At 66.9% G+C, this 55,998-nt stretch carries 51 protein-coding genes, 2 tRNA genes and 1 pseudogene (1 of these 54 only partly in view); 26 read left to right on the top strand and 28 right to left on the bottom strand.

Going from position 1 to position 55,998, the window contains the following annotated elements; translation table 11 throughout:
- Positions 1-514: the 5' portion of a TetR/AcrR family transcriptional regulator gene (locus ATO6_RS21730; RefSeq protein WP_088626182.1), read on the bottom strand. The gene continues 74 nt to the left of window position 1, outside the view; only the first 514 of its 588 coding nucleotides appear in the window; it begins with the start codon at positions 512-514; its stop codon lies beyond the left edge, outside the window.
- A gap of 76 nt (positions 515-590) precedes the next feature.
- Between ATO6_RS21730 and ATO6_RS21725 the strand changes: the two genes are divergently transcribed.
- From ATO6_RS21725 to ATO6_RS21710, 4 genes are all read left to right on the top strand, one after another.
- Positions 591-836 carry a hypothetical protein gene (locus tag ATO6_RS21725; protein WP_088626157.1) on the top strand — a complete coding sequence of 82 codons (246 nt, stop codon included), beginning with the start codon at positions 591-593 and terminating at the stop codon, positions 834-836.
- Between the two features lie 81 nt (positions 837-917).
- Positions 918-2,204, top strand: coding sequence for a homoserine dehydrogenase (locus tag ATO6_RS21720; RefSeq protein ID WP_088626156.1), 1,287 nt, complete (start codon positions 918-920; stop codon positions 2,202-2,204).
- A 115-nt stretch (positions 2,205-2,319) separates the two neighbouring features.
- A complete protein-coding gene (gene recJ / locus ATO6_RS21715) occupies positions 2,320-4,065 on the top strand; it encodes a single-stranded-DNA-specific exonuclease RecJ (RefSeq protein ID WP_088626155.1) in 1,746 nt (581 codons plus the stop codon).
- Between the two features lie 130 nt (positions 4,066-4,195).
- A tRNA-Glu gene (locus ATO6_RS21710) sits at positions 4,196-4,270 on the top strand.
- 61 nt (positions 4,271-4,331) lie between these two features.
- Here the strand turns inward: ATO6_RS21710 and ATO6_RS21705 are convergent.
- On the bottom strand, positions 4,332-4,904 hold the full coding sequence (locus ATO6_RS21705) for a carboxymuconolactone decarboxylase family protein (protein WP_088626154.1): 573 nt from the start codon (positions 4,902-4,904) through the stop codon (positions 4,332-4,334).
- A 242-nt stretch (positions 4,905-5,146) separates the two neighbouring features.
- Here ATO6_RS21705 and ATO6_RS21700 point away from each other — a divergent pair, with 242 nt between their 5' ends.
- Positions 5,147-6,943: an NAD(P)/FAD-dependent oxidoreductase gene (locus tag ATO6_RS21700; RefSeq protein ID WP_088626153.1), complete on the top strand. Its 1,797-nt coding sequence runs from the start codon at positions 5,147-5,149 to the stop codon at positions 6,941-6,943.
- An 18-nt stretch (positions 6,944-6,961) separates the two neighbouring features.
- Here the strand turns inward: ATO6_RS21700 and ATO6_RS21695 are convergent, their stop codons facing one another.
- Complete coding sequence (locus ATO6_RS21695; protein WP_088626152.1) at positions 6,962-7,549, bottom strand: YdeI family protein; 588 nt, start codon at positions 7,547-7,549, stop codon at positions 6,962-6,964.
- Positions 7,550-7,716: 167 nt separating this feature from the next.
- On the opposite strand from ATO6_RS21695, the gene ATO6_RS21690 reads away from it, so the two are divergent.
- Positions 7,717-8,250, top strand: coding sequence for a permease (locus ATO6_RS21690; protein ID WP_088626151.1), 534 nt, complete (start codon positions 7,717-7,719; stop codon positions 8,248-8,250).
- The gene (locus ATO6_RS21685) at positions 8,247-8,753 is read left to right on the top strand and encodes a hypothetical protein (RefSeq protein ID WP_088626150.1); all 507 of its coding nucleotides are present in this window, start codon (positions 8,247-8,249) and stop codon (positions 8,751-8,753) included. The genes ATO6_RS21690 and ATO6_RS21685 overlap by 4 nt, the downstream gene beginning before the upstream one ends.
- Before the next feature lie 4 nt (positions 8,754-8,757).
- On the opposite strand, the gene ATO6_RS21680 is transcribed toward ATO6_RS21685, so the two are convergent.
- The 5 genes from ATO6_RS21680 to ATO6_RS21660 form a co-directional block, all read right to left on the bottom strand.
- A complete protein-coding gene (locus tag ATO6_RS21680) occupies positions 8,758-9,732 on the bottom strand; it encodes a GGDEF domain-containing protein (RefSeq protein WP_254919239.1) in 975 nt (324 codons plus the stop codon).
- A gap of 2 nt (positions 9,733-9,734) precedes the next feature.
- Positions 9,735-10,322, bottom strand: coding sequence for a heme NO-binding domain-containing protein (locus tag ATO6_RS21675; protein WP_088626149.1), 588 nt, complete (start codon positions 10,320-10,322; stop codon positions 9,735-9,737).
- A gap of 62 nt (positions 10,323-10,384) precedes the next feature.
- The gene (locus ATO6_RS21670; RefSeq protein ID WP_088626148.1) at positions 10,385-12,151 is read right to left on the bottom strand and encodes a DUF4153 domain-containing protein; all 1,767 of its coding nucleotides are present in this window, start codon (positions 12,149-12,151) and stop codon (positions 10,385-10,387) included.
- 56 nt (positions 12,152-12,207) lie between these two features.
- Positions 12,208-13,764, bottom strand: a complete 1,557-nt coding sequence (locus ATO6_RS21665) for a trimethylamine methyltransferase family protein (RefSeq protein ID WP_088626147.1) — start codon at positions 13,762-13,764, stop codon at positions 12,208-12,210.
- Between the two features lie 97 nt (positions 13,765-13,861).
- Complete coding sequence (locus ATO6_RS21660; protein WP_088626146.1) at positions 13,862-14,554, bottom strand: HAD family hydrolase; 693 nt, start codon at positions 14,552-14,554, stop codon at positions 13,862-13,864.
- Between the two features lie 98 nt (positions 14,555-14,652).
- Here ATO6_RS21660 and ATO6_RS21655 point away from each other — a divergent pair, with 98 nt between their 5' ends.
- The gene (locus tag ATO6_RS21655; RefSeq protein WP_088626145.1) at positions 14,653-15,108 is read left to right on the top strand and encodes a MarR family winged helix-turn-helix transcriptional regulator; all 456 of its coding nucleotides are present in this window, start codon (positions 14,653-14,655) and stop codon (positions 15,106-15,108) included.
- Between the two features lie 7 nt (positions 15,109-15,115).
- Here the strand turns inward: ATO6_RS21655 and ATO6_RS21650 are convergent, their stop codons facing one another.
- A complete protein-coding gene (locus ATO6_RS21650; RefSeq protein ID WP_088626144.1) occupies positions 15,116-15,394 on the bottom strand; it encodes a DUF3572 domain-containing protein in 279 nt (92 codons plus the stop codon).
- A gap of 108 nt (positions 15,395-15,502) precedes the next feature.
- Between ATO6_RS21650 and ATO6_RS21645 the strand changes: the two genes are divergently transcribed.
- Positions 15,503-16,876 (top strand): diguanylate cyclase, encoded by a 1,374-nt coding sequence (locus ATO6_RS21645; RefSeq protein WP_088626143.1) that lies wholly within the window; start codon positions 15,503-15,505, stop codon positions 16,874-16,876.
- A gap of 8 nt (positions 16,877-16,884) precedes the next feature.
- On the opposite strand, the gene ATO6_RS21640 is transcribed toward ATO6_RS21645, so the two are convergent.
- The 4 genes from ATO6_RS21640 to ATO6_RS21625 all read right to left on the bottom strand — a co-directional run bounded on the left by ATO6_RS21640 (position 16,885) and on the right by ATO6_RS21625 (position 19,057).
- The gene (locus ATO6_RS21640) at positions 16,885-17,397 is read right to left on the bottom strand and encodes a periplasmic heavy metal sensor (protein WP_088626142.1); all 513 of its coding nucleotides are present in this window, start codon (positions 17,395-17,397) and stop codon (positions 16,885-16,887) included.
- Positions 17,398-17,406: 9 nt separating this feature from the next.
- Positions 17,407-17,814: a hypothetical protein gene (locus ATO6_RS21635; protein WP_141102054.1), complete on the bottom strand. Its 408-nt coding sequence runs from the start codon at positions 17,812-17,814 to the stop codon at positions 17,407-17,409.
- Positions 17,807-18,391: an RNA polymerase sigma factor gene (locus ATO6_RS21630; RefSeq protein ID WP_088626180.1), complete on the bottom strand. Its 585-nt coding sequence runs from the start codon at positions 18,389-18,391 to the stop codon at positions 17,807-17,809. The genes ATO6_RS21635 and ATO6_RS21630 overlap by 8 nt, the downstream gene beginning before the upstream one ends.
- A 102-nt stretch (positions 18,392-18,493) precedes the next feature.
- Positions 18,494-19,057, bottom strand: coding sequence for an EF-hand domain-containing protein (locus tag ATO6_RS21625; protein ID WP_088626140.1), 564 nt, complete (start codon positions 19,055-19,057; stop codon positions 18,494-18,496).
- A 229-nt stretch (positions 19,058-19,286) separates the two neighbouring features.
- Between ATO6_RS21625 and ATO6_RS21620 the strand changes: the two genes are divergently transcribed.
- Both ATO6_RS21620 and ATO6_RS21615 read left to right on the top strand, forming a co-directional pair.
- The gene (locus ATO6_RS21620) at positions 19,287-19,709 is read left to right on the top strand and encodes a DUF983 domain-containing protein (RefSeq protein WP_088626179.1); all 423 of its coding nucleotides are present in this window, start codon (positions 19,287-19,289) and stop codon (positions 19,707-19,709) included.
- A gap of 72 nt (positions 19,710-19,781) precedes the next feature.
- Complete coding sequence (locus tag ATO6_RS21615) at positions 19,782-20,486, top strand: NUDIX hydrolase (protein WP_088626139.1); 705 nt, start codon at positions 19,782-19,784, stop codon at positions 20,484-20,486.
- A gap of 4 nt (positions 20,487-20,490) precedes the next feature.
- Here ATO6_RS21615 and ATO6_RS21610 read toward each other — a convergent pair whose 3' ends face one another.
- Positions 20,491-21,393: a DMT family transporter gene (locus tag ATO6_RS21610; RefSeq protein WP_088626138.1), complete on the bottom strand. Its 903-nt coding sequence runs from the start codon at positions 21,391-21,393 to the stop codon at positions 20,491-20,493.
- 18 nt (positions 21,394-21,411) lie between these two features.
- On the bottom strand, positions 21,412-22,359 hold the full coding sequence (locus ATO6_RS21605; protein ID WP_088626137.1) for a fatty acid desaturase: 948 nt from the start codon (positions 22,357-22,359) through the stop codon (positions 21,412-21,414).
- Between the two features lie 129 nt (positions 22,360-22,488).
- On the opposite strand from ATO6_RS21605, the gene ATO6_RS21600 reads away from it, so the two are divergent.
- Positions 22,489-23,346 (top strand): helix-turn-helix domain-containing protein, encoded by an 858-nt coding sequence (locus ATO6_RS21600; protein WP_088626136.1) that lies wholly within the window; start codon positions 22,489-22,491, stop codon positions 23,344-23,346.
- Positions 23,347-23,400: 54 nt separating this feature from the next.
- Here the strand turns inward: ATO6_RS21600 and ATO6_RS21595 are convergent, their stop codons facing one another.
- From ATO6_RS21595 to ATO6_RS21585, 3 genes are all read right to left on the bottom strand, one after another.
- A complete protein-coding gene (locus tag ATO6_RS21595; RefSeq protein WP_088626135.1) occupies positions 23,401-24,876 on the bottom strand; it encodes a carnitine 3-dehydrogenase in 1,476 nt (491 codons plus the stop codon).
- Positions 24,873-25,793: a 3-keto-5-aminohexanoate cleavage protein gene (locus ATO6_RS21590; protein ID WP_088626134.1), complete on the bottom strand. Its 921-nt coding sequence runs from the start codon at positions 25,791-25,793 to the stop codon at positions 24,873-24,875. Before ATO6_RS21590 ends, ATO6_RS21595 begins: the two co-directional genes overlap by 4 nt.
- Positions 25,794-25,906: 113 nt before the next feature.
- Positions 25,907-26,950 (bottom strand): aldo/keto reductase, encoded by a 1,044-nt coding sequence (locus ATO6_RS21585; RefSeq protein ID WP_088626133.1) that lies wholly within the window; start codon positions 26,948-26,950, stop codon positions 25,907-25,909.
- A 102-nt stretch (positions 26,951-27,052) separates the two neighbouring features.
- Between ATO6_RS21585 and ATO6_RS21580 the strand changes: the two genes are divergently transcribed.
- The 4 genes from ATO6_RS21580 to metG all read left to right on the top strand — a co-directional run bounded on the left by ATO6_RS21580 (position 27,053) and on the right by metG (position 31,636).
- A complete protein-coding gene (locus ATO6_RS21580) occupies positions 27,053-27,682 on the top strand; it encodes an ImuA family protein (protein ID WP_254919238.1) in 630 nt (209 codons plus the stop codon).
- 99 nt (positions 27,683-27,781) lie between these two features.
- Positions 27,782-29,014: an MFS transporter gene (locus ATO6_RS21575; protein WP_088626132.1), complete on the top strand. Its 1,233-nt coding sequence runs from the start codon at positions 27,782-27,784 to the stop codon at positions 29,012-29,014.
- A gap of 72 nt (positions 29,015-29,086) precedes the next feature.
- Entirely contained in the window at positions 29,087-29,833 is a 747-nt protein-coding gene (locus ATO6_RS21570; protein WP_088626131.1) for an SDR family NAD(P)-dependent oxidoreductase, read from the top strand.
- 87 nt (positions 29,834-29,920) lie between these two features.
- Positions 29,921-31,636, top strand: a complete 1,716-nt coding sequence (gene metG / locus ATO6_RS21565) for a methionine--tRNA ligase (protein WP_088626130.1) — start codon at positions 29,921-29,923, stop codon at positions 31,634-31,636.
- 65 nt (positions 31,637-31,701) lie between these two features.
- Here the strand turns inward: metG and ATO6_RS21560 are convergent, their stop codons facing one another.
- Both ATO6_RS21560 and ATO6_RS21555 read right to left on the bottom strand, forming a co-directional pair.
- Complete coding sequence (locus tag ATO6_RS21560) at positions 31,702-34,275, bottom strand: methyl-accepting chemotaxis protein (protein ID WP_088626129.1); 2,574 nt, start codon at positions 34,273-34,275, stop codon at positions 31,702-31,704.
- A 23-nt stretch (positions 34,276-34,298) separates the two neighbouring features.
- Complete coding sequence (locus tag ATO6_RS21555) at positions 34,299-34,883, bottom strand: PDC sensor domain-containing protein (RefSeq protein WP_254919237.1); 585 nt, start codon at positions 34,881-34,883, stop codon at positions 34,299-34,301.
- 458 nt (positions 34,884-35,341) lie between these two features.
- On the opposite strand from ATO6_RS21555, the gene ATO6_RS21550 reads away from it, so the two are divergent.
- From ATO6_RS21550 to ATO6_RS21530, 5 genes are all read left to right on the top strand, one after another.
- Entirely contained in the window at positions 35,342-37,666 is a 2,325-nt protein-coding gene (locus ATO6_RS21550) for a cache domain-containing protein (RefSeq protein WP_088626128.1), read from the top strand.
- Positions 37,663-38,298, top strand: a complete 636-nt coding sequence (locus tag ATO6_RS21545; RefSeq protein ID WP_088626127.1) for a response regulator transcription factor — start codon at positions 37,663-37,665, stop codon at positions 38,296-38,298. Before ATO6_RS21550 ends, ATO6_RS21545 begins: the two co-directional genes overlap by 4 nt.
- Before the next feature lie 15 nt (positions 38,299-38,313).
- Positions 38,314-39,666: a glycosyl hydrolase family 8 gene (locus ATO6_RS21540; protein ID WP_369597077.1), complete on the top strand. Its 1,353-nt coding sequence runs from the start codon at positions 38,314-38,316 to the stop codon at positions 39,664-39,666.
- An 89-nt stretch (positions 39,667-39,755) separates the two neighbouring features.
- Complete coding sequence (locus ATO6_RS21535) at positions 39,756-40,919, top strand: HlyD family efflux transporter periplasmic adaptor subunit (protein ID WP_088626126.1); 1,164 nt, start codon at positions 39,756-39,758, stop codon at positions 40,917-40,919.
- Between the two features lies 1 nt (position 40,920).
- The gene (locus tag ATO6_RS21530) at positions 40,921-42,900 is read left to right on the top strand and encodes a glycosyltransferase (protein ID WP_088626125.1); all 1,980 of its coding nucleotides are present in this window, start codon (positions 40,921-40,923) and stop codon (positions 42,898-42,900) included.
- Here the strand turns inward: ATO6_RS21530 and ATO6_RS21525 are convergent.
- Both ATO6_RS21525 and ATO6_RS21520 read right to left on the bottom strand, forming a co-directional pair.
- The gene (locus tag ATO6_RS21525; RefSeq protein WP_141102053.1) at positions 42,887-43,990 is read right to left on the bottom strand and encodes a cache domain-containing protein; all 1,104 of its coding nucleotides are present in this window, start codon (positions 43,988-43,990) and stop codon (positions 42,887-42,889) included. The genes ATO6_RS21530 and ATO6_RS21525 overlap by 14 nt on opposite strands.
- A gap of 12 nt (positions 43,991-44,002) precedes the next feature.
- Positions 44,003-44,605: a hypothetical protein gene (locus ATO6_RS21520; RefSeq protein WP_141102052.1), complete on the bottom strand. Its 603-nt coding sequence runs from the start codon at positions 44,603-44,605 to the stop codon at positions 44,003-44,005.
- Positions 44,606-45,166: 561 nt separating this feature from the next.
- Between ATO6_RS21520 and ATO6_RS21515 the strand changes: the two genes are divergently transcribed.
- Entirely contained in the window at positions 45,167-45,421 is a 255-nt protein-coding gene (locus tag ATO6_RS21515; RefSeq protein ID WP_088626122.1) for a hypothetical protein, read from the top strand.
- Positions 45,422-45,458: 37 nt separating this feature from the next.
- Here ATO6_RS21515 and ATO6_RS25520 read toward each other — a convergent pair.
- From ATO6_RS25520 to ATO6_RS21500, 3 genes and pseudogenes are all read right to left on the bottom strand, one after another.
- Positions 45,459-45,584 (bottom strand): annotated as a pseudogene (locus ATO6_RS25520) (IS3 family transposase); the annotation flags it as partial.
- Positions 45,585-45,780: 196 nt separating this feature from the next.
- Positions 45,781-45,864: transfer RNA gene (locus tag ATO6_RS21505), tRNA-Leu, on the bottom strand.
- A gap of 614 nt (positions 45,865-46,478) precedes the next feature.
- Positions 46,479-47,021, bottom strand: coding sequence for a tetratricopeptide repeat protein (locus tag ATO6_RS21500; RefSeq protein ID WP_088626120.1), 543 nt, complete (start codon positions 47,019-47,021; stop codon positions 46,479-46,481).
- 104 nt (positions 47,022-47,125) lie between these two features.
- Between ATO6_RS21500 and ATO6_RS21495 the strand changes: the two genes are divergently transcribed.
- Positions 47,126-47,872 (top strand): rhomboid family intramembrane serine protease, encoded by a 747-nt coding sequence (locus ATO6_RS21495; protein WP_088626119.1) that lies wholly within the window; start codon positions 47,126-47,128, stop codon positions 47,870-47,872.
- A gap of 115 nt (positions 47,873-47,987) precedes the next feature.
- Here ATO6_RS21495 and ATO6_RS21490 read toward each other — a convergent pair whose 3' ends face one another.
- The 3 genes from ATO6_RS21490 to ATO6_RS21480 form a co-directional block, all read right to left on the bottom strand.
- Positions 47,988-49,388: a TRAP transporter large permease gene (locus ATO6_RS21490; protein WP_088626118.1), complete on the bottom strand. Its 1,401-nt coding sequence runs from the start codon at positions 49,386-49,388 to the stop codon at positions 47,988-47,990.
- A complete protein-coding gene (locus tag ATO6_RS21485) occupies positions 49,385-50,029 on the bottom strand; it encodes a TRAP transporter small permease subunit (protein ID WP_088626117.1) in 645 nt (214 codons plus the stop codon). The genes ATO6_RS21490 and ATO6_RS21485 overlap by 4 nt, the downstream gene beginning before the upstream one ends.
- Before the next feature lie 109 nt (positions 50,030-50,138).
- The gene (locus ATO6_RS21480; protein ID WP_088626116.1) at positions 50,139-51,152 is read right to left on the bottom strand and encodes a C4-dicarboxylate TRAP transporter substrate-binding protein; all 1,014 of its coding nucleotides are present in this window, start codon (positions 51,150-51,152) and stop codon (positions 50,139-50,141) included.
- A 198-nt stretch (positions 51,153-51,350) separates the two neighbouring features.
- Here ATO6_RS21480 and typA point away from each other — a divergent pair, with 198 nt between their 5' ends.
- The 3 genes from typA (at position 51,351) to ATO6_RS21465 (ending at position 55,980) form a co-directional block, all read left to right on the top strand.
- Complete coding sequence (gene typA, locus ATO6_RS21475; protein WP_088626115.1) at positions 51,351-53,168, top strand: translational GTPase TypA; 1,818 nt, start codon at positions 51,351-51,353, stop codon at positions 53,166-53,168.
- A gap of 217 nt (positions 53,169-53,385) precedes the next feature.
- A complete protein-coding gene (locus ATO6_RS21470) occupies positions 53,386-54,546 on the top strand; it encodes an amidohydrolase family protein (RefSeq protein ID WP_088626114.1) in 1,161 nt (386 codons plus the stop codon).
- A gap of 117 nt (positions 54,547-54,663) precedes the next feature.
- Entirely contained in the window at positions 54,664-55,980 is a 1,317-nt protein-coding gene (locus ATO6_RS21465) for a glutamine synthetase family protein (RefSeq protein ID WP_088626113.1), read from the top strand.
- Positions 55,981-55,998 lie beyond the last annotated feature (18 nt).

Genomic DNA, 55,998 nt, shown 5'->3' with positions numbered 1-55,998 from the left:
GCCGGAACCACGTGTTCACGCCGGTCAGCATCGCGATCAGCGCCAGCGTCGCGATGCGGGCATCCGGCACGGCAAAGACACCCGCCGCCGCGCCATGTTCCAGCACCGCCTGCAAGCGACTTTCATAGCTCCGCCTAAGCGTCTCGACCTGCTCGAAATTCTCGTCCGTCAGGTTGCGGAGTTCCATGTAGGCGATGAACACCTCGTCCGGCCGCTCGGCGTGATAGCGGATGTGAAACCGCACGAAAGCGTCAAGCGCCGCACCCGGTTCGACGGGCATGGCCACCGCATCCAGCGCCGACAGCAGCTCGGTCATATGGCCCTGCATCAGGTCAAACAGCAGGCTCTGCTTGTCGGGCGTGTAATTGTAGAGCGCTCCGACCTGCAGCCCGACCTCGCCCGCGATCTGGCGCATGGAAACGGCGGCATAGCCGTGCTGCGCGAACAGGCGCAGGGCCGCCGCGCGGATGCGCGGGCCGGTTTCCGATGCGCGGGATCCTGTCGTGCGGGCCATGCGGGCAGAGTATATGAACAGATGTTCATAGCAAGCCGCGCTGGACGGCGCCGGACCGATGCGGCAAAGCTGACACATGCGCCCTGCCCGTTCCCTCGCCCTGATGCTGACAGTCGCCCTGACCGCAGGCTGTGCTCAACTGCCGCCGATCGACCGGACCATCGACGCGCAGGCCAAGGCGGCCCCCTACCCGAACCTGATCGCGACAGCCCGCTTCGACGACGCGATTCCCGAACCGCTGATCGAGGATACCACCGCGGCCGAGCTGCAGGCCCGCGGCGACCGGCTGAGGGCAAAGGGCGCCCGCCTGCGCCGGCAATGACCCGCGCGGCGCGGCTTCGCGTTGCAAGGGTCCCGGCAACGCGCTAATCCGGCGCCAAGAGCAGCCACGACGGAGACGGACATGACCAAACCCCTGCGCCTCGGCATCGCCGGTCTGGGAACCGTGGGCGTCGGCGTTCTGCGCATCGTCCGCAAGCAATCCGCACTGCTGACCGCCCGCACGGGCCGCGCGATCGTGATCTCGGCCGTCTCGGCCCGCAACCGCGACAAGGATCGCGGCGTGCCGATCACCGGCTACGACTGGGAGGACAACCCCGTCGAACTGGCGACCCGCGACGATGTCGACGTCTTCGTCGAACTTATGGGCGGCGCCGACGGCCCGGCCAAGGCCGCGACCGAAGCCGCGCTGAAGGCGGGCAAGGATGTCGTTACCGCCAACAAGGCGATGCTGGCCGTCCACGGTCAGGCGCTGGCCGAACTGGCCGAGGGCGCGGGCCGGGTGATCCGCTACGAGGCCGCCGTCGCGGGCGGCATCCCGGTCATCAAGTCGCTGATGGAAGGGCTGGCCGGCAACGAGATCACCCGTGTCATGGGCGTGATGAACGGCACCTGCAACTACATCCTGACGCGGATGCAGTCGTCGGGGCTGAGCTATGACGAGGTCTTCGAGGAGGCCAACAAGCTCGGCTACCTGGAGGCCGATCCGAACCTCGACGTGGGCGGCATCGACGCGGGTCACAAGCTGTCGATCCTCGCCTCGATCGCATTCGGCACCCGGGTCGCCTTCGACGCGATGGAGCTGGAGGGCATCGGCCGGATCACCATCGAGGACATCCGGCAGGCCGCCGACATGGGCTATCGGATCAAGCTGCTCGGCGTCAGCCGGATGACCGGTCGCGGGCTGGAACAGCGCATGTCGCCCTGCCTCGTGCCCTGCGCCTCGCCGCTCGGCCAGCTCGAGGGCGGGACGAACATGGTGGTGATCGAAGGCGACTCTGTCGGCCAGATCGTGCTGCGCGGCGCGGGTGCGGGCGAAGGTCCGACCGCCTCGGCCGTGATGGCCGATGTCTGCGACATCGCGCGCGGGCTGCGGCTGCCGGTGTTCGGCCAGCCCGCCGCAGGGCTGAAGCAGGCGACGCCCGCCGTATCGGCCACCCCCGCCGCCTTCTACCTGCGCATGGCGCTGCAGGACAAACCCGGTGCGCTCGCCAAGGTGGCGGCGGTGCTGGGGCAAAATGGCATTTCGATCAACCGGATGCGGCAGTACGACCACGACGAGACGACCGCGCCGGTGCTGATCGTCACGCATCGCTGCGTCCGCGCCGATCTGGACCGCGCCATCGGGGCGATGGCCGAAACCGGGGTCGTCGAGGGCGAGCCGGTCGCGCTGCGGATCGAGGAGGTCTGAGGCCGCGCGCCCTGTCCCCGTCCCCCGCGCGAGCGGAGGGTGCGGGAGCCTACGGCGGGAGTTTATCCGGCCAGATGAAGCAGGGGATCGCGCTGAGATAGTGAGGGGGTCGCCTTTGGCATATCTGGGGGTCGAGGCATCGCTGAGCGGTCGACGCTGGGTCGGGCCGTCGGTCGAGGCCGACCGCGCGGCCGAGGCGCTGATGCAGGCCACCGGCTATGACCGGGCGCTGGCGCAGGTCCTCGCGCGGGCCGGTGTCGGGGCGGCAGAGGCCGAGGCCTATCTGGCCCCGCAGATCCGCGCCTTGCTGCCCAATCCACGCAGCCTGAAGGACATGGAGACCGCCGCCGCCCGGTTCCTGCGCGCGGTGAAGGGCGGCGAACGGATCGCGATCTTTGCCGACTACGACGTGGATGGCGGAACGTCGGCTGCGCTGCTGATCGACTGGCTGCGGCAGGTCGGGCGCACGGCCACCCTTTACGTGCCGGACCGGATAGACGAGGGCTATGGGCCCAACGTGCCGGCGATGCGGGAGCTCGGCGCGGCGCATGACCTGATCGTCTGCGTCGACTGCGGCACTCTGAGCCATGAACCCGTGGCGGCGGCGGGCTGCGACGTGGTGATCCTGGACCACCATCTGGGCGGCGAGACCCTGCCCGACTGCGTCGCCTGCGTGAACCCCAACCGGCAGGACGAAAGCGGCGACCTCGCGCATCTCTGCGCCGCCGCCGTGGTGTTCCTGATGCTGGTCGAAGCGAACCGCCAGATGCGCGAGGCCGGCGCGCGTGGCCCGGACCTGATGGCGATGCTCGACCTCGTCGCGCTGGCCACGGTGGCCGATGTCGCGCCGCTGATCGGCGTGAACCGGGCTCTGGTGCGGCAGGGCCTGCGGGTCATGGCGCGGCGCGAACGGCCGGGTCTGGCCGCGCTGGCCGATGTCGGGCGGCTGACCAGCGCGCCGTCCTCCTATCACCTCGGCTACGTGCTCGGCCCCCGGATCAATGCGGGGGGCCGTGTCGGGCGCGCGGATCTCGGGGCGCGGCTACTGTCCTCGACCGACCCGCACGAGGCCAGGGCGATGGCCGACCGGCTGGAACAGTTCAACGCCGAACGCCGAGAGATCGAGGCGCAGGTGCAGGCCGCCGCCATGGCGCAGGCCGAGGCGCGCGGGCTGGATGCGCCGCTGGTCTGGGCGGCGGGCGAAGGCTGGCACCCCGGCGTGGTCGGCATCGTCGCCTCGCGCCTGAAGGAGCTGACCAACCGCCCGGCCGTGGTGATCGGGCTGGACGGCGACGAAGGCAAAGGCTCGGGCCGATCGGTCGCCGGTGTGGACCTCGGCGCATCGGTGCAGCGGCTGGCGGCGGAGGGCCTGCTGGTCAAGGGCGGCGGCCACCGCATGGCGGCGGGGCTGACCGTTGCACGGGACCGGCTGGAGCCCGCGATGGCCCGCCTGGCCGAACTGCTGGCCAAGCAGGGCGCGGGCACCGGCGGGGCTGCCGACCTGCGGCTGGACGGGCTTTTGATGCCCGGCGCCGCCACGGTCGAACTGATCCGCAGGCTGGAGGACGCGGGCCCCTACGGCGCCAGCGCCCCCGCCCCGCGTTTCGCCTTCCCCGACGCGGCGATTCACTACGCCCGTCCGGTGGGTGAACGGCACCTGAAGCTGACCTTCGGCGACGGCATGGGCGCCAAGCTCGACGCGATCCTGTTCGGCGCCTTCGACGGCCCGCTCGGGCCGGCCCTTTCCAGCGGCAAGGGGCAGCGATTCCACCTCGCCGGGCGGCTCGAAATCAACGACTGGGGCGGGCGGCAGAGCGTCCAGATGCGCCTCGAAGATGCGGCGCCGGTGCCCGCCGCGTGATGCCGGTTCGGGCCATTGCGGGCGGACGGCGGCACGTGAAAACCGAAGGCGACGAAATACTGCAACCGAGCAAATTTTCCCCTTGCAGAGCACCGGGGCTTTGCCTAAAAGCCGCCTCACGCCAAGGTTTGGCCCGTTCGTCTATCGGTTAGGACGCCAGGTTTTCAACCTGGAAAGAGGGGTTCGATTCCCCTACGGGCTGCCACTTCCCCCGCATATCACAGCCTCAACCGCCCGCCCAGACAGGCAATCGGCGGCCTCCGCCTTCAGCCCGCCTGTGCGTCGTGGAACGTCAGGATGAAGGCGCAGGAACTGTAGAAACCCATCAGTCCCGACAATTCGCACAGCGCCTCGATACCGAGTGTCGCAAGGGCTTCGTCGTAGACATCCTGCGGCGCAGGGCGCGCGGTCAGCATGGCCGCCGCCGCAGCGTGGAGCGCCTGTTCACGATCCGTGTCGAGGTCGGGCGTGCGGCCTTCGTGGATCGCGGTCATGACCGCTTCGGACAGGCCCGCCCGCGCGCCGATCTTCTCGTGCGCCGCGCGGATGAAGGCGGCGTCCAGATGGCGGGCCGTCATCAGAATGGCGATCTCGCGTTCCCGCGCCGTCAGCAGGCCGTCCCGGATCACCTTGTCGGAGACCGATTTCATCCGGGCCGCGAACTCTCCGTGCCGGAGCCAGGCGCGGAACGGCCCGGGGATGGTGTCGCGGAACGACCGGAAGGCATCGAAGACCTCGCGCGCCGGTGCATCGAGGGCCTCGGCCGGCAGTTCCGGGGCGCGGCCGAGCGATTCGACCGTCAGGGCCGGCCCCTGTGCGCCAGTTGATCCGTTCGGCATGACTGAAACCTCCCTCGCCCGCTATACGGCCCCAGAACGCCATCCGGCGACCGGTCCGGCAAGGCGCGGATGCGTCTTCGCACGGATGCGAAGGCTTCGGGGATTCGCTCCGGTGGTCACATGGCCATTCATGAGCCGGTGGCCCCGTGAAATGGAACCCGCCACAACAGTGATAAATTGTCGTCCGATCTGCTCCGCTGGTCGGATGTCGCCTAGGGTCACGGTCAAGGAGGACGACTCGCATGACGGTTCAGCAAGCCCTGACAGGGACAGCCCCGCTCCCGGATGACATCCGCATCGCCAGCGAAACATGGCTCGCCGATTTCGAGGCGGCGCTGTCCAGCCGCGATGCCGGACGGATCGGGGCCCTGTTTCACGACGACTGCCACTGGCGCGATGTCATGGCCTTCACCTGGGATTTCTCGTCGGAGCGCGGGCGTGCGGACGTGGCCGGAGGGCTGGCTGCCGCCCAGGAAACGACGCGGGCCGAAGGGCTGCACCTGCCCGCGGGCCGCAAGGCCCCGCGTCAGGTCAAGCGCGTCGGGCGCGACTGCATCGAGGCGATCTTCGAATTCAAGACCGCCATCGGGAGCGGCTCGGGCATCTTCCGCCTGATCCCCGAGGCCGAAACCGGGGCGATGAAGGCATGGCACGTGTCGACTATCCTCGAGGAACTCGAGGGCCATCCCGAACGCATCGGCAAGAACCGCCCCACGGGCGCGGCCTATTCCCGCAACTTCGGCGGCGACAACTGGCTGGAGGTCCGGCAGAAGGCGGTTGCCTATGCCGACCGCGAACCGACGGTCCTCGTGATCGGCGCGGCGCAGGCCGGGCTTTCGGTCGCCGCCCGGCTCGGCGCGATCGGGGTGGACACGCTGGTGGCCGAACGCTGGCCCCGGATCGGCGACAGCTGGCGCAGGCGCTACCATTCGCTGGCGCTGCACAACTCCACGCATATCAACCACCTGCCGTTCATGGAGTTTCCGCCGACCTACCCGACCTACATCCCCAAGGACATGCTCGGAAACTGGTTCGAGATGTATGCCGAGGCGATGGAGATCAACTGCTGGACCAACTCCGAACTGGTCTCGGCCCGGTGGGACGAGGACAGCGGACGGTGGGAGGCGGTCCTGAACCGCGGCGAGGACGGCCTCCGCACCGTGCGGCCCCGCCATATCATTCTCGCCAACGGCACCAGCAGCTATCCCAAGGTGCCCGACCTGCCCGGACTGAGCGACTTCGAAGGCGAGGTGATCCATGCCGAAGGTTTCGACACCGGCGCGAAATGGGCGGGCAAGCGGGCGCTGATCATCGGCACCGGCACCAGCGCCAACGACATCGCGCTGGACCTCCACAGCTTTGGCGTGAACACCACGATGGTGCAGCGCGGGTCGACGACCGTGGTCTCGATCAACCCGAGCGCGCGGCTGAACGAGGCGATCTACAACGAAGGCCCGCCGATGGCCGACAACGACCTGATCGCCACCTCGGCCAGCCCGGCCCTGCAGGCCGACGCCTATCGGCTTGTCGTCAAGCGTATGCTGGAACTGGACCACGACATGATCGAGGGCCTCAAGCGGATCGGCTTCAAGTTCGACATCGGCCATGACGAGACCGGCCACCAGATGAAATACTACCGGCGCGGCGGGGGCTACAACCTCGACGCCGGCAGTTCGGAACTGCTCATCAAGGGCGAGATCGGCCTGCTGGATTACGACCGGATCGAAAGCTTTTCGCCCGAGGGCGCGCGGCTGAAGGACGGCTCGACTGTGCCCGCCGACGTCATCGTGCTGGCCACCGGCTATCTCGGCCAGTCGGAACTGGTGCGCCGCACCATGGGGCAGGCGGTTGTCGACAGGCTGGGACCCGTCTGGGGGCTGGGCGAGGATGGCGAGCTGAACAACATCTGCCGCCGGACGCCGCAGAAGAACCTGTGGTTCATCGCGGGCGGCCTGTCGCATGCCCGCATCCGGTCGCGATACCTCGCACTGCAGATTCTCGCGACGGAACTTGGCCTGCTGGGACCGCTGCGGCCCTGACTGGGGGGCTGCGACCGCTCAGCGGTCGTGTGGCCCCTGACCCTCCAGTATCCGGGGCATCGCCTTTTCGATCCGTGACCGCCGGGTCGCGGCCTGCTTGGCCCCGGCGAACTGCAGGATCCATCCGCGGCGGCGGCCCGGTGTCAGGGCGGCAAAGGCCTCGGCCAGCCCCGGATCGGCATCCAGCGCCTCGGTCAGTTCCTCGGGGTGGTCGGGATCGCCGTCCATCGGTGCGACAGTCCGTCCCGCGCGATGCAACTCGATCGCCTCCAGCAGGCAGGCGTGCAGGGCGTCGCGATGCGCGCTGATGTCCTCGGTGCTCGTGGCGCGAAAGATCCGGGCCGACCGGCTGTTCTCGCCCGGCGGTACGAGGATGCCCTCCGGATCGTTAAGCAGCACGCCCCGGAATATGCTCAGCGCGCAGAAGTCCCGGAAGACACCGACCAAGGCGACATTCTCGCCCTCCCAGCCGTAACAGGGCTGCCGCCATTTGAACGTCTCGACCAGAGGCGTCGCCAGCAGGATCTCGCGGAACATCCGCGCCTCGTCCTGCCAATTGGTCAGCCGGTCGTAAAAGACCCCGGCCCTGCGATCGGTGTTGTCCATGACGCCTCTTCCGCTCAGCCGCCACAGGATCACGCCGAAGGAACGCGATGTCCACCGCTGCCCGTTTCAGTGGCTGCAACACTGCATGTTCGTGAAACGGGCCGCGTCGGCGATTGCAATTCCCCCGCCGCAGCCGCAGCTTGGCCGGACACAGAAGGCCCCCTCGTTTGAAAATCGCCAAGACCGACATCGCTTTCATCAGCCTCGCCGTTGTGACCGGGGCGATCGCCTATCACAAATCGGGTCCCGGCGCTGTCACCGACGCCCTGACAGAAGCGGCCCTGCTGATGCTGTCGATCCTGCCGCAGCTGGCCGCCGGTCTGCTGATCGGCGGGCTGGTCACGCGGCTGGTCAGCCAGGAGAAGGTCGCGCAACTGCTGGGCGCGGGATCCGGGATCAAGGGCCTGACGCTGGCACTTGTGGCGGGCCTGCTGACCCCCGGCGGGCCGTTCACCTCGTTCCCGATGGTCTATGCGCTGTGGATCGCGGGGGCCGATGCCGGGGCGCTGATCGCCTTCATCTCGGCATGGTCGCTGCTTGGCTTCAACCGGCTGATCGTCTGGGAACTGCCGCTGCTCGGGGTCGAATTCTCGGCCATCCGCTATGCCGCCTGCCTGCCGCTTCCGATCCTCGCCGGGCTGATCGCGCGCTATCTGGTGCGCCTGCCGCTGTTCCGGCTCAAACCGCCGCCGCGCGAATGATCGGGGCGGTCATCTTCATCTGGGCGGCCGTTTTGGTGCTGTCGGTGCTGGTCTGGCGGCGCGAAGGCACGCCGGGCCTGCAGAAGGCCGGAGTATCGGCGCTCGGCACGGCCAAGACGCTGATGCTGCGCCTGCCCTTCGCCTTGCTGGCGGCGTCCTTTCTGGTGCAGATCGTGCCGGTCGCCGCCCTGTCGCACGTCATCGGGCCGCAGTCCGGTATCACGGGGATCGCGCTGGCCGCGGGGATCGGCGGGCTGCTGCCCGGCGGGCCCATGACCTCGTTTCCGATCGCCATCGTGTTCCAGCAGAGCGGCGCGGGCCTGCCGCAGATGGTCGCGCTGATCTCGGGCTGGGCCGTCTTCGCCCTGCACCGGCTCCTGGCCTACGAGGCACCGATCATGGGCTGGCGGTTCGTCGCCCTGCGTTCCGCCGCCTGCCTGACACTGCCGGTGATCGCGGCGCTGCTGGCGCAGGGCATCGCCTCGGTCCTCGGGTTGTTGTGACGCCTCAGCCATCGGGGTGGAACCGGTGCCTGCCGCGCCCTGCCCGCTTGGCCGCATAAAGCGCCTCGTCCGCATCGGCCAGCATCCGGGCCGCCGAAGGGTTGTCGTAGTCGATCGAGATCGCGGTCCCCGCGCTGGCCGATATCCCGCACCGATGCCCCTGCCAGTCGATGGGCATTTCCAGCCGCGCGATCAGGCGCGCTGCGATTTCGCCCAGCCGATCACGGTCGCACAGCCGGTGGAACAGCAGGACGAATTCGTCCCCCCCGACGCGGGCCAACGTATCCTCTGCCCGGGTTTCGACCGACATGACATGCGCAGCCTGTCGCAGGACATGGTCGCCCGCGGCATGGCCGAGCGTGTCGTTCACCTGCTTGAACCGGTCGAGGTCGACATGCATCAGCGCGAATTCCTGCCCGTCCGAAATCATCCGCTCCAGCGCCAGGTCCAGCGCACGGCGGTTGCGCAGGCCGGTGCCCGGATCGGTCAGTGCCTGTTCCTCGGCCGCCATGCGGGCCCCGTTGAACCGCTGCGACATCTGCTGCAGGGCGGCCATCGCTGCGGATTTCGTTTCGACGAGGAACAACAGCTCGACCGCCAGATCGGTCGGGGCAAAATCGGCGATGGTCAGGGTATAGTCGCGCACCGCCTCGACGATTGAAATCCCGAAGGACAGGTTTACGATCGCCCCGCCATCGGCATCGCGGGCCGCGATGCCGACCAGCATCGTCGCGGGCCGGTCGCGGAACCGCAATCGGAGCCGACGCCCCGCCATATCCGCCAGACCGGCGCCCGCATCCGACAGCGCCGGTTGCAGCAGATCGAAGCGGTCGGCGAAGCGTGTCCCCGCGAAGGGCGCAGCGGGCCTGAGCTTGGCCAGCGACGGACCCGCATGCGCGATCACCCCGGAAGGATCCACGCGTAGGTGCATCGGGCAGAGCAGGTCCAGCATGTCGTCCGTATTGTCGCAACCCGCCATCCTCAGCCCGTCCTGGCCCCCAGGTCGAATGTCCGCGCCTCCGCGAAACGGCTGACATGCACCTGCACGGCGACCTGTTCCGCCCCGCCGGTTTCGCCCCGGTGATCCAGCGTCGCGAGCGCGCCGTAATCGTCCGCCATGGCGCGCAGCACGCCGACCAGTACATGCCCGGCCCCCGGCAGGTGCGACCTGCAGGACAGCAGGTAGCAACCGGCCCCCTCCGACCGCAGGGCCAGCACAGGCAGGCGCATGTCCGGGATCGCCAGCCGTGCCCGGTCGGGCAGATCATCGAGCGCGTGAAGAAAATCCTCGAACCCGGCGCCCAGAAAGCGCAGCAGCCGCCGGAACCCCGCGCTCTTGGGGGTGGAGACAAGGTAGGTTCCCAGGTCCTCGAGCAGCGCCGGGCGGGGGCGTGACAGCCCGGTCGACAGCGCATCGACCAGACCGTCGGTCAGTGCCGGGTCATAGACGATCATCGGTTCGAATTCCGTCCCGGCCAGCCCCATGGCCCGACAGGCCGCCGCCCATGGGCCTGCCCCGTAGGTGTCCACGATGAAGCGCTGAAGCGCCTGAATGATCAGCCCGTGCATCCGTCCCGTCCTTACGCGCGGCACCAGCATCGCGGCGCGGGCTTAAGGAATGGCGAATATTCTCAATTGTCGGGAACGATCAGACGGTCGCCGAGGCGCAGGGCGCGGATCGTCACCGGTTCGAAACTTGTGGCGCCGTCGAGGATCGCGGCGATATCGGCGCCGCGCAGGTCGAGCCAGCCGGGATCCGCCATGTCGCGGGGCATCCGCACATCGACCCTGTCATCGCGGCGGAAGACATAGTGCGCCTGCGCCCGGTCGCCCGACAGGCTGGACAGGATCAGGATCTGCACCTCTCCGCCATCAGGCAGAAAGCGGTCCACCAGCGCGACGCAGGCCGGGCGCCCGTCCGGCAGGCTGCGTTCACATCCCGAGGCCCATTGCGCCAGTTGCCGGGCCGGAACCTCGCGCAGCAGGCCGGGCGGGATCGCCGCCCCTTCGGGCCGGACGGCCAGACGACGGGTCAGGCGTTCGATCATCTCGTCGGCGCCTGAATCGCGCATCGCATAGAGGAAGTCGCTGCGGGTGCGCGCGGCGCGGGCCTCCTCGATCATCCGGGCCAGTGTTTCACTCTCGGGGTGATCCTCGGCCGCGGCCAGCCGGGCCAGACCGGCGGTCCCGGCGCGGCCCCAGTCGTTCATCAGCTCCCACACCGGGGCCTCGGCGGCGGGCGTGCGCCCGTCGAGCACCCGCGCCACCTGATCGCGGGCCGAAATGCGCTCGGGGCCGAACAACGGCGTCATCCACAGCAGCGCCACACCGACCGTAGCCAGCGCCATGGCGATGTTGGTCCGACGCAGGCGGTCGCGCCACGGCCCGCCCCGGAGCGCCGCGAGGCCGTAGCCCAGCCCGTAGAGCAGCGCCACCGCCACGCCATAGGCCGCCGCCACGCGGTCGGGCGTCCAGCCATATTGCATCACCCGCCGCGCCACCGCCGCGACGGCCAGCGCGCCCAGTATCGGCGTGACGATGGCGCTCAGCCGGACGATTGCCAGCATGCCCCGTCCCTTGACCCCGGCCCCGTCGTCGCGGTCCAGCGCAGCGGTCGCCAAAGTCAGCAGCGCCAGCGTCATCGCCATGAGCGTGCCCGCGACCGACAGGTTTCCGAACAGCCCCGACAGCCCCCGCACCGGCAGGGCCGCGATGAACACCAGCGACACGACGAGGATCGGCGGCAGCAGCAGACGCAGCAGGCGCAGCACGAGGAACGGCGTCACGTAGCGGCGCAGTTCATGCACCACCGCCAGCGCGAGGCCGAGGACGAGACCGGTCAGGATGAACGGGACCGGGTCGATGTCGAGCAGCCGGTCGATCAGGCGGATGCCAACGATCCTCAGCAGCTGGTCCGACAGCGTGACCAGCAGCCAGAACACGCCGGTAAAGATCCATGCCGCTGCGTAACGCACTGTCGCGACCCATGAAATATCGAACAGCCAGTCGTATCGCCGCCAGCCGCCGGGCCCCTTCAGCGCGGCCGCGACGAACGGCATTCCGATCACGAGGATCACCGCATAGCCCGCCAGTGCCGGCGTCTCCGCGACGAAGTCTCCGGCGTTGTCGAACCGCAGGCTGGCCCAGAGCAGCATCAGCGTGACCGGCAGAACCAGCGCCACGGCGGCGACCGCCGCCTGTCGCAGCCGCACCGGGCCGCTGAGCGCGAAGAAGACGGCAAAGCTGCCCAGCACGAAGACCGACAGCCCGAGGGCGAGGCGCGAGCCATCCCATGTCTCGCTGACCGTCCAGGCCGACAGCCCCGCCAGCGCGCCGAGCGCGCTGAGGGTGATCCGGCTGGCGACCGGCGATCGGGGTGTGTCGTCCTGCTGCGTCACGTGTGGTCCTCCTGACAGTCCGCCGACTTTGACAGGACCGCCGAGGCAGGACCAGTTCAGAAGTCCGTCGGCGCCCCGCCTTCGGATTTCCGCCGCTCGACGAAGGCCGCCAGTTCGTCGCGGATGGCCTCGTCCATCGGCGGCGCCTCGAATTCGGCGAGGATGCGCTTGTAGAGGTGATGGGCCCGCTCGGCGGTCCAGATCGACCCGGCGGCCTCCCATGCCTCGTAATTCCGCCAGTCGCTGAGGAACGGTTGGTAAAACGCTGTCGTGTAACGATCTTGCGTGTGCTGTGTGCCGAAGAAATGGCCGTTATGCCGGACCTCGCGGATCGCATCCAGCGCGATGTCGTCGGGTCCGGTGGCGTAGATCTCGGGGTCCATGTAGCGCTGGATCTGCTGGATGACCTCGCAGTCCATGACGAATTTCTCGGGCGACGCGATCAGCCCGCCCTCCAGCCAGCCCGCCGCGTGGTAGATGACATTGGTCCCGGACTGCACGGCGGCCCAGAGGCTGTTCGACGTCTCCCACATCGCCTGCCCGTCCGGTACGTTCGCCGCGCAGACCCCGGAGGAGCGCATCGGCAGGCCGTAGAACCGGCAGAGCTGGCCGGTCATCTGGGTCGCGCGCATGTATTCCGGGGTGCCGAAGGCGGGCGCGCCGGATTTCATGTCGACGTTCGAGGTGAAGGTGCCGATGGCACAGGGCACGCCGGGGTTGATCCACTGCGCCAGTGCGACAGCCGACAGCGCCTCGGCCAGCGACTGCGCCACGGCGCCCGCCATGGTCACCGGGGCCATCGCGCCGGCCAGCGTGAAGGGCGTAACGATCAGGCCCTGTCCGCGCCGCGCCAGCCGCATCCAGCCGTCCAGCATCGGGTAGTCATGCTTGAGCGGCGACGTGGAGTTGATATTCGTGTACATCCGGGGGGTTGCATCGAATTCCTCGTGCGACCAGCCGCCCGCGATGCGGACCATCTCCATCACGTCCTCGACCCGCTCGGCCCCCAGCGAATAGGCGTGGGGCACCTTGTCGGTCAGGGTCAGCTTGTCATAGAGCACGTCGAGGTGACGGACCGAGGCATGGACGTCCACCGGCTCCACCGGATAGCCGCCGGCGAAGTGGATGCAGTTGAAATACTGCGTGAGTTTCAGCAGGTTGGCGCAGTGTTCTCGCGTTCCGGGGACCTTCTTGCCGATCTCCAGATCCCAGTAGTTCGGCGGAGAAGAGACGTTGCCGAACAGGATGTACTCGCCACCCACCACGATCTGCCGGTCCGGGTTGCGCGGCGTCAGCGTGAACTCGCGCGGGCATTTCGCCACCATCTCCATGATGAAATCACGGTCGAAGAACACGACCTCGCCCTCGGAGCGACACCCCGCCTCTTCGAGAATCCTCAGCGCCTCGGGGTTCAGGATGGCGACGCCGATCTCCTCGAGGATGGTCATGGCGCCCTCGTGGATGGCCTGCACGCCCTCCTCGGTCAGCGGTTCGGTCGGGCGGTCGCGGTTGACGGTCAGCTGCCACGGGCGCTGTTCGATCACCGCCGGGCCACGGCGGGCGGCATGGCCCGCACGGCCGCCGCCGCGTTTGCGTCTGGGGTGGTCGTTCATCTGCGTCTCCCTCTCGGTCGTGCCAAGAAAATCGCTGATGAGCGGCGGATTCGCTCCCGGATGCGACGGGTCCTGTCGCATTCGGGCCCCGCTGGCGTCAGTGCGTGTCGAGCCAGCCGGGGATATGGCCGATGTCGGGCAGGACGAGGTCGGCGAATTCTTCCAGTTCGCCCCGCTGCGCCATTCCGGTCAGAACAGCGACCGGGATCATCCCGGCGGCACGCCCTGCAATCAGGTCGTGGGTGCTGTCGCCGACCATCGCCACCCGCGCAGGCGTCAGATCCATCTGCGCGGCGAAGGCCAGCAGCGGATCGGGATCGGGTTTCGCCCCGTAGCCGCTGTCGAACCCGATCACCATGTCGAACAGGTCCGTCACGCCGGCCGCATCCAGATGCGCGCGGGCCGAAAACTCGGTGTCGTTGGTCATCAGCCCGATCCGCAGGCCACGGTCCCGCAGCGCGCTCAGCAACGGCACCAGCGGCACGGCGGACACCTGCGGCGCCTCGGCGGCGCGGGTCATCAGCAGCACTTCGGTTTCCTCCACCGACAGCGCCGGGTTGCCCTGCACCACCAGTTCCGCCGCCTCGCGGTTGGTCCCCGCGATCACCGGGCTGTCGGGCAGAAACGTCCGCGCTTCGAGGTCGTAACGCATCGAGTCCGCCACACGGCGCGCGATCTCGGGGTCGCCGCCGCTGCTGTCCTCGATCACCCGCCCCGCCCAGGCGTTCCATGTCGCACCGAAGTCGAACAGCGTGCCGTCCTTGTCGAAGATGATGCCGTCGATCCGCATGTCTGTCCCCTTGCCGCGCGGCGGCACCTTGGCCGGATACGCCCCCCTCCGCAAGCCGGCGCGATTGACAATGACCACCGCGCGACTAGGGATGGCCCATGACCCAACAGCCCCCCTATCGCCTGCACGACTCGCTCGGCTACCGCCTGTCCATCGCCTCGCGCCAGCAGGAGCGGCGGCTGGACGACTCCCTGCGCGGGCTTGGCCTGACGCGGATCACGTGGTGCGTGCTGCTGGCCGTCGGGAACGAGGGGCTGACCCAGCCCTCTGACATCGCGGATTTCGTGGGCATCGACCGCACCGCCACCAGCCGCGCCCTGCGCCAGATGGAGGCGGCGGGCCTTGTCGCGCGCGACACCGGCGACGGCGACAGGCGGACGCGGCGGGTGCAGTTGACCGCCGCCGGAACCACGGCGCTGACCGAGGGCACCCCGCTGGCGCGCGCGAACGGCGCGGCGCTGGCCGCGCGGCTGTCGGATGCGGAACACGCCCAGCTCAAGTCCCTGCTCGACAAGCTGGTGCAGGGTGACTCGCGCGGTCTGAAGCACCTCTGACCGTGGGTCAGGTCCAGTGGGTCCGCCCGCGCCCCTGCAGGACGGCCAGTGCCTGCATCGGCGTCTCGTAGGCCAGCCCCCGCGCGTCGCAGCACCGCACGACCCAGGCGTCGTCCATCGTCAGGAACTCCAGCACCGAGGCCAGAAAGGCCGGTTCGGTCGCACGCGCGCGCAGATCGTCCCCGCTGGCCCCCGACGCGCCGAGGAACACCGGCAGCAGGTCGTCGTGTCCGGCCAGCCAGGCCAGGCATTCCAGGGCGACGGTTTCGGCGGAACTCTGCTTCATGGGGCGGGATCCCTGTTATTTCGGACGGCTGTCCGGCGTTGGAAAGAATTTCTTAACCAATCCGAACAAAAGATAGACCAATCGTTCACGCGCGTCGAAGGCTGCTTCATGGTCGGCACCGCCATAGTCATTGATGAATCGGCGACCAATCGGATCGTCCTGAAGGTTCAGCTTAACGCGACCTTTCCCACGATTCTGCAAGCCTCTGACTGGGCGGAGGCACAGGCGCAGCTGGATGGACGGCGGCCGGACGTGGTGATGGTGTCGGACACCCTGTCCGGCACCCCTGCCGAGGACCTGATCCGCGACCTGCGCAAACGGCCCGACACCGGAACGGCGGCGATCGTCGTCCTGACACAGCGCAGCGACCGCACCACCCGCGCACGGATGCTGGCGGCCGGCGCCGATGACGTGTTCTTCCGCACGCAGCCCGAGGTGCTGATGCACGCCCGCCTGCGCAGCCTGATCCGCACCCACGGGACCGAGGACGAGATGCGGCTGCGCGACCTGACCGGCCGCAGCTTCGGCATGGCCGAGCCGATGTCCGAGTTCGAACAGCCGGGCACCGTGTCGCTGGTCACGCGGCGCTCCCCGACCGCGCTGGACTGGCACCACGCCCTGTCGCGCCTGTCCCGGCACCGGTTCATGCCATTGCCGATCAACGAGGCGCTGCGCTGGCTCAAGTCCGGCAACGCCCCGGACGTCGTGGTGATCGACCTCGACGGGACCGAACGCAAGGCGGTGCTGCGTCTGATCGCGGACATCCGGTCGCAGCGGTCGACCCGGCACGCGGAAGTCCTGCTGCTGACCGCCGATCACCGCAATCCGGTGGCCGCGGATGCGCTGGATCAGGGCGGCAGCGCGCTGTTGCCCTTCGGCTTCGACCCGCGCGAGGTGCTGGGCCGGACCGAGATCCTGCTGCGCCGCAAGCGCAGCGCCGACCGGATGCGGCGGCGGGTGCAGGACGGACTTCGCGCCGCCGTCACGGATTCGCTGACCGGCCTGCGCAACCGGCGTTACGCGGAAAGCTACCTCGACCAGCTGGTCGAGGATGCCGCGCTCGGCGGGCGGCCCTTTGCGCTGGCCCTGGCGGACATCGACCACTTCAAGCGGGTGAACGACACCCACGGTCATCCCGCGGGCGATGCGGCGCTGGTCGTGCTGGCCGATCTGTTGCGCGACAACCTGCGGACGTGCGACCTGGTCGCGCGCTTCGGCGGAGAGGAGTTCCTGATCGTCATGCCCGACACCCGCCTGCCCGAGGCGCAGCGCGTCGCCGACCGCCTGCGCGAAGAGATCTCGCGCGCGGCGGTTCCGGTGCCGGGCGGGTCCGAGGTGCTGCACCTGACCGTCAGCATGGGGCTGAGCGCCAGCCTGCCCCCCGGCCCCGGCGCGGTGGAACGGATGATCCAGCAGGCCGACCGCGCGCTTTACGCGGCCAAGGGCGCCGGACGGAACCTCGTCGCTGTCGCGGCGGGCTGACCCCGCGCTCAGTCCTTGTCGGACCGGCGGCGGTTCATGCCCTCCTCCAGCCGGTCGGCAAAGGCCCGGCGCTCGTCCGGGGACATCTCGCGCAGGCGCTTCATCAGCAGGTCCTGCCCCAGACGCTGCCGCTCGACCGCCATCTGGTACTGGCGGTTCAGGCTGTCCTCGACCACCGTCGGGTCATAGGGATCGGCCCGCAGCGCCTGCACGACGGTCGCGAACTCGGCCCGCATCTCGTCACGCGACGGGCGGCCTTCGCGGTAGGCGGCGCGCAGCTCCTGCCAGATCGCGCGCTTGTCCTCGCGCGTCAGCGCACCGGTCAGCGGGCCGCCATAGCGGTCGACACGGGGCGGCTTGCGGTGATCGCCGTCCGGTCCGTGGAACAGGGCCAGCCCTCCGGCGACCCCCACGATCAGCAGGTTGAGCGCCAGCGAGGCGGCAAAGAGGACCTTGAGCCATGGCCGCAGCCGGGTCGGTTTCGCATCGGGCGCGGGCGTCATTTCGGGCTTGTCGTTCATCTGCCTCTCCTACTGCTCCGCCGCCAGATCGTCCCAGACCGAGGCCACATCGACCATGTAGAGATCGGTCGAGGCCGTCGTGAGCCCCAGCGTCGTGGCCCCCTGCGTCAGCAGGTCCGGGGTGTTGATCCCGATAAACACCCCGAACACGGCGACCGAGGCCAGCCCCGCCACCGAAGGATACCCGCCGACTGCATCGAGGAACTGCCGCCAGAGGCCGGGGCGCCATCCGCGCACAGCTTGCCGTGCCGGCGCCGTGACCGGCACCGCGTCTCGCCGGGCCGCCTGTTCGTCATAGGCATCGCGCAGCATCCGCGCCGCCAGCCCCTCGGGCATGTCGCGCGGGGTCGCGCGCGCCTGATCCAGCAGCGCGTCGATCATCCGGTCCGTGTCGTCGGGTCCGCCTTGCCTAGTCATCCGCATACCCCAGGTCCTCGCGCCGTCCGGCCAGAGCCGCAGCCAGCGCCCGCTTGCCCCGCGCGGTGAGCGATTCCACCGCCTCGGTGCTGATTTCCATGATCTCGGCAATCTCGGGATTGCCCAGACCTTCGATGTGCCGCAGCACGACGGCCTGCCGCTGCCGGTCCGGCAGGGTGGCAAGTGCCTCGTCCAGCGCCTGCATCCGCGCCTTGTCCTGCAACTGCCCCGCTGCACTCGGCGCCGGATCCGCCGGTTCCGCGATCGCGTCCAGAGCCGTGTGCCCGCCACGCGCCCGCCGCTTGCGGTCGATGCAGAGGTTGGCCGTCACGCGATAGAGCCAGGTCGAAACCTGCGCCTCGCCCGCCCGCCACTCGGGCGCGATGCGCCACAGGCGCAGCATCGCCTCCTGCGCCACATCCTCGGCCTCGGCCGCGTCGCCCAGCAGACGGGCGGCATGGCTGAAGACCCGCGGCCCCAGCCGCGCCGTCAGCAGGCGCGCGGCCGCGGCGTCGCCGGCCGCATAATGCGCCAGCAAGGTCTCGTCGTCGCAGTCGCTCAGGGCGTCCAGGGCCATACCGGTCATCGTCCCGCGGGCGTATTCCATTCCCGCCGCCCCGGCAACGCCGGAGCGGGGTCGCACGGGCCGGAGGCGTCATCCCCCCGGCCCGCACCGCTGTCACTTCGTGTCGCGCCCGTCGCGCCATTTGCGCTCGTGCCTGTGTTCACCACGCTCGCCATGACCCCGACGTTCGCGGCGGTCCTCGCGCATCTTCTGCATCTCGGCGAATTCCTCTTCCGAGATCATCCCGTCGCCATCCGCGTCGATCCGGTCGAACATCCGGGTCTGCGTCCGCTCGGGCGGCATCATCTCGTCGATGCCGATCTTGCCGTCGTCGTTGTCGTCAACGCGTTCGAGCATCCGGTCATACATCCGCGACCGGCGCTCGGCCCGACGCTCGGCGTCGCGCTTCTCCATGTGGGCCAGCATCTCTTCCTTGCTGATCGCACCGTCGCCATCGGTATCCGCCGCGCCGAAACGCGAGGTGGCATAGGCCTGCATCTCTTCCTTGGACAGCTGCCCGTTTCCATCGGTGTCGGCAGCCGAGAAATCGAACTCCGGCCCGCCGAATGCACCTTGCATCCCGTGCATGCCACCCGGACCACGCTGGTCCGCATAGGCCGCACCGCCTGCCATCATCGCGATCATGGCCGCTGCGGCCGTCATCGTCATCGTCTTCATCCTGTAGTCTCCTCAGAAGCTCGTTTTGCCCTCGGTCGCGAAACCGTTTCTTCGTCCGATTTCAGTACTGATACGGGCGGGCTGACGGGTTCCGTCGCGATCCGTCGAAAATTTTCGCGACGCGCCGCACCCGTGGGACAATCCGCCCTCTTCCTTCCCGGGCACCAAGCATTAGGTTCGGGACCAGACGAATATGAGTGCTCCCATGACCGCGACAGTCCATGCCGACATGACCCAGACAGACATGAACCCCGCAGCCCGCGACACCAGACGCGCCGTCCTGAACGGGTTCCGCCGTCGTTGCCCGAACTGCGGCTCCGGGCCGCTGCTCAAGGGCTTCCTGCAGGTCCGCGACCACTGCTCGGTCTGCCGGGAGGAGTTCAGCCACCACCGCGCCGACGACGGCCCGGCCTATCTGACGATCCTCATCGTCGGCCACCTGATGGCCCCCTCGATGCTGATCGCCTTCACGGCCCTGCGCCCCGAACCGCTGGTGCTGTTCACCGCGTTCCTGATCGGCACCGTGGGCCTGTCGCTCTACCTGCTGCCCCGGCTCAAGGGCGCGCTGATCGGCTTCCAGTGGGCGCGGTTCATGCACGGCTTTGCCGATGCGCGCGACGGGCGGGCCACATCCTTGCCGAACGGCAGGTGAGCGCTTGGCACCGGTAACGCCGCGCGCTAGGGTCGCGCGGCAGGGCGCACGCGACGCCGCCGGGAGAAGCACATGATCGACAAATCCGCCATTCGCAACGCAGCCACCATCATCGTGCTGAGGGACCGCGCGACCGCACCCAAGGTGCTGATGGGTCAGCGGGGTGCCAAGGCGGTGTTCATGCCGTCCATGTTCGTCTTTCCGGGCGGCGCGATGGACAAGGGCGATGCCGACGTGCCGCTGGCCGGCCCCCTGCCCGACCTCTGCGCGACCCGCATCGCCGAAGGCTGCGAGGACGACCTGAGCCACGCGCTTTCGGTCGCCGCCATCCGCGAGTTGTGGGAGGAAACCGGCCAGATCCTCGGCACCAAGGCCGACTGGCCCGGCACCCCGGCCGAGGACTGGACCGAATTCGCCGCCACCGGCCACATCCCCGACGCGACCAACCTGCAGTTCGTGTTCCGCGCCATCACCCCTCCGGGCCGTCCGCGCCGCTTCGACGCGCGGTTCTTCCTGACCGATGCCGAAACGCTGCAGACCGACCCGGACGACTTCAGCCGCGCGCAGGACGAACTGTCGCTGCTGCAGTGGATCCCGCTGGAACAGGTGCGCGAGTTCGACCTGCCCTTCATCACCGAGGTCGTCCTGGCCGAGGTGGCGCAGCGCGCCGCCGACCCGACCCCGCCGGAGTCGGTGCCGTTCTTCTCCAACAACGACGAGAACCGCGCCTTCACCCGGCTCAAGGGGATGATCAGGCGCGGCGAGCGGGCCGACTGACGGCTCAGACCAGCAGGATCAGCGACAGCACGGATGCGGTGATCAGGCCGATCCCGACGATTTCGCGCGACGAAAGCCGTTCGCGGAAGAACAGGTAGCCCGCCATCAGGCTCAGGATCACCTCGCTCTGCCCGACGGCATAGACGTAGGTCGCGTTCTGCAACGTGAAGGCGGTGAACCAGCAGACCGAGCCGAAGAGCGAGGTCAGCCCGACCAGCCCCGCCGTCCGCCATGCGCCGACCACGCGCCCGATCTCGCCCGGTTCGCGCAGCCGCAGCCACAGGCCCATGCCGATCAGTTGCGACATACCGACCGCCGCCAGCGTGACGACGGCCCGGACCAGCGGTTCGTCCGCCGCGATCTCAAGCGTCGCGCCGCGATAGCAGACGCCGGACAATGCGAACAGCACGCCCGACCCGATCCCCAGCACCGCCGCCCGGTTGCCGATCCGCCGCCAGAGCGGCGCGTCGCCGCCCGGCAGGTCCGACAGCAGCAGCACCCCCGCCAGCCCCACCATGATCGCGACCAGCGCGGGCAACGACACCCCCTCGCCCAGCACGGCGAGGGAAACGATGGCGGTCAGCAGCACCTCGGTCTTCTTCAGGGTCACGCCGACGGCGAAGTGACGGCTGCGAAAGATCAGCAGGACAAAGACGGTGGCGAAGATCTGGGTGATCCCGCCGACCCATGCGTAGAGCCAGAACGTCAGCGAGAAATGCGGCCAGTCCAGCCCGTAGATGTTCAGCAGGAAAGGCACGGCGGCCAGCACCAGCGGCGCGGAGTAGATGAAGCGCGCGAATGTCGCCCCGCTCGCGGAGAGGGAAGACGTGCTCAGCTGTTTCTGAACCATGAAGCGCAGGGTCTGGAAGACCACCGCGCCAAAGGTGAAAAGGACCCAGGTTTCCATCCCTCGGGCTATGCGCCTTTATTTGGAGCGCGACCAGAGAGGATGCGGCACAGGGTCCTTTGCACGAAACAGGTGCCGGCGGAAAATCTCGGCGTAGGAGGCGTAGCGATAGCCGTCGTTCCGCGCGAGATAGCGGTCGCGGTTGTCGCGGTAGAGCTCGGGCAGCTTGTACCAGGGTGTCCGCGGATGCATGTGATGAACGACGTGCAGGTTGTTGTTCAGAAACAGAAAAGCCAGGATTCCCCGGTCCTCGATGATGACCGTTCGACCCCGCGCGCGCTCGTGCGCCTGATGTTCGAGGAAGGTGCGGATCTTGAGCACCGCCAATGCCGCGTAGGCCGAGACGAGGTAGGCCCAGACAGGCATGTCCGCCACGAATACCAGCCATGCAGCGACCACTGCGACCGCCGGCAGATGCCAAAGCCAGCCGCTCAGCACGCCGGGTTTGCGGTTGCGGATCGCGCGCCAGTCCGACGCCATGAAGGCGACCTGCCCGACCGCCGGTCCAATCAGCAGCCGCCCCGCCAGCGTGTTGTTGAACGACAGCACCGCCCGCCGCACCGGGCCGAGCGTCGCCCAGACCTCCGGGTCGAGGTAGTTGCTCTCCGGATCGTCATAGGGATCGGTCAGGATCGCGTCCTGGTGGTGGTCCAGATGCGTGTCGCGGAACCTGCGGTAGGGGATCAGCAGGGTCAGCGCGGGAAAGACCAGCGCTTCGTTCAGGTATTTTGATCGGAACGGATGCCCGTGGATCATCTCGTGGCTCAGCGACGAATGCAGGGCTATGGCCAGAACCGTCAGCACGATGGCGGCAGGCAGCCAGAGCGTGGCGAGCCATGTGGTGCCCAGCCCCCAGGCGAAGTAACAGGCCGCCAGCAGTGCCAGCGTTGGCCACTCGAAGCGGCGGCGATAGAATTTCTCTTTCCAGACAGAGATATATGACTGCGTCTTGACGCTGTCGGCCATGTTGGATCGGTCCCATACCCTGCGCCCGATCTTTGCGCCGGGCGTCATGGAAATGTTACGCAATCCGGATGCGGCGGTGCAGCAGGGATATGGTGCACAAATCCTTCGTTTGGTGATAATATCCATCGCATGACGAAGAAACTCGACAAGCTTACCCGCGCCGCGCAGTTCCGCGCCCGGCTGGCGCAGGCCCTCGCCTCAACCGGCATGTCGCAGGCCGAACTCGCCCGGCGGATCGCGGTCGACCGTTCCACCGTCTCGCAGCTTCTTGGGGGCGACGGCGCGCGGCTGCCGAATGCGCAGGTGGTGGGTGAATGCGCCACGGCGCTCGGGGTGTCAGCGGACTGGCTGCTGTCGCTGTCCGACCGGCCCGAGACGGCGGCGGACCTGCTGGCGACTTCGATGACGCTGACTGCGGCCGAGCGGGCGCTGGTCGACGAACAGATTTTCGCCTGGCACCGCGAGGCAGAGGGCTACAAGATCCGCCACGTTCCAGCCGCCCTGCCCGACATGCTCAAGACCGACGCGATGCTGCAATGGGAATATTCCCCCCATCTCGGGCGCAGCACGGTGCAGGCGATCCGCGCGTCCAATGCCCGTCTGGACTGGATGCGCGGCGCGCGGTCGGATTACGAGATCGCGATGCCGATGCACGAGATCGAAAGTTTCGCCCGAGCCGAGGGCTACTACCGCAATATCCCGGCCGAGATCCGAGAGGCGCAACTGACCCGCCTTGTCGAACTGACGACGAACCTCTTCCCGCGCCTGCGCCTCTTCTTTTTCGACGCCCGCCGCCTGTATTCCGCGCCGATCACCGTGTTCGGCCCGCTGATGGCGGTGCTCTATGCCGGGCGCAATTACATCGCCTTTCGCGACAGCGCGCGGGTCGCTGCGCTGACCGAGCACTTCGACCAGCTGGTGCGCGAGGCGCGGATCTCCGACCGCGAGGTCACAGCCTACCTCGTCGGTCTGCGGCGGACGATCTGAGGCCGCGCTGCGCCGGCCTTGCGCAACGCACGCGTCAAGGCCACGCTGCTGCGTTTACCGAGGCTGACCGACCGCCCGCCCCGCGCCATCGGGCTCCGGCAGCGCCGCCTGCGCCTCGGCCAGTTGCCGCATCGCCGCCGCGACGGCAGGCTCCGCATCGCACACCCGCCGCGTTTCGAGATCCACATGCAGCAGCATGTGTTCCCCGGTCGCCAGCAGACGGTCGCCCGACGTCATCTCGTGCCAGATCCGCATCCGCTTGCCGTCGCCCGCCAGCAGCCTACTGCGAATCTGAAGCGGCGCGCCCGCCTTCACCTCGTCGATGTGGCGAATATGGGTCTCGACGGTAAAGAAACTCTTGCCGGCCGCGACATATTCGGGATCGCAGCCGATGATTTCCATGATCCGGTCGGTCGCATTGCCGAAAGCGTGCAGATACTTCCCCTCGGTCATGTGGCCGTTGTAGTCCAGCCAGTCGAGCGGCACCGCCCGATCCATGGTCAGGACGGGCTGCGACAGGTCCGCGATATCGGCCAGCTGCCGCGCCATCGCCCGCCCCGCCTCACGCGCGCGGTCCGCCTTATTCAGCATGTCCCCCGCGCCCCAGCCCTCGCGCATCAGCGACCGCATGATGCCGACGAGGTTCCGGTCGCGCGCCGATTGCAGATCGTCCAGGCTCAGATGTCCGGACTGGTCGTCCGACTGCTCGGCGATCTTGTGGATCAGCTCGTCGGTCAGCTCGGGCACATCCATCAGCTTGGTCCAGGGCCATTTCAGCGCGGGGCCGAACTGCGCCATGAACTGCGCCATGCCGCCGGGACCGCCCGCGATGCGGTAGGTCTCGAACAGCCCCATCTGCGCCCAGCGCAGGCCGAAGCCCATGCGGATCGCCTCATCGATCTCCTTGGTGGTGGCCACATCGTCGCGCACCAGCCACAGCGCCTCGCGCCAGACTGCCTCCAGCAGGCGATCCGCGATGTGCGCCGGGATCTCGCTGCGGACACGCAGCGGATACATCCCGAGGCTACTCAGGATTTCCTGAGCGTTGTCAATCATGTCCGGGTGGTTCTTGCCGCTGTGCACGACCTCGACCAGCGGCACGAGATAGACCGGGTTGAACGGATGCGCGACGAGGATCTGGCCGGGATTGTTGGAATGGGCCTGCAGTTCCGAGGGGGTGAAGCCGGAGGTGGACGACGCGAGAATCGCACTCTCCTCGGCATGTTCCTGAAGCTTCTGGTAGATCGTCTGCTTCAACTCCAGCCGCTCGGGCACGCTTTCCTGGATCCAGGCCGCGCCCGCGACCGTTTCGGACATCAGCTTGCAGAAGGTCAGTTCGCCCTCGGGCGGCAGCGCCACGTCGCCAAGGCCGGGCAGCGCCAGCCGGGCGCGGTCGATGATCGCGCCGACGCGCTCTTCCGCCCCCGGTTCGGGATCGAAGACGCGAACGTTCCAGCCGTTGAGCAGGAACCGTGCGGCCCAGCCGGCGCCGATGACGCCGCCGCCGATGATCGCGGCCGTCTGGGTCATGCGGCCGCCCCCACAGGCGCGCGCTTGGTCAGCCCCAGCCGATCGCGCATGTCCTGCGCCGTCATCACACGGGCGCCCATCCGCTCCACGATCTCGACCGCGCGGGTGACGAGGTCGGCATTCGTCGCCAGCACACCGCGGTCGAGCCAGAGGTTGTCTTCCAGACCCACGCGAACGTGGCCGCCCGCCAGAACGGCGGCGGCGACATAGGGCATCTGGTTGCGCCCCAGCGAAAACGCCGAAAAGGTCCATCCGGCGGGCAGGTTTCCGACCATCGATAGCAGCGTCGGCAGGTCATCGGGCGCGCCCCACGGCACCCCCATGCAAAGCTGCACCAGCGCGGGATCGCGCAGGATTCCCTCTTCGGCCAGTTGCCGTGCGAACCAGAGATGGCCGGTGTCGAAACATTCGACCTCGGGTGTGACCCCCATGTCGCGGATCATTGCCCCCATCGCCCGCAACATGCCCGGCGTGTTAGTCATGACATAGTCGTTCTCGGCGAAATTCATCGTGCCGCAGTCGAGCGTGCAGATCTCGGGAAGGCATTCGGCCACATGCGCCAGCCGCTCCTCGGCGCCGATCATGTCGGTGCCCGGCCCCGGCGGCAGCGGATTCTCCGTCCCGCCGAGGATCAGGTCGCCCCCCATGCCCGCGGTCAGGTTCAAGACCGCATCGACATCGGCGTCGCGAACCCGGTCCGTGACCTCGCGATAGAGCTTCGGATCGCGCGACGGCGCACCGCTTTCGGGATCGCGGACATGGATATGGACGGCGGCGGCCCCGGCGCGGGCGGCGGCGATGGCGCTGTCCGCGATCTCTTTCGGCGACCGCGGGACATGCGGCGACCGGTCCTGCGTCTGGCCCGAGCCGGTGACGGCACAGGTGATAAAGACCTCGCGGGTCATGGCAAGTGGCATCGTGTCTCCCCCGGACCGTGGCAGCGGTCCTGCAGGTCACGATGGAACGGAGGCCCCGCTCGTTTCGCAAGTCACAAAACGACGCGCGCCGTCGATTTCCGGGCAGCGTGGCGTCAGAACGGCATCGGGTGGTCCCGGTGCAACGCGTCAATGGCGGTCCGTACGTCGGGTGTGAGGGTCAGGTCGGTCTGGGCGAGGATATGGGCGAGCTGTTCCGACGTGGTCGCCCCGAAGACGACCGACGTGGTGAAGGGCCGACCGGCCACCCAGGCAAGCGCCATGCCGATCGGATCGAGCCCCGCCCGTTCGGCCAGCCGGACATAGGCGTCGGCCGCGCTCCGGGCCCGGTCGGTCAGGCGTCCCGCAAGGGTGGGCACCACCGCGGTGCGGGCACCGGCGGGCAGCGGACCGTCACGATATTTCCCGGTCAGCAATCCCCAGGCCAGCGGCGCAAAGGCCAGCAGCCCCAGATCCTCGTTGACGGCCAGTTCCGCAAGGTCGGTATCGAACGCCCGGCACAGCAGCGAATATTCGTTCTGCACCGTAACCGGACGCGGCCCGGCCCCGGCATCCGCGAGGGCCAGCCATTGCGCCATGCCCCAGGCGGATTCGTGGGTCAGGCCGAAATGCCGTATCGTTCCGCGCCGCACCTCGTCCTGCAACGCGCCGAGGCAGTCGGCCATGTTCTGCCGGACGGCGGCGGCGCTCTGGCCCGCAGGATCGTAATCCCAGTTGCGTCGGTTGTGATAGGCACCCCGGTTCGGCCAGTGGAACTGGTAAAGGTCGATGTAATCGGTCCGCAGCCGCCGCAGGCATCCTTCCAGTGCGTCCCGGATCGTCGCGGGGGTGATCGCGGCTTCGCCACGGACCATGCCCAGTCCCCGCCCCGCCTGCTTGGTGGCCAGCGTGACTTCGCCCCGGCGCCCGTTGCGTTCGAACCAGAGCCCGATGATGCGTTCGGTCCGGCCCACGGTTTCGGCGCGGACGGGGGCGACGGGGAACACCTCGGCCGTGTCGAGGAAGGTGATGGCGTGATCCAGCGCCATGTCGATCTGCTGATGCGCCTCGCGCATCGGGGTCGGCCCGCCCCATGTCATCGACCCGAGGCAGTATCGGCTGACGCTGGTTCCGGTCCGTCCGAGCGGGGATGTCTGCATATGTTTCCGCCTCCGCCCCCTGTCATAGTCGCCTCTGGTTTCGGAATGCTGAACGGCCGGCCAGCTCTTGAGAACAAAAATGGAACATGCCAGACTCGAAACATGCCAGACGCCGCGACTCTTCTGGGCAATGCCCCGCATCGGCCCGCCCCCGGGCTCTCCCTCGGCCCCGGCGCGGGGTTGCGGCTGGCGCGGGTGCACGAACTTTGCGGCAACGCCCGGTGGACGCTGGCGCTGATGATCGCCGCCCGTGCGGGGACCGGCCCGGCGCGGCCACTGATCTGGATCGCACCCACGTGGGACTCCGGACGGCTGAACGGCGATGGCATGTCGCGGTTCCTGCCGCCTGCCCATGTTGTCTTTGTCACCGCGCCGCGGGCCGAGGACGTTCTGTGGACCGCCGAGGAGGTGCTGCGGTCCGGCGCTGCCGCGCTGATGGTCGCCGATCTGCCCGGTCTGCCGACGCTGACCGCCGTGCGGCGGATGCATCTGGCCGCCGAAACGGGTGCCGAAGCCACGGGCCGACGCTACGCCCCGCTGGGGCTGATCCTGACCGCCGGCGATGGCGGCGCGCCCGGGGTGGAAAGCCGCTGGCGGCTCGACGCGCGTCATGGGGCCGGTCAGACAGGCTGGCGGCTGGACCGGCTCAGGGCGCGAAGCGATCCCCCGAAACGCTGGTCGGTGGCGTGGCGTGGCGGAGGGCCGGAACTGTCCGCCTCGGTCGCGGACTGAGTTCCGCCCCGAGCGCCATCCGCGAGAAATCGCAGGATACCGACGCCAAGGGTCGCGACCGGACTGGATCCCGGCGCGTCACGGCGGCACAGATGCTTCATGCGCTTGATGGTTTCCTTCTCGGCCCTCTTTCTCTCGGTCATCCTGCTACAGCTCTCCTCCGGCGGGGTCGGCCCACTGGACGCACTGTCGGGTGTCGCCCTCGGTTTCTCCCGTTCTGAGATCGGGATGCTCGGCTCTGCCCATTTCGTAGGGTTCTTCATCGGCTGCTGGTGGGCGCCACGCCTGATGGGCTCGGTCGGACATTCGCGGGCCTTCGCGGCCTTCACCGCCTCGGGCGCGATCGGGCTGCTGGCCCATATGCTGATCCTGGACCCCTACGCCTGGGCCCTGATGCGGATCGCCTCGGGCCTGTGTATCGCGGGTTGCTACACGGTGATCGAGGGCTGGATGATGGCCAAGCTCACCAACCGCACACGCGGACGGGTCATGGGCATATACCGGATCATCGACATGGGCGGATCGCTGGTGGCGCAGACGTTGATCGGCTTTCTGGAACCGGCCGACTATGTCTCGTACAACCTGCTGGCGCTGATGTGCTGCGCCGCCCTGTTCCCGCTCTCTCTGACCACCAGCCGCCAGCCGGCCATGCCCTCGGCTCCGCGCCTGCGGCCGATGTTGGCCTGGGCCTGTTCGCCGCTGGCGGTGGCCGCCGTCATCGTGTCCGCACTTTCGGGCGCCACTTTCCGGATGATCGGACCGCTCTACGGGCAGGACGTGGGCCTTGCCGCAGAGGAAATCGCCGGTTTCCTGTCGGTCTACATCCTCGGCGGCGCGGTCGCGCAATATCCGGCGGGCTGGCTGGCGGACAAGTTCGACCGGCGCATGGTGTTGATCGGCATCTCCGCCGCCGCGATCGTCAGTTGTATCGCCTCGATCTTCACCTCCGGCGGCTTTGCCTCGGTCATGGTGAATGCGGCGCTGTTCGGTTTCACCACCTTCCCCGTCTATTCCATTGCCGCGGCGCACGCCCACGACTTCGCACGCTCCGAGGAACGGGCGGAACTTTCGGCCGCCTTGCTGTTCTTCTATGCGCTCGGCGCCATTGCCGCGCCGTGGACGGCGTCGCAGTTGATCGAGGCCTTCGGCCCCCCTGCCCTGTTCTGGATGGTTGCTGCAGGTCACGTCGGATTGCTGGCCTTTGGCCTCTACCGCATGCGGGCCCGCCCGACACTCGACGAGCGCACACCTTACGTCTACGCGCCACGCACCAGCTTTGTCATCGGACGCCTTCTGCGCCGGTCCCGCGACAAAAGGGACGGGACGTCCTGACGCCGGGCCTTGGCAGCGGCGCCCGCGCTCGTCAAACTTCCCGGTGAACGCGCAAGAACCGGGAGACCAGAAATGGACATACGATTCGACGGAAAGACGGCCATCGTGACCGGTGGCGCCTCGGGCATCGGCGCCGCGATTGCGAAAGAACTTGCCACGAGCGGAGCCACTGTGGTGCTGGCTGATCTCGATATGGCCCGGACCGAGGCCATGGCGGCCGAGATCGGTCATGGAACCCTTGCCACCACCTGCGACGTTTCGGCCCCTGCGCAGGTCGAGGCGATCATCGACTTTGCCGTTGCAAACACGGGGGCACTGCATCTCCTCGTCAACAACGCGGGTATCGGCGGCGCGGGCGAACCGACCGGCGCCTACCCCCTCGACACCTGGCACAGGGTGATCGACGTCAACTTGAACGGCGTCTTCTACGGGCTGCGTTACGGCATTCCGGCAATCAGAGCGGCAGGTGGCGGCGCGATCGTGAACGTGGCCTCGATCCTTGGCTCCGTCGGCTTCAACACTGCCGCAGCCTATGTCGCCGCCAAACATGCCGTTGTCGGCCTGACCAAGACCGCCGCCCTGGACCATGCGACAGAGGGCGTCAGGATCAATTCCATCGGGCCGGGATTCATCCATACACCGCTGGTGGACGACCGATTCGACGCGGCGCGCGAAGCCTATATCTCCGCACTGCACCCCATCGGACGCATGGGAAGCCCGGAAGAGGTCGCGGCGCTGGCCTGTTTCCTCTTGTCCGAGAAGGCCAGTTTCGTGACCGGGTCCTATCACGTGGTCGATGGCGGCTATACCGCGCGCTGATTCCCCCTGCCTGCGGACCCGGCGGGGGTAGCCCTTGACCACAGGCTGCGTTAAAGCCGTGCCGGTCGACAGCAAACGGCACGAAACATGGCACGGCACCTCATCACCTCCGCGATCCCCTATATCAACGGGATCAAGCACCTCGGCAATCTCGTGGGCTCGCAACTGCCCGCGGATCTCTATGCGCGCTACCTGCGCGGCCGGGGGCACGAGGTTCTTTTCCTCTGCGCGACCGACGAACACGGCACGCCGGCCGAACTGGCGGCGGCCAAGGCGGGCAAGCCCGTGCGGGAGTACTGTGCCGAAATGCACGCGGTTCAGGCCGACATCGCCCGCGGGTTCCGCCTGTCCTTTGATCACTTCGGCCGGTCCTCTTCGCCGCAGAACCACCGGCTGACGCAACATTTCGCCGGACGCCTCGCCGACGCTGACCTGATACGCGAAGTCACCGAACGCCAGATGTACTCCCCTGCCGACGGTCGCTTTCTGCCCGATCGCTATATCGAGGGCACCTGCCCCAACTGCGGTTTCGACAGCGCGCGCGGCGACCAGTGCGACAACTGCACCAAGCAACTCGACCCGGTTGACCTGATCAATCCGCATTCCACGATCTCGGGATCGACCGACCTGGAGATGCGCGAAACCAAGCATCTTTACCTGCGCCAGTCGGCGATGAAGGATCAGCTCGAAGCCTGGATCGACAGCAAGACGGACTGGCCGGTCCTCACCACATCCATCGCCCGGAAATGGCTGAACGATGGCGACGGGCTGCAGGACCGGGGCATCACGCGCGATCTGGACTGGGGCATCCCCGTCAGAAAAGGTGATGCGGATTGGCCGGGAATGGAAGGCAAGGTGTTCTACGTCTGGTTCGACGCGCCCATCGAATACATCGCCTGCGCCCAGGAATGGGTGGAGGCTGGAAAGGGCGATGACTGGGAGCGCTGGTGGCGGACCGACAAGGGTGCCGACGACGTGAGCTACACCCAGTTCATGGGCAAGGACAACGTACCGTTCCACACGCTGGGATTTCCGGCCACCATCATCGGGTCGGGCGAACCGTGGAAACTGGTCGATTTCATCAAGTCGTTCAACTACCTGAACTACGATGGCGGCCAATTCTCCACATCGCGCGGCAGGGGCGTGTTCATGGATCAGGCGCTTGATATCCTGCCCGCCGACTACTGGCGCTGGTGGCTTCTGAGCCATGCGCCGGAAAGCTCGGACGCCGAATTTACATGGGAGAATTTCCAAGCGTCGGTGAACAAGGACCTGGCCGACGTCCTGGGTAACTTCGTCAGCAGAGTGACCAAGTTCGCCCGGTCGCGGTTTGGCGAGGCAGTGCCAGACGGCGGTGCGTATGGCCCTCAGGAAGAGACCCTGATCGCCGACCTCACCAAGCGCATCGCCACCTATCAGGCGCATATGGACGCCATGGAAGTCCGCAAGTCGGCGCAGGAGCTTCGGGCGATCTGGGTCGCGGGGAATGAATATCTGCAGACAGCGGCGCCATGGGCTGCCTTCAAGTCGGACCCGGACAGGGCTGCCGCGATCGTCCGGCTCTCGCTGAACCTGATCCGGGTCTACGCCATCCTGTCCGCGCCCTTTATTCCCGACACGGCAGACACGATGCTGAACGCTTTCGGTTCTGCGCCGGACCGTCGTTGGCCACGTGGCACCCCTGATGATTTTACAGTACTTCAACCGGGCGATGCATTTTCCGTGCCCGAGAATTTGTTTGCCAAGATCGAGGACTCGCAGCGCGCCGACTGGCAGGAACGGTTCGCAGGAACACGCATCTGATTTGGCGAAGCTGCGGCTCCTGCGCGACCGCGCCGGTGCCACCCGGACCGGCGCTGCGCTGATCATCAGAATTCTTCCCAGCCGGTTTCCGCGGCCGGAGCCTCATGAGCCGCGGCCAATGCGCGTGAGTCGACGCGGGCAGCGGTTCGGACCGGAGCGCTCGGGGTTCGTCCCGGCGTCGGTCGAGGCGCGGAGACGGCTGCCGAAGCCGGAGCGGTGTCCGAGAGGCGGAAACGCGACGCAGCAGCCAATAGCGACTCCGCTTCCTGCATCAGGGCATGGCTAGCTGCGGTCGTCTCTTCGAACATTCCCGCATTCTGCTGTGTGACCTGATCCAACTCGTTGACCGCCCGGTTGATCTCACTCAGACCGGCGGATTGTTCGCGCGCTGATCCGGCGATTTCCGACACCCTTGCCGAGATATCCGAGACGGCAGTGACGATCGCGCGCAGCGCGTCGCCCGTGCGGTTCACGAGCTCGACGCCCGACCCGACCTTTGCCGCGCTTTCAGAGATCAGCGTGTTGATGTCGCGTGCCGCGTCCGAGGACCGCTGAGCCAGGGCTCTCACCTCGGTCGCGACCACGGCAAAACCGCGCCCGGATTCGCCCGCGCGAGCCGCCTCGACACCGGCGTTCAGGGCCAGCAGGTTTGTCTGAAAGGCGATATCGCCAATCACGCCGGTGATCTTGGAGATCTCCTGAGACGACGACCGGATCGCATCCATAGCGACCACAGCCTGCCCGGCGACGCGCCCACCTTCCTCGGCACTCTGCTGCGCCCCCTGGGCGATGGAGCTTGCCTCGTCCGCACCGGACACGGCGGACTTCACAGATGTCGTCAATTGGTCCAGCGCGGTTGCCGTTTCCTCCAGCGTTGCCGCCTGCCGTTCAGTGCGCTGCGCGAGATCGTCGGCCGCGCCGCTGATTTCCGTGGTTTCCGAACGGATCGAAATCGCATTTTCGTGCACCGCGATCATGGCCTCCTTCAGGGCATGTGCGGCGGAATTGAAATCCTGTCTGAGTCCCTCGTAGTCATCCGGGAAGGCGGTATCCAGGCTGTGCAGCAGATCGCCTTCGGAGAGTTTGCCCAGCCCACGTCCGAGTGCGCTGACGACCTGTTGCTGCTCTTGGGCGATGCGCACACGCTCCGCGTCCAGGATCTCCATGCGGGCGAGCTGGTCCGTGATGTCGGCGCCTAGAAAGACGACACGTTCCAACGCGCCTTCTGCAGATCGCACCGGGTTCAAAGCGCCATCGACGACGTGAACCGCACCCGCCGCACCATGCATCCGGAAACGTCCCGATACGGCATCGCCTGCGACGAGCCTCGCCTCGACCTCCGCTGCGGACGGCGCCGGCGCATCCGGCATGTCTACCGGCTCCAACAGGTCGTGACCGGACGGTCTCATTTCCTCCAGGGACGCAAAGCCGGTCAGTGCCAGAACGGGCCGATTGCAATGCAGCACGCGATGATCACGGGCAAAGTCGACCCTGAGCAGCCGTGTCTCAAGGGCATTGAGCAGCGCGGCATTGAGTTCCGCCTGCGTAACATCCTCGAGCTCGATGACATGACCCAGTTGCGTGCCGTCACCGTCGGTTACTGCGGCGATGCTGGCCCGCACATGCCGACCGCCCCATTGCAGGGTCTCCGTTGCCGGGGCAGGCCCAGCCAGCAGCTCCGGCAGACCAGGCCGTTCGTTCACCCGGCGTCCTTCGAGCGTTGCGCTGTCGAACCTGCCCTTCGACGCGGCCAGATCGACTGCCATCCTGTCCAGCAGCCTGCGACAGCTGGGGTTGGCGAAAAGAACAATGCCGCCGCCATCGACAAGCAGCAATGCAGCCGAGGACCCGGCGATCGCGGCGCTGCGAAACGCATTCTGACGCTCCGCGGATTTGGCAGCCTTCAGCGAGTCGCGGAAATCATGCAGGCGGCCGGCAATCTCGCCCAGTTCGTCGCGGCGGTTCCGTGGTGGCAAATCGGTGTCGAAATCCTCGTCCGCGAGGGCACGCATGGCCCCGGAGATGCGGACGAGCGGACGCGAAACGTACAGGAACTGAAACAGCGCGACCGCAGCAAGAGCGCCTGCGAAGGTCATGCCGGCGACGAGAATCGTCAACTGACGCGCCTTGGCCAGCTCGTCCAACTGCCGCGCGGCCGACCATTGCGTCACCACCGCGCCGATCGCGGTGCCATCCGGCACCTCGATCCTGTGAGCACGGAGCATCCCGTCCAACGCCCGATCCGGCCCGTCCCGCATGACCGAGCGGGCCAGAGAAAGTGCCGCGTCTTCGTTGAAGTCAGTGCCGCGGGCGGCGTAGAGGACATTGCCCTGGGCGTCGATGAAGATCGCGCCAAGGGCATCGCCGCCACCGTCCAGGAGCAGGCTGTCCCCGAGGTCGGCCAACGGGGCCGATTTGCCGAAGCGGACCGCACCGACGGCCTGACGGGCGAGCAGGCCCGTGGTCTGTCCTGCCCGCGCAGCAAGGTTGCCCTGCAGCGTCGTGGCAAGCTGGGCCCTTGACCGCACCTCGGTCAACGTGACGACGGCCAGGATACCCAGCGCGGTGACAAGTGTGCTGATGATGAATGTCGACCGGAACCTGTTCGGTCCAGTCCTGTTGTCGGTACCGAGGATCATATGCGAACGCCTTTGCCTGAGGGTCAGAACAGCAGTTCGGCGTTCAGGCCGATTGTCGCGGCACCGATCAGCGCGCCGGTGTCCGGGTCGGAAATCGGAACCGATACCTGCCCGAGGTAAAGCTGGGTACTTTCGTCAAATTCGACATCGCTGACATGGACACCGCCACCGGCACCGAAGGTTTCGGTGAACTTCGCCTCGTCCCCCTGCCAGTAGTCCGAGGTGAGACCACTGGCCGCGACGTTCAGGCCATGCGCATCCATCACAAAGACCTCGGCTATGATGCCCGAGGACTCGGCGACGCGTAACCGCAGGACATCAGCCGCCGCGGACCGAGTGACACCGTCGATCAACGGGCTCTCGGCGGCGGCGATCTGTGATTGCCATTCGTATTCCAGCGCGTCGATCCTGGCCTGCGTGATCCCCGTATGCCTGCGGTTCTGATCGTGGATCGCGCTGATCACGGCCGGATCGTTGAGCCAGCCCAGGACATTCGTTTCCACATAGCCGCGCAGGACGGGGCCAAAGCCATCGACCGCCCCGGCCTGCGGTGCCCCGAGCAGCAGAGGCAGGACGAGGACGCGCGGCAGCACACTGAATTTCGACATCGCGACACCTGTTGATTGTTGTGGCGCCACTATCGACACCGCGTCTTTCGACCGGGTTAAGGCTGGTCGCAGGATGTCGCAGGTTTTCGGAACAATCCTTCCGAGTTCGGATCGGCCGGCGGCCAAGAAACCACCGGCCAGAACGAAATTGCCGGCGCCGAAAAGAACCCGGCACCGGCAGCACAACAACTATTCTGATCGGAACGTCCACTCACAAAACGCCCCGGAGAAAGTCACATCTAAAATAACGTTCCACGCAAGCTACATTGGGGATGTTTTGGCAGGCGCGGCGCGTAAGTTCAGACTGGCACATATAAAACCAGTGCGAAATGCGCGTCATTGCCCCGGTAATATTGCCTATATCGCCCCACCCGCCGCGCAGTTGCGCACTTCTCCGATATGTGGAAACTCGGCGTATCGGACGACGGCGCTCGGGCCGGTGAACGGGGGGACTGGCCATGCGGAACTCACTTGGCGCCATGCTGGCCATCGGCCTTGCCGGGCTTCAGTTCATTGCCGTTCTGGCGGTGGTCTTTTCCTCCTATGTCACCTCGGAGCGCGCCCTGCTGGACCATGCGCGTGACCTGCTGAGCGACATCGGCACCAACGCGATTGAACATTCGCGCGGTTTCCTCAGCCCGGCGCGCGGCGCGGCGGAACTGTCGGCCCGGCTGGCCGAGGACCGGGTCATCGCCAGCGATGTGCCGGAACAGCTGGAGCGGCTGCTGTTCCAGCAACTGCAGCTCGCGCCACAGTTCTCGGGACTTTACCATGGGACCGAAACCGGCGGTTTCGTCTATGTCATGCGCAGCGAGGGCCCCGCCCCGTTCCGAACCAAGATCATCCGCACCGAGGGCGAGACGCGCACCACGGAACTGATCTGGCGGGACGAGAACTTCGCGGTTGTCGAACGGCGGATGGATCCCGAAGACACCTACGATCCGCGCACCCGGCCCTGGTATGTGCTGGCCCGCGACCGGCTGACCACGGTCTGGACCGATCCCTATATCTTCTTCTCGTCGCAGCGGCCGGGTATCACGCTCGCTTCGCCCGTGCTGGACCAGCCTGGGCACGTGCGCGGCATCGTCGGTGTCGACATCGAGATCAGCGACATCTCGAACTTTCTCGCCCGGCTCAGGATCGGCGACTCCGGGCAGGCGCTGATCATCCACAGCAACGGCGATGTGATCGCCCATCCGAACAAGGCCCTGCTGAAGACACAGGATGCCGACGGCACGCTGCGCTTCGCCAATATCCGCGACTTCGAGGATCCGATCGCACGGGCGGCCTTCGGGGACCTGATGGACCAGGGGACGATCTCGGTCGACCGGGAAACGCTGTCGCAATTCACTTATGGCGGCGAGACCTATGTCTCGGTCGTGATGCCGCCGATCAATGAAAACCTGCCGTGGATCACCGCCGCCTATGCCCCGGAGAGCGACTTTACCGAGGTCATCAAGCTGAACCGGCGGACCAACATCTGGATCGCGGCGCTGGTAGCGGCGATCACCGGTCTGGCCGGTCTGGGGCTGGCCAACTACATCTACAAGCCTGTCCGCGCCTTCGCCGTCCGCTCCGCCCTGATCTCGCAGGGGGAGCTCGATCCCGCCGAGCCGCTGCCCAAGACCTATCAGGAGCTGGAAAACGCGAACACCACGCTCATGCAGCAGATCGCGGCGCGGCGGGCGACCGAGATCGAATATGGCCAGACCTTCGACCTGTCGTCGCGCGGCATGGCGCAGATCGATTCCTCCTCGGGCCGGTTCCTGCGCGTGAACGACCGCTTCTGCACGATCACCGGCTATGACACCGCGGCGCTCGAACAGATGGCGTTTTCCGACCTCGTGCACCCGGACGATCCGCCCTTCCTGCTGTTCGACGGCGCCCGTCAGAGCGCGCCGCACGAGATCACCCACGAACTGCGCTGCCTGCGCCATGACGGAGAGGCGATCTGGGTCGCGGTCAACGCGATCATGGTCTTCAACCACGACGGCAAGCCGCTGCATTACGTCCTGACGATGGAGGACATCACCCAGGCCAAGCAGACCGAGGACCAGATCGCGGAGCTCAGCCGCGAACTGTCGAACCTGTCGCGCGACAACACGATGGGCCAGATGGCCGCCGGTCTGGCGCACGAACTGAACCAGCCGCTGACCGCCATCGCGCAGAACGCCGACAGCGCGCTTTTCGCCGTGGACCGGCTGGCCGGGGCGGACAGCGAACTGCACGCCACGCTGGAAGAGATCGCGGAACAGTCCATGCGCGCGGGCGACATCATCAAGGCCCTGCGCGCCTTCATCCGCCGCGACGAAGGCATCCGCAGCGACTTCGACCTGGCCGGGCTGGTGGAACAGACCCGCCACCTGGTCAGCGCCGAGGCGCGGGCCGCCGGGGTCACGGTCACTGCCGATCTGGGCCACCTGCCCCCGGTCCATGCCAACCGCCTGCAGATCGCGCAGGTGCTGGTCAACCTGATCCGCAACGGGATCGAGGCGCTGGCCTCGGACTGGCAGAACGACCGCCGCGTCCACCTCAGCGCCCGGCAGGAGAACGGTCAGGTCATGCTGACCGTCGCGGACAACGGGCCGGGCGTCGATCCCGCCATCAACCTCTTCGCCGACTTCGCCACCACCAAGCCGAGCGGCATGGGGCTGGGCCTGTCGATCTGCCAATCTATCGTGCAGGCCAACGGCGGACGGCTGTGGCACGAAAGTGGGGAGCCGCGCGGCGCCCGATTCAGCTTTACGGTGGACATAGCGATGCCGCACAAGGATGCGGCATGACAGAAGACCACTCACTCGTTTACATCGTCGACGACGATCAGGACATTCGCACGTCTCTCACCCGTGCGTTGCGCCAGCGCGGATTCGAGGTCGAGGCCTACGACTCCGCCGCAAGCTTCCTCGCCTCCTGCGACGGCAGCCATGTCGCGTGCCTCGTGCTCGATTACGGGATGCCCGAGGTGAACGGGCTGGAACTGCAGGCCGATCTGAACGCCCGCGGCTGGCCCCTTGGCGTGGTCTTCATCACCGGCCACGGCGGGGTCCGGGAATCCGTTCAGGCGATGAAGGGCGGCGCGATCGACTTCCTTGAGAAACCCTTCCGCCAGTCCGAACTGGTCGACCGCATCCGCGCGGCGCTTGACTACGCCGCCTCGCGGCAGGCCGACAGCGCGACGCATAACGCATTCCGCCAGCGTCTTGCCCGCCTGACCGAACGCGAGGCCGAGATCGTGAACCAGGTGCTGGCCCGCCCGGCCGAGGCCACGAGCAAGGAGATCGCCGCTGCGCTCGGGATCAGCCCCCGGACGGTCGACCACCACCGCGCCCGCATTCTCGAGAAGCTCGCGGTCAAGTCACTGGTCGAACTGGTCAAGCTGGCCTCGAACCTGGACGATGGCGGACGCAAGGGCTGATCGAACCGACAGGGGATGCCATGCAGGCCCGATCGACGGCGGCAGGTTTCGCAGGGGCGCAACGAAGTCTGCAAACGGGCCTCATCGACTGAAGCGCTGGCCGTTGCGGCGCCGGGGCTTTCGCCAGACCCCGCTTCAGGCGGAAACCGTGCGCGACGCGGGCGAATGTCGGCCTTCGGCTCCACGCCATTCTGGGTCGTCGTCCCCCCCACCCTTTCGATCCTCAAGACCGCGAATGACCCCGGCTTGCGAAGATGGGAGGGGCGGCTTAGGCTGCACGGGCTCAGCCAAGGCAACCTCCAACCTGAATTGCACGCGGTCACTTGCGTGCCCCTCCCTGACACCACGGACATGAAACGCAGACCCTTCATTGGAGCCCTCGCGTCGCTTCCGCTTGCGGCCTACGGAGCAAGGGGCGGTGATGGCAGGTCGGCCTGGATTCAGTGGCGCGACAAGTTCGTTGCTCAGGACGGCAGAGTGGTTGACAACGGCCAGAACGGCATCAGCCACTCCGAGGGGCAGGCCTATGGCCTCCTGCTTGCGCAGGCCTTCGGAGACCGGCCCACCTTCGAGCGGATCGAGGCCTGGACGCGCCGGACACTCGCCAATCGCCAGGACGCGCTCATGTCCTGGGCCTGGGACCCTTCACAGGCACAGCACATCCTCGACTGGCACAATGCCACGGACGGCGACCTGTTCCGGGCCTGGGCCCTATTGCGAGCGTCCCGCGTGACGGGCTGGTCGATCGACCTTTCCGTGACCGAGGCGATCTGCCGCGACGTCGTCACACTGTGTCTGGCACCCGACCCGCGGACACCCGACGCGCTGCTTCTCCTTCCGGGAGCCGAGGCGCGACATGACGAGGCGGGCGTGCTCGTGAACCCGTCCTATTATCATCCCCGCGCCCTGAGGGAGCTTGGCACGGCCTTCGGGATGCCTGAGCTGTCACAAGCCGCGGCCCACGGCGAGCGCCTCTTGCACGAGCTCGCCTCCATCGGCCCGGTGCCCGACTGGATCGAGGTCACGACCGAGGGGTTCGCCCCGCCCCGCGACCACCTTCTGCGATCGAGCTATGACGCGCTTCGCGTGCCGCTCTACCTTGCCTGGTCCGGTCTGGGTGATCATGCGGCGGTCGTTGAAATGCGTGCCGCCATGCGCCGGGCCACCCTCCCAGGGCATGTTGCGGTGGCCTTCGACAAGGACGGCACCCCGCTCAGCGAAAGCAACGAACCGGGGTTCCGGGCCATTGTCACGCTGGCCTCCGGCGGAATTCCGGATATCGAAGGGCAAGATATTGCCAATCAGCCATACTACTCAGCAACACTGCATTTGCTCTGCGCCATCGCCCGAAACGAGCGCCATAATTAGACGACAGCGCCGTGAAATAGTAGGTTCGAGGGATTCGGCCCGGATCCACAGAGCCCCTAACCAATCGCCCAATCCTCCAAGGATCTGATATGAAATACGCCCGTCTCGCGATCGGTCTCATCGTAATTGTCGTTGCCGTCTGGATCATCGTCGGAGAACAGATGTCCGGAGCCAGCGCGGATGCGGTTGTGAATGCCCCGGTGGTCACTGTCCGTTCAGAAGTGGCCGGTACGCTGGAGATGCCGGATCGTGCCTTGGGCTCGCGTGTGTCCGAAGGTGAGGTCCTCGCCACCGTGACCGACGAACTGGTCGATTCCGTCCGGCTGAACGACCTCATGATGGAACTTGATTTCTCCGCGGCCGAAGCCGCGCGACTGACCGCCGACATTGAGGCGACCGAGACTGTGCGCGCCGGGCTGGTGGACCGGTCCGACGTGTATAGCCAACACCGGCTGGACGAACTGCGCACACGGCTTGATCACGCCCGGATACGGCTGAAGCTGCTCGAAGGCGGGGCCTTTCCCGACGATGCCGACCAGCGGCTGATCGACGGGCTGGACGATCTTCAGAACCGCCTTCCGGGCGAACCGCTGGTCGATGCCCTCGTCCTGGACCATGCGCGGGAGCGGGTCGAGGTTCTGGAAATCGCGGTGAAGGCCGGCGAGGCAGGCGTGTTTCTTGGCGATGGCTACAACGATTCCCCCAATGCCGCGCAGCGCGCGACCGAACTCGACTCCGTCCTGACCGGCCTGAAGAACGCGCTGGCCGAAGCACAGGCTCGGGCCGCGGCCATACAAGGTCGGATCGACCGCGAACGGGTGCGGGTGAATGGGCTCCGTGGCGGCAAGATCAGTGCGCCGAACGACGGCCTGTTCTGGGAAGTCCTTCAGGCCGACGGCGTCACGGTTCAACGCGGCGACCCGATCCTGCGGCTGGTGGACTGCGACCAGGTCATGGTCACATTGTCGGTGACCGAACGGGTCTACAACGGTCTCAGGATCGGACAGGCCGCGACGTTCCGGCTGGAAGGTCAGTCCGGCACCTTTGACGGCACCGTGATCCGGCTGGCCGGTTCTGGCGCGGTGACCGTCTATGACCACCTCGCGGTGGCCCCCAGCCAGAAGCATCTCGAACGGTATGACGTGATGCTTCAGATTCCGGGTCTGGCGACCGACCCCGAGGTCGGATGTCTGATCGGCCAGACCGGACGCGCCTTCTTCGACCGGCGGCCGCTCGACCTGTTCCGCGGCTGACATGCTTGAGTTCCCCCATCTGGGTGGCCTCGGCTCCAGCGTCATCCATCTGTGGATGATCACGGGCATCGCCCTGATCCTGCCGTCCATTGTCGACCGGACCAACGACAGACACCGCGCGGCGCTGTTCACGATCGCGTTCTTCCTCGCAATTCGCTACGCGTGGTGGCGACTGACCGAGACCCTGGCGCCAGTCGGTCTGACCATCGATTTTCTCGCCTCCGGATCGCTTTTCGCGCTCGAGATGCTGTCGCTGGTCGGCTCGCTCAGCGCCTTCGTCATCATGTCGCGTGTCAAACTGCGCAGCGACGAGGCGACGGAACATGCCGGCTGGTGGAATGGACCCGAGCCGAAGGTCGCAATCCTGATCGCGACCTACAACGAGGACAAGGACGTCCTCGAGCGCACCATCGTCGGGTCGCGCTCACTCCGCCACCAGAACAAGGAGGTCATCGTCCTGGACGACAGCCGCCGGGACTGGTTGCGGGATTTCTGCGACCAGCTTGGCGTGCGCTACATGCGCCGCCCCGACAACAAGGGCGCCAAGGCCGGCAACATCAACCACGCGCTGGCGCGGCTGGCCGAGGACGCGGTGCCGCCGGATTTCGTCGCCGTGCTGGACGCCGATTTCGTGCCGCACAGGGGGTTCCTGTCGCGCACGCTGGCGCTGTTCCACGACCCGGACGTCGGGCTGGTGCAGACGCCGCAGCATTTCTTCAACCCTGACCCGATCCAGCACAATTTCGGTCTGAGCCGGTCCTATCCCGACGAACAGCGCTTCTTCTTCGACCACATGCAGCCGTCCCGCGATGGCTGGGGTATCGCCTTTTGCTGCGGCACCTCGTCGGTCTGCCGAATGTCGGCGCTGCAGGACATCGGCGGCTTGCCGACGGAAAGCGTGACCGAGGATTTCCTCTTGACCCTGGCCCTTCAGAACAAGGGATGGCGCACCGTCTATCTGGCCGAGCCCTTGACCGAGGGTCTCGCACCGGAAGGCCTCAGGGAATACGTCACGCAGCGTGCCCGCTGGTGTCTCGGACTGATGCAGATCGCACGGTCCTCGCTCGGTCCCTTCGCGAAGAGCAACCTGCGACTGCGCGACCGGTGGAGCGTCATCGACTCGGTCTTCTATTGGCTGACGACCTTTCCCTTTCGCATCGCCGCGATCCTGTTTCCGCTGCTCTACTGGTACGGCAACATCACCGTGGTCGATGCCCGCCTGCCGGACGTGATCAGCTATTTTGGCTGTTACTACATCTGGATCATCGTGATCCTGAACATCCTCAGCCGCGGCATGGTGGTGCCCATCCTGAACGACGTCAGTCAGCTGATCGGCGCGATTCCGATCAGCCGCGCGGCGATCGTAGGGCTATTCCGGCCGCACGGGCACCCGTTCTCGGTCACGGCCAAGGGCGGCGACCGGTCCCGCATCGTCGTGCAATGGCAAATGATGATGCCGTTCCTTCTGGGTTTCCTTGCCACCTTCGTGGGGCTCTGGCTGGGGGTCGTGTCCGACCGCTTTGCCTTCAACGACGCGGGCGACGGAAAGTGGGTGATCCTGTTCTGGACGCTCTACAATCTCGTCGTGCTCGGCGTGACGTCTCTGGCATGCATCGAAATGCCCCGCACCGAAATACACGTAGCCGACCGCCCCGAGCGCGTGACCTTCCGGTCAGGCGCAGACGAATGGGGGCTATGGATCACGTCGCTGACGATGGACACGGTGCGCCTGCGCGGTGCCGTCTTCCCGACCGAGACGCGCGGCACGATCGAGATCGAAGGGGTTCCGGGCGAGGTCGGGGCATATGTCATCGCGTCGACCGCGGATGGCGCGCGGGTGCAGTTGCTGCCGGATTCGGCGCAGCGCGATGCGTTCTTCGTCCGCTTCTACGCTGAAGGAAATGCGCCGGGTGTCTCAAACGTCCGCGCAACCGCACTGATCAGCGACCTGATGGAACGGTTCTCGTTCAGTAACCGCTGATCTTCTGCCTGCGCGCCTGCAGGACCGCCAGCGCGGCCGACAGCTGTGCGGCCTCGCGCGTCGCGTTGCGTTCGCGCGGATAGACCGCCTCGCCTGCCGCAAGCTGCGTGGCGTTCTCGACAAGTGCCCCGATGGGCCGGATGTAAATGCGCACAAACAGATGGGTGAGCGCCGCGAGCGCCCCAAGCGCCACTGCGGCGGCCAGCATCGCGGACACGACGAGCGTGTAGATCTGGGGACGGAAAGTCTGCACGTCCAGCCGTCCGGCAAGCCGCCATCCGAAGCTCGGCAAATCCGCGTAACTCACGTCCGGCACAAGCGTGGTGAAGTACTGCTGCCCATCCGGCCATTCATCGCGGCTGGCCGACTCGGCACCAAGACGCGCGGCCGCCAGCAGCTTTTGTTCGTCCTCGTCGGGCGACTGGCCACCGCTCGCCATGACCACCTCACCGGACTGGTTTATCAGGTAAAGGTCGACCCCCAGGCTTTCGGCCGTTTCAGTCAGAAACCGTTCTGCCCATGCTGCGTCGATATGGATGCCGACGACACCCGTCAGTTCTCCCCTGCCGTCTGTGACCGGCAGGGCAAGGTCGACAAAGCGCAAGGGGTCGCCACCCTTGGGCTGCAGGAGCTTGGCCAGCAAGACCGCATCGTGCACGTCGCCCGCGAACCCCGAACGCAGGCCGTTGCGGAACCAGGGTCTTTCAGTGACATCCGCGCCGACCAGCAACCCGTCCGAAGCCTCGCGCACGATGCCGTCCACACCGGCGTAACCGATCCACGAGATCCGTTCACCATTGCCCCGAATCCCGGCCATGACCTCGCCCACACCACCGATGTCCGAGCCGTCGATCATGCGGGAAAGGTGCTTGAGATTGGCCCAGTCGGAGTGCAGCGTCCGGGCGAAATCCTGCGCCGCCGCCTCGGTCCGCTTCCTGACCGCGCTGTCCAGTGCATCGTCCAGCACGGACTCGGACCGCGCCGAAAACAGCGCGATCGTGACCAGGGTCAGCACGAGGAATGAGAGTGCAACGAAACCGTATGCGGCCTGTGGCAAAGTGATCAATCCCCGGTACGGATTCTCAGCCATTGGCTTCTCCTGTTAGAACGTGTTGATGGCGAAACCGACGAACAGGGTCTCGGCCTTGAAGCGATAGCCCGCCCTGAGGACCAGTGGTCCCTCACCGATCCGCTTCGATACCGCAGCGGTGATGGCGCTGTAGTTGTCGCTGCCGCCGACAGACAGCTCGGCCGCGAAGCCGGAGTTGCCGAACCCGGTCTGAACCAGCCCGAAGTAGCTGTTGTCGATCGTGCTGTATTCGCCCAGGAGGAAGAGATGGCCGAATTCGGTCGGCGACCAGCGCTCGAACGTGATCTTGGCCCCGACCCGAGTTCTGTCAGGATCGGTGTCGCTCAGGATGCGGGCAACGCTGGGTCCGACCTTGAACGTGCCGAGCGGGTCGACCGGTATTGACCACAGCAAGGACAGGCTGCCGGAACTGCCGCCGTCGTAACGGGCGTAATTCCCGCCGAGATTGAGTCGTCCCCTCGCAATCGCGAGGCTGAAGTCCGTCGCGCCTTCGGCGATATCGAGCTGGAAAAACTCTCCGTCGGCCCGCGCCGGCGCAGCATATGTCAAAGCCAATGCCAGCCCAACAGTGGAACAGCTCAACGCTGTCCAATTGCGTGTGCCCACCTTAAGCATTCCCGTCCTCGCGCTTTGATCCAAGTACTGAGACGGCTCCGAGTCAGCACCATAGAAGTGAATTACAGCATTTATGTGTTCCCGGCTCTCGCCCTCTGATCGGAAGGAGCGTTGTCCACTCCGAACCATGATGTGACCCCCAGAAAGCTCCAGCGGACTCCGTGTTTCCCCGCCTTCCGGGCCATGCAGCACCGCATGTGCGCGGCTTGTTCTGCGGCACCGGCGGTTGTTCGCGGACCACGTCGGCCTCTGGACCGTCAGGCGCATCCAAACACCCGTGTCGGCAGAGATTCGACGGGTCCACCCGATCACGGGCACGTCTGCCCGGCGGCCATGGGGTCACTGGCTTCTCCTTGCTGCTTCATCCGGACTTTATGCCCGGTATACCTTCGTTGCACTCCAAATGACCCACGCGACGCTGCCGGGGCGGTCCGTCGCCGAGACACGAAACTTCCGCCACGTCCTCATCACGAACTTGGGAAGCCGTTCCCGCGTTGGGTTGTTGAGCAGGCGCAACTTAAAGTAGATGCGCTCCTTTATCCGCAAGCCTATAGGTATGTCATGTCGGACGCGCGCGTACTCTACGTCGAGACCCTGTACAAACTTGCAGAGACGCGTCTGAACAATGTCGCGCGCCTGTCGCAGATCCGCAGGCTGATAAGGTTGGCCCTGCAGGATGTCGACGATCCGGATGCCTTGGAAAGCCTGCGGGAAGCGATTGATATCATCAACGCCGGGCTGAAGAGCTCTGACGATGGGAAGAACCTGCTTGAGGACCTTGTTCCGCAACAGACCGACCAGGAAGCGGATTCATGACGCTAGGCTGGACGTCTCCGGGTCTTGTGGAGAGCGTTCAGGGTTTGCGGGCTGTCCGCTCGGAGGCGTTCGGGCTCTGGAAGTCGCGCGATGAGTGCCGTCTGACGGGATTGTACGACCCGTCGATGTGTCGGGCGATGGCGTCTTCGGCCTTTTGTCGCGATTGCCGGGGCGAGGCGTAGGCCGACAGCCGGATCAGTGCCGACTCGATCGTCTTGAAGAACCTCTCGACCATGGCGATGTCGCAGCGCGTCACGCCGAAACAACGGCGTCGGCCTGTTTCCGCTTCCCGTAGAACGCCTTCTGAGTCCTCAGTTGGTGCTCTCCACATTTTCAGGGAAAGCCCGGTTGTCCTTCATTGGTAGCGGCGGTGGGATTCGAACCCACAATCCATAAGGCGGCAGATTTTAAGTCTGCTGTGTATACCATTCCACCACGCCGCCACAGTTACTACGACAACTCCGTCATCCCTTTCGATTGCTCGAAATCCGTCTCCGAAGAAACAGGGATAACGCGCCTCAGATGATCTCATAATTCACATCACATCGATTTCCAACGAGGGTGGTGTCGGTGCCGTCGACGGTCTTGTACCTGCGTGCCGCGTTCGTCTCTTTGCTCCACGTCATGTGAGTGGCTCATCGCAAAGACGTTGGCGCCTACCTGAGGTATCCAGGTGCCATCTGACGCCTTTGGGACAACTGCAGGAAACCCACGGAGTTGGCGAGATGCCCGCCTGGACCGCGATACAAGCTGTACAGTCTTCACCGTATGCAAATACCTGCCTTGTTCTCGTGGATGTCCTCCACCCCGCAACAAGGCTTTTCACGTCCTGCGCCGGTCCCTGCGCGGTTTCCTCGTCCGGTGTCGAGTCGGGCTGGTCAGAAAACCCTAAGCCGCTGATTCAAATACAGTCCATCAACATGGCCAATTCCACCACTGGTGTCGATGTCATCTGCGCAACGGCGCATTCTGGAGTCCCCAAGACCTACCCTCCCCCCACGCGGACGGCCTTCGCGACCTTAGCGGACGCGGCTCTCCTGTAAAACGCAAGCGACCGTCAAAGCTCGGTGTCGGTCTCGACCAGCATCCGCCGCTCGGGCAACCAGGGGTGGATCTTCAGCACCGCGCGCAGCTCTGCCTGCGCCTCGTCCGAACGCTCCAGCCCCATCAGGGTCAGCGCACGCCCAGCCATCGCCGCGACATGCTGCGGCTGAAGCGCGATCGCCCGGTCGAGGTCCGCGAGGGCCCTGCCATAGTCCTGCGCGATGAACAGCGCAAAGGCGCGCTGGTTGTAGCCTTCGGCATAGTCCGGGCAATAGGCGATCAGACGGTCGAACTCCTCGATCGCGCCGCGCAGGTCAAAGCTCTCGCGCTTGCGCATCCCGCTGTCGAGCACCGCCTGCGCCCGTTCGTCCGGCGCATCGGCCCAGAGGCCCCACAGTTCGTTCGTCAGGACCCGCGCCTCCATCTCCGTCCCCGCCTCGCGCACCTGCGCCAGCAGGGCGGCGATGGCCGCGCCGTGGTCGGGCGGCGGGGGACAGCTCTCAGCTTGGGCGCCGGTGGAGACCACGAGCGCCAGTATGGCGAACAGCGGCTTCATCCCGTCATTGCCGCACGGAACCGCGCGCCGATCAAGTCACATTCGCGCGGCCCGCCCGACGCGGGGGATTGACGCCCCCCGGCTTTGGCGTAGCGTCCGCTTCCATGTTTCCCCTGCGCGATCACAACCCGTCCGGCAGCACGCCCTTCGTCAATTACGCCCTGATCCTGGCGAATGTCGCCGTGTTCCTGCTGACCTTGCCGGTCGCGGGCGACATGGCTGCGATCAACGCCTTTTACGGCGAATGGGCGATGATCCCCGCCCGCGTGTCCTCGGGCGAGGGGTTCGGGACGATGTTCACCTCGATGTTCCTGCACGGCGGACTCATGCACCTGGCGGGCAACATGCTGTTCCTGTGGATCTTCGGCGACAACATGGAGGACGAGATGGGCCACCTGCCCTACCTCGGCTTCTACCTCGCCTCGGGCATCGGCGCGGCGCTGGTGCATTACCTGTCGGCCCCGTTCTCGCCGGTGCCCGTGGTGGGTGCCTCCGGCGCGATCGCCGGGGTGATGGGCGGCTACCTGCTGCTGTTTCCCAAGGCGAAGGTCGACATCCTGTTCATCTTCATCGTCTTCTTCCGCATCTTCCCGGTGCCCGCATGGATCATGCTCGGGGTCTGGTTCGCCCTGCAGCTCCTCAACGGAGTCGGTTCGGACCCGACCGGCGGCGGCGTCGCCTACTGGGCGCATGCCGGCGGCTTCATCGTCGGCGCGGGCCTGACGTTCCCGTTGTTCCTGAAACTCGGCGGCACGAAGTTCTGGAACCGCACCCACGGCCATCCCCCGCACCCGGAAGCGAAATACAGGCTTTCGCCGACAAGCATCCCGCAGGTTCGCCGTCGCAAGTAGGGCGCGCTCCACCCGCTTCATCTTGCCATAAATATGCCCGCCGGAGGCCGGGCCGGACGGGCTCGATGCCCGTCCGGCCCGATACTTGGGCGCCGCCCCGAAAGGCGGCGCACCCCTAGGCCAGCGAGGGCAGGAACAGCACGATCTGCGGGAATGCCACCAGCAGCGCGATGGTGATCCCGTCCGCGATGAAGAACGGCGTCACGCCGCGGAACACGTCCTGCACCGAGATCTCGGGCATCACGCCCGCGACCACGAAGCAGTTCAGCCCGATCGGCGGGGTGATCAGGCAGAACTCGGCCATCTTCACCACGAGGATCCCGAACCAGATCGCGCACATCGGGCCCGACATGCCGAAGGCACTGTCGGCGGCCGACACGAACTCGCCCCCGTTCAGCGCCATGACCGCCGGATAGACCACCGGCAAGGTCAGCAGCAGCATCCCGATCGCGTCCATGAACATCCCCAGCACGGCATAGGCCAGCAGGATCATCACCAGCGTGATCATCGGCGAATGCTCGAGCGAGGTGATCCAGTCGGAAAACGCCCCCGGCAGGTCGGCGAAGCCGAGGAACCGGACATAGACCAGAACGCCCCAGATTATCGTGAAGATCATGGTGGCGAGCTTGGCGGTCTCCAGCAGCGCGTCCTTGAGCTGCGACCACTTCATGCCCTTGATCACCGCCATCAGGAACACCACCGCCGCGCCGAGCGCGCCGCCCTCGGTCGGTGTGCCCCAGGGGTCGCCGCCGAACGGGTTGTAGATGAAGAAGATGATGATGAAGACGACGAAGAAGATCGGGAAGGCCGGCGGCAGCGAGGCGAAGCGCTCCTTCCACGTGAACCCTCCGACCGGCGGGCCGAAGCGCGGCAGCGCCAGCGCCAGCGTCACGATGATCGCGCCATAGACGATGGCCGAGAACGCGCCGGGGATGAAGCCCGCCAGCAGCAGCTTGCCCACGTCCTGTTCCACGATGATCGCGTAGATCACGAGGATCGCCGACGGCGGGATCAGCGAGGCCAGCGTGCCGCCCGCCGCCACGACGCCCGCGGCAAAGCGCTTGTCGTATCCGACCTTGAGCATCTCCGGGATCGCGATCCGGGCGAAGACGGCCGAGGTGGCGACCGAAGCGCCCGACACGGCGGCGAAGCCCGCGGTGGCAAAGACGGTGGAGACCGCCATGCCGCCCGGCAGCCAGCCGACCCATTTCTTGGCCGCGTCGAACAGCGCGGCGGTCAGCCCCGCGTAGTAGGCCATGTAGCCGATCAGGATGAAGGTCGGGATCAGCGACAGTTCCTGGCTGGCGATCTTGGAATGCGGCACCTGCCCCGCCGTCTTGACGGCGACCGTGACCGCCTGGCCGAAGCGGCCGGGGTCGTAGCCGAACTTGGCCCAGAAGATCCAGATCAGCCCGACCAGCCCCGCGATACCCGCCGCAAAGGCGACGCGCATCCCGAGGACGACGAGCAGGAACAGGAATGCGGTGGTCCACAGACCGATGTCGATGCTGGTCATGACCGACCCTCCCCGCTGGCACCCTGCACGTGTTCGGCCTCTTCCTGGGCCAGTTCAGCCGCCGATTTCACCAGCGGCACGGCGACGGGCTGGTCGGTACCCTCGGAAATCGCGCGGGCATAGCCCCAGAGCTGCAGCACAAGCCGCAGCGCGAGGACCGAGAAGCTGGCAGGCACCAGCAGCTTTGCGGGCCACAGCGGTATCCCGATGTCGATGGTGCTGTCCGCACTGCACAGCGGCCGCGAACAGTCGAAGCTGCGGCCGAAGTGGGCCCAGCTGCCCCAGATCAGCAGCACGATCAGGACCAGCGTGGCGAAGGTGGTGACGAACTCTGCCATCCACAGCTTGCGGCCCTGCAGCTGACCGATCAGGATGTCCATGCGGATATGCCCGCCATCCCGCATCGCGTAGGAGATGCCGAGGAAGGCGATCAGCGGCATCGCCAGCTCCATCCAGTCGACGTAACCGGGCAGCGGCATGTTGAAGAAGTTGCGTCCCCCGACCGAGATCACGGCAAGGAACATCAGTGCCAGCACGGCGGCCCCGGACAGGAAGCCGATGGCTTTCTCGAAAACGTAGAACCGCCGGTCGATCCGGCTGAGCAGGCTGTCATCCGTCAGGACGGAGAGCGATCCGGCCATGCAATGTCCCCCGATTGTTAAAACGTAAAAAGGCACGGAACCGCATCCGGTCCCTGCCCCCTCTGTTCAGCGAAAGACCCCGGCGGCGATGCCGCCGGGGTCAGCCGGATCAGTTGGTCTTGTGCGCTTCTTCCAGCGTCTTCTCGATGGTCGCGAGAAGCTCTTCGCCCGGAATGCCCTGCGCGTCCATCTTGGCGACCCAGTCGGCCTGGATGCCCTTGGTGGCCTCGCGGAACTTGGCCAGTTCCTCGTCCGAGAAGTCGACCTTCTGGATGTTCTTCTCGGTCAGGACGTTTTCCCAGCGGTCCATCAGCTTGCCGTAGGTCTCGATGTAGTAGTCGATCGCCTCGTCCACCGATCCGTCGAGCGCCGCGCGCTCTTCGTCGGACAGGGCGTTGTAGGCGTCGATGTTGACCACGACCGGGCAGTTCACGGTGCCGGGGTTCAGGTTCTCGGTCCACCAGTTGGCCTGGTCGATGGTGCGGAACGACAGGTGGGCGTGGGGCGCGAAGGCCACGGTGTCCACGACGCCGGATTCCATCGCGTTGTAGGCTTCGTTCGAGGCGACCGAGGTCGGCACGGCGCCGACGGCCTTGAACGCGTCGCCCAGACCGCCGGTGGCGCGGACGCGCATGCCGTTGAAGCTGTCGACGGTCGCGCGCGGATCGCCGCGGCCCACGAGGTTATACTGCGGCATCGGCGACGACATCAGGATCTGGGCGTTCCAGCGCTCCATGTCCTTCTTGACGGCCGGATGCGCGTACAGCGCGTTGCTGATCGCCACTTCTTCACGCAGGTCGCGCACGCCGAGGAACGGCAGTTCGGCCGCGGTCAGCGTCGGGTTCTTGTCCTCGTGATAGCCTGCGCAGATCTGCGCCATCTCGAAGGCCCCGATGGAAATGCCGTCGAGGTTCTCGGTCGGCTTGGACAGGCCGCCGTAGCTGACGTTGATGGTGAAGCTGCCGCCGGTCTTTTCGCTGACAAGCTCGGCGATTTTCTCGACGTGTTCGGTGAATTCGCGGCGCTTGCCCCAGACCGAGGCATTCCATTCGGTGGCCATGGCCGGTGCTGCGATGGCAAATATGACCGCAGAGGCTGCGGCGCGTTTCATGATCTTGGTCATGCTAGTCTCCCTATGGCGCGGCTTCTCCCTTGCCGCTTGGTGGGGAAACCTATCGGGCCGACCGGGAATGGCAAGCGATAATCCGCACGGCGGAAGATCACTTTGCAAACAGGGGCACGTTGCGGCACTGCGGCATTGCCTCTGGCATTTTGTGGCGATGCGGTATAGGCGGGCGCCAACCCCAGACAAGAGTTACCCATGGACCTGCGCAACATCGCGATCATCGCCCACGTCGACCACGGCAAGACGACCCTCGTGGACGAGCTTCTGAAACAATCCGGTGCCTTCCGTGCGAACCAGGCCGTGGCCGAGCGCGCGATGGATTCCAACGACATCGAACGCGAGCGCGGGATCACCATCCTCGCCAAATGCACGAGCGTCGAATGGAAGGGCGCCCGCATCAACATCGTCGACACCCCCGGCCACGCTGACTTCGGCGGCGAGGTGGAGCGGATCCTGTCGATGGTCGACGGCGTGGTGCTGCTGGTCGATGCCGCCGAAGGCCCGATGCCGCAGACCAAGTTCGTGACCTCCAAGGCGCTCGCCCTCGGCCTGCGCCCGATCGTGGTGCTGAACAAGGTCGACAAGCCGGATGCCGAACCCGACCGCGCGCTCGACGAATGCTTCGACCTCTTCGCCAACCTCGGCGCGGATGACGACCAGCTCGACTTCCCGCACATGTATGCCTCGGGCCGCGCGGGCTGGGCGGATGCGACGCTCGACGGGCCGCGCAAGGACCTGTCGGCCCTGTTCCGCCTGATCGTCGACCACGTCCCCGCCCCCAAGCAGCAGAAGCGCGCGGACGAGGATTTCTCGATGCTGGCCACCACGCTGTCGGCAGACCCCTTCGTGGGCCGGATCCTGACCGGCCGGGTCGAGACCGGCAAGGTCAAGGTCGGCCAGACCGTGCAGGCGATCAGCCGCATCGGCCAGAAGATCGAACAGTTCCGCGTGACCCGCGTGCAGGCCTTCCGCGGCCTCGCCCAGCAGGACATCGAGGAAGGCGTGGCGGGCGACATCGTCACCCTCGCCGGCATGTCCAAGGCGACCGTGGCCGACACGATCTGTGCGCTGGCCGTCGACGTGCCGCTGGCCGCACAGCCGATCGACCCGCCGACCATCACCGTCACCTTCGGCATCAACGACAGCCCGCTGGCGGGCCGTGACGGCAAGAAGGTGCAGTCCCGCGTGATCCGCGAGCGGCTGCTGAAGGAAGCCGAGGTCAACGTCGCGATCAAGGTCAAGGACACGCCGGGCGGCGAGGCCTTCGAGGTCTCGGGCCGGGGCGAACTTCAGATGGGCGTCCTGATCGAGAACATGCGCCGCGAAGGGTTCGAACTGTCGATCTCGCGCCCGCAGGTCATCATGAAAGAAGAGGACGGCCAGCTGATGGAGCCGGTCGAGGAAGCCACCATCGACGTGGACGACGATTATTCCGGCGCGGTGATCGAGAAGCTGACCGGCGCGCGTAAGGGCGACCTGGTCGAGATGAAGCCCTCGGGCACCGGCAAGACCCGCATCGTGGCGCATGTGCCGTCGCGCGGCCTGATCGGCTACCACGGCGAGTTCCTGACCGACACCCGCGGCACCGGCGTTCTGAACCGCGTGTTCCACGGCTGGATCCCGCACAAGGGCGCGATCCCCGGACGCCGCGCGGGCGTGCTGATCTCGATGGAAGCGGGCGCGGCCGTGGCCTATGCGCTGTGGAACCTTGAAGAGCGGGGCCGCATGTTCATCGGGGCGCAGGCCCCGGTCTACACCGGCATGATCATCGGCGAGCATTCGCGCGACAACGACCTGGAAGTGAACCCGCTGAAGGGCAAGAAGCTGACCAACGTCCGCGCCTCGGGCACGGACGAGGCCGTGCGCCTGACGCCCCATATCGAGATGTCGCTGGAAGAGGCCATCGCCTATATCAACGACGACGAGCTGGTCGAGGTCACGCCGAACGCGATCCGTCTGCGCAAGCGCTTCCTCGACCCGCATGAGCGCAAGCGGATGGCGAAGGCCAGCTGACACCGGTGACGGCCGCGCCGGGGCGCGCGGCCGGGTTGCGGGGGCTCTGCCCCCGCCGGGCCTGAAGGCCCTCCCCCCGAGGTATTTTTGACCAGAAGAAGCAGGGGATCTGTGCCCTCCGCGCGACACTGCACGGGGGTGGATGACCTGTGCGCGGATGTCACGGCGGCGATACATTCCCGGGTTATCCACAGGGGGAGGAATCGAGGAGCCCCCCATGCTGTCCGCCCTGCCCGCCCTGCGCCTGACCGGTGCGCATGTCCTTCGCGACGGCGCCCTGCGGCAACGCTCGGTTGCCGTGGCCGAGGGGCTGTTCACCCGCGGGCCGCTGCCCGTGGTGGACATGAGCGGCTACCTCGTGCTGCCGGGGATCGTCGACATGAACATCGGCCGGGTCGGCGTGGCATGGCACGGACGGGCGGATCGGGTTCTGCGGGAGGCCGGTCGTGCGGCCGCCGCGGCTGGAGTCACGACCGGGCATCTTGTGCAGGGCTGGTCCTGGGCGAGCGGCGCGGAAGCGCCTGAGCAGGCCGCTGCGCTGGCGTCGGCGCTGGCCCGGACCGGGGCGGAAGGCGCGGACCTGCGGCTGACCCTGCGCTGCGAGACCCATACGGTCGAGACCGCGACTGACCTGCTGGCGCTGGCCGGGACCGGTGCGGCCGCCTGCGTGGCTTTCGTGAACACGCTGGACGACGCGCTGGCCACCGCATCGACACGGCCCGAGGATTTCGCCGTCAGCGCCGCCTGCGCGGGTCGCAGCGCCGAGGCGCATATGGACCGCATCCGCACGGCGCGGAAGCAGCAGCGCGAGGTGCCGCGTCACCTGTGCCGGCTGGCCGAGGCCTTTGACCGGCTGGGCATCATCTATGGCAGCCATGGCGATCCGGACGGCGAGACGCGCGAGACCTTTTCCATGATCGGCGCCAAGGTCTGCGGCGATCCGGCCTCGCGCGCGGCGGCGGCGCTGGCCCGCGCCGTCGGCGATCCGGTGGTCCTGAGCGCCGACGGGCTGGCCCGTGGCGAGGCGACGCAACAGGCGCGGCTGGCGATGGACCTGATGCGCGACGGCCATTGCGATGCGCTCATGTCGGGCGACAGCGGACCCTGCCTGGCCGCCGCCGCTTTCCGGCTGAGCGATGTAGGCGTGATGCCGTTGCAGGAGGCATGGGCGCTGATCTCGACCCGCCCCGCCGAAATCCTGCGCCTGCCCGACCGGGGACGTATCGCGCCGGGACGGCGGGCGGATCTTGTCGCGATCCATGCGGAGAGCCGGCGGATCGAGCTGACCCTGTCAGGCGGACGGATCACCCACCTGTCCGGGCAGGCGCGCGAACGGCTGATGGCAGCCGACCTGCCCCGGACGATGGCGGCGGAATAGCCCTGCCCGTCGAACGGGCGCCAGCGCCATGGCCCCTGCCGTGACGCCGGGTGCGGCTTGCCTTGCCCTGCGGCACCGACCAAGCTAGGTGCAAGGGAAACGATCCACAGGCAGTTCATGGAATTCGAAGGCTATCCGACCTTCCGCGTCGCGGCATGCGACCTCAACGGACAGATGCGCGGCAAGCGCCTGCCCGCCAACCAGTTCCCCAAGCTCTCAGAAGGCACCGTGCGGATGCCGCTATCGGTGCTGAACGTCGACATATGGGGCGCCGACATCAAGGACAGCCCGCTGGTCTTCGAGACCGGCGACATCGACGGCATCCTCTACCCCACCGATCACGGGCCGGTGCCGATGCCATGGCTCGGCTCGCCCGCCGCGCTGGTGCCGATGTGGATGTACACCGACGACGGCCAGCCCTTCGCGGGCGACCCGCGCCATGCACTCGCCGCCGTGCTGGACCGTTATGCCGCGCGCGGCTGGCGGGTCGAGGCGGCGGCGGAGATGGAGTTCTACCTGGTCGACGATACCGACGAGGGTCTGGCCCCGCCGGTGAACCCGATCTCGGGAAGGCCGATCAACGGCCACGCGATCCTGTCGATCCGCCAGCTCGACGCCTTCGACGCCTATTTCACCGAGCTCTACGAGGCTTGCGAGGCGATGGAGATCCCCGCCGAAAGCGCGATTTCCGAGGCCGGGCTGGGCCAGTTCGAGATCAACATGACGCATCGCGATGCGATGGCGGCGGCGGATGACGTGTTCCTCTTCAAATCGGCGGTGAAGGGTCTGGCGCGCAAGCACGGGATGGCCGCGACCTTCATGGCCAAACCCTTCGCCGAGGATGCGGGCAACGGGATGCATGTGCATTTCTCGGTGCTGGATGCCGAGGGGCGGAACATCTTCGACAACGGCGGGCCGGAGGGGACCGAGCTGCTGCGGCACGCGGTGGCGGGCTGTCTGGCAGGGATGGCGCCGTCGACGCTGGTTTTCGCGCCGCACGGGCCGAGTTACGACCGGATCGTGCCGGGCGCGCATGCGCCGATCGGGGCCTGCTGGGCCTACGAGAACCGGACGGCGGCGATCCGGGTGCCGGGCGGATCGCCCAAGGCGCGGCGGATCGAGCACCGCGTGGCCTGCGGGGACAACAACCCCTACCTCGCCATGGCGATGATCCTCGGCGCCGCGCTGATCGGGATCGAGGACGCGATGGAGCCGCCCGCGCCGATCACCGGCAACGCCTATGCGCTGGACCTGCCGTCGCTGGAGCCCGACTGGGCCAGCGCCATCGACCGGTTCGAGAGCGATCCGCTGGTGCGGCGGATCCTGCCGGGGGAGCTGGTCGAGAACTTCTGCCTGACCAAGCGGCAGGAGTTGGCGCGGCTGGACACGATTTCCGAAAGCGAGCGGTGGAAGGTCTACCTCGAGACGGTGTAGGTGGACCTCGGGCCGGTG

The sequence above is a fragment of the Oceanicola sp. 22II-s10i genome (assembly GCF_002210105.1).
GTDB lineage: Bacteria > Pseudomonadota > Alphaproteobacteria > Rhodobacterales > Rhodobacteraceae > Pseudooceanicola.
This window is presented reverse-complemented; position numbering and strand designations above follow the sequence as displayed.

Excerpts from the sequence above, each read along its gene's own strand:
- ATO6_RS21725 (WP_088626157.1), top strand. The coding sequence starts at position 591 with ATGCGCCCTGCCCGTTCCCTCGCCCTGATGCTGACAGTCGCCCTGACC.
- ATO6_RS21720 (WP_088626156.1), top strand. The coding sequence starts at position 918 with ATGACCAAACCCCTGCGCCTCGGCATCGCCGGTCTGGGAACCGTGGGC.
- ATO6_RS21705 (WP_088626154.1), bottom strand. The coding sequence starts at position 4,904 with ATGCCGAACGGATCAACTGGCGCACAGGGGCCGGCCCTGACGGTCGAA.
- ATO6_RS21700 (WP_088626153.1), top strand. The coding sequence starts at position 5,147 with ATGACGGTTCAGCAAGCCCTGACAGGGACAGCCCCGCTCCCGGATGAC.
- ATO6_RS21695 (WP_088626152.1), bottom strand. The coding sequence starts at position 7,549 with ATGGACAACACCGATCGCAGGGCCGGGGTCTTTTACGACCGGCTGACC.
- ATO6_RS21685 (WP_088626150.1), top strand. The coding sequence starts at position 8,247 with ATGATCGGGGCGGTCATCTTCATCTGGGCGGCCGTTTTGGTGCTGTCG.
- ATO6_RS21680 (WP_254919239.1), bottom strand. The coding sequence starts at position 9,732 with ATGGCGGGTTGCGACAATACGGACGACATGCTGGACCTGCTCTGCCCG.
- ATO6_RS21675 (WP_088626149.1), bottom strand. The coding sequence starts at position 10,322 with ATGCACGGGCTGATCATTCAGGCGCTTCAGCGCTTCATCGTGGACACC.
- ATO6_RS21665 (WP_088626147.1), bottom strand. The coding sequence starts at position 13,764 with ATGAACGACCACCCCAGACGCAAACGCGGCGGCGGCCGTGCGGGCCAT.
- ATO6_RS21660 (WP_088626146.1), bottom strand. The coding sequence starts at position 14,554 with ATGCGGATCGACGGCATCATCTTCGACAAGGACGGCACGCTGTTCGAC.
- ATO6_RS21655 (WP_088626145.1), top strand. The coding sequence starts at position 14,653 with ATGACCCAACAGCCCCCCTATCGCCTGCACGACTCGCTCGGCTACCGC.
- ATO6_RS21650 (WP_088626144.1), bottom strand. The coding sequence starts at position 15,394 with ATGAAGCAGAGTTCCGCCGAAACCGTCGCCCTGGAATGCCTGGCCTGG.
- ATO6_RS21645 (WP_088626143.1), top strand. The coding sequence starts at position 15,503 with ATGGTCGGCACCGCCATAGTCATTGATGAATCGGCGACCAATCGGATC.
- ATO6_RS21640 (WP_088626142.1), bottom strand. The coding sequence starts at position 17,397 with ATGAACGACAAGCCCGAAATGACGCCCGCGCCCGATGCGAAACCGACC.
- ATO6_RS21635 (WP_141102054.1), bottom strand. The coding sequence starts at position 17,814 with ATGACTAGGCAAGGCGGACCCGACGACACGGACCGGATGATCGACGCG.
- ATO6_RS21630 (WP_088626180.1), bottom strand. The coding sequence starts at position 18,391 with ATGGCCCTGGACGCCCTGAGCGACTGCGACGACGAGACCTTGCTGGCG.
- ATO6_RS21625 (WP_088626140.1), bottom strand. The coding sequence starts at position 19,057 with ATGAAGACGATGACGATGACGGCCGCAGCGGCCATGATCGCGATGATG.
- ATO6_RS21620 (WP_088626179.1), top strand. The coding sequence starts at position 19,287 with ATGACCCAGACAGACATGAACCCCGCAGCCCGCGACACCAGACGCGCC.
- ATO6_RS21615 (WP_088626139.1), top strand. The coding sequence starts at position 19,782 with ATGATCGACAAATCCGCCATTCGCAACGCAGCCACCATCATCGTGCTG.
- ATO6_RS21610 (WP_088626138.1), bottom strand. The coding sequence starts at position 21,393 with ATGGAAACCTGGGTCCTTTTCACCTTTGGCGCGGTGGTCTTCCAGACC.
- ATO6_RS21605 (WP_088626137.1), bottom strand. The coding sequence starts at position 22,359 with ATGGCCGACAGCGTCAAGACGCAGTCATATATCTCTGTCTGGAAAGAG.
- ATO6_RS21600 (WP_088626136.1), top strand. The coding sequence starts at position 22,489 with ATGACGAAGAAACTCGACAAGCTTACCCGCGCCGCGCAGTTCCGCGCC.
- ATO6_RS21595 (WP_088626135.1), bottom strand. The coding sequence starts at position 24,876 with ATGACCCAGACGGCCGCGATCATCGGCGGCGGCGTCATCGGCGCCGGC.
- ATO6_RS21590 (WP_088626134.1), bottom strand. The coding sequence starts at position 25,793 with ATGCCACTTGCCATGACCCGCGAGGTCTTTATCACCTGTGCCGTCACC.
- ATO6_RS21585 (WP_088626133.1), bottom strand. The coding sequence starts at position 26,950 with ATGCAGACATCCCCGCTCGGACGGACCGGAACCAGCGTCAGCCGATAC.
- ATO6_RS21580 (WP_254919238.1), top strand. The coding sequence starts at position 27,053 with ATGCCAGACGCCGCGACTCTTCTGGGCAATGCCCCGCATCGGCCCGCC.
- ATO6_RS21575 (WP_088626132.1), top strand. The coding sequence starts at position 27,782 with ATGCGCTTGATGGTTTCCTTCTCGGCCCTCTTTCTCTCGGTCATCCTG.
- ATO6_RS21570 (WP_088626131.1), top strand. The coding sequence starts at position 29,087 with ATGGACATACGATTCGACGGAAAGACGGCCATCGTGACCGGTGGCGCC.
- metG (WP_088626130.1), top strand. The coding sequence starts at position 29,921 with ATGGCACGGCACCTCATCACCTCCGCGATCCCCTATATCAACGGGATC.
- ATO6_RS21560 (WP_088626129.1), bottom strand. The coding sequence starts at position 34,275 with ATGATCCTCGGTACCGACAACAGGACTGGACCGAACAGGTTCCGGTCG.
- ATO6_RS21555 (WP_254919237.1), bottom strand. The coding sequence starts at position 34,883 with ATGTCGAAATTCAGTGTGCTGCCGCGCGTCCTCGTCCTGCCTCTGCTG.
- ATO6_RS21550 (WP_088626128.1), top strand. The coding sequence starts at position 35,342 with ATGCGGAACTCACTTGGCGCCATGCTGGCCATCGGCCTTGCCGGGCTT.
- ATO6_RS21545 (WP_088626127.1), top strand. The coding sequence starts at position 37,663 with ATGACAGAAGACCACTCACTCGTTTACATCGTCGACGACGATCAGGAC.
- ATO6_RS21540 (WP_369597077.1), top strand. The coding sequence starts at position 38,314 with ATGCCATGCAGGCCCGATCGACGGCGGCAGGTTTCGCAGGGGCGCAAC.
- ATO6_RS21535 (WP_088626126.1), top strand. The coding sequence starts at position 39,756 with ATGAAATACGCCCGTCTCGCGATCGGTCTCATCGTAATTGTCGTTGCC.
- ATO6_RS21530 (WP_088626125.1), top strand. The coding sequence starts at position 40,921 with ATGCTTGAGTTCCCCCATCTGGGTGGCCTCGGCTCCAGCGTCATCCAT.
- ATO6_RS21525 (WP_141102053.1), bottom strand. The coding sequence starts at position 43,990 with ATGGCTGAGAATCCGTACCGGGGATTGATCACTTTGCCACAGGCCGCA.
- ATO6_RS21520 (WP_141102052.1), bottom strand. The coding sequence starts at position 44,605 with ATGCTTAAGGTGGGCACACGCAATTGGACAGCGTTGAGCTGTTCCACT.
- ATO6_RS21515 (WP_088626122.1), top strand. The coding sequence starts at position 45,167 with ATGTCGGACGCGCGCGTACTCTACGTCGAGACCCTGTACAAACTTGCA.
- ATO6_RS21500 (WP_088626120.1), bottom strand. The coding sequence starts at position 47,021 with ATGAAGCCGCTGTTCGCCATACTGGCGCTCGTGGTCTCCACCGGCGCC.
- ATO6_RS21495 (WP_088626119.1), top strand. The coding sequence starts at position 47,126 with ATGTTTCCCCTGCGCGATCACAACCCGTCCGGCAGCACGCCCTTCGTC.
- ATO6_RS21490 (WP_088626118.1), bottom strand. The coding sequence starts at position 49,388 with ATGACCAGCATCGACATCGGTCTGTGGACCACCGCATTCCTGTTCCTG.
- ATO6_RS21485 (WP_088626117.1), bottom strand. The coding sequence starts at position 50,029 with ATGGCCGGATCGCTCTCCGTCCTGACGGATGACAGCCTGCTCAGCCGG.
- ATO6_RS21480 (WP_088626116.1), bottom strand. The coding sequence starts at position 51,152 with ATGACCAAGATCATGAAACGCGCCGCAGCCTCTGCGGTCATATTTGCC.
- typA (WP_088626115.1), top strand. The coding sequence starts at position 51,351 with ATGGACCTGCGCAACATCGCGATCATCGCCCACGTCGACCACGGCAAG.
- ATO6_RS21470 (WP_088626114.1), top strand. The coding sequence starts at position 53,386 with ATGCTGTCCGCCCTGCCCGCCCTGCGCCTGACCGGTGCGCATGTCCTT.
- ATO6_RS21465 (WP_088626113.1), top strand. The coding sequence starts at position 54,664 with ATGGAATTCGAAGGCTATCCGACCTTCCGCGTCGCGGCATGCGACCTC.